General features: G+C 73.7%; 51 protein-coding genes and 3 pseudogenes (2 of these 54 cut by a window edge). 26 read left to right on the plus strand and 28 right to left on the minus strand.

From position 1 onward, the window contains the following. A protein-coding gene (locus tag ACIQ9G_RS06440) for an LLM class flavin-dependent oxidoreductase (RefSeq protein WP_403607147.1) crosses the window boundary here: on the minus strand, nt 1-725 show its 5' portion. It extends 289 nt beyond the left edge of the window; the window shows 725 of its 1,014 coding nt (coding positions 1-725); it begins with the start codon at nt 723-725; its stop codon lies beyond the left edge, outside the window. A 450-nt stretch (nt 726-1,175) separates the two neighbouring features. Here ACIQ9G_RS06440 and ACIQ9G_RS06445 point away from each other — a divergent pair, with 450 nt between their 5' ends. Beyond that, nucleotides 1,176-2,579, plus strand: coding sequence for an FAD-binding oxidoreductase (locus ACIQ9G_RS06445; RefSeq protein WP_403607149.1), 1,404 nt, complete (start codon nt 1,176-1,178; stop codon nt 2,577-2,579). Nucleotides 2,580-2,651: 72 nt separating this feature from the next. Here the strand turns inward: ACIQ9G_RS06445 and ACIQ9G_RS06450 are convergent, their stop codons facing one another. The 6 genes from ACIQ9G_RS06450 to egtA form a co-directional block, all read right to left on the minus strand. Then, complete coding sequence (locus ACIQ9G_RS06450; RefSeq protein ID WP_356181790.1) at nt 2,652-2,891, minus strand: hypothetical protein; 240 nt, start codon at nt 2,889-2,891, stop codon at nt 2,652-2,654. 126 nt (nt 2,892-3,017) lie between these two features. Next, a complete protein-coding gene (locus ACIQ9G_RS06455) occupies nt 3,018-3,233 on the minus strand; it encodes a dodecin (protein WP_403607151.1) in 216 nt (71 codons plus the stop codon). Nucleotides 3,234-3,519: 286 nt separating this feature from the next. Continuing rightward, nucleotides 3,520-4,482 carry an L-histidine N(alpha)-methyltransferase gene (gene egtD, locus ACIQ9G_RS06460; RefSeq protein WP_403607153.1) on the minus strand — a complete coding sequence of 321 codons (963 nt, stop codon included), beginning with the start codon at nt 4,480-4,482 and terminating at the stop codon, nt 3,520-3,522. Further along, on the minus strand, nt 4,479-5,306 hold the full coding sequence (gene egtC / locus ACIQ9G_RS06465) for an ergothioneine biosynthesis protein EgtC (RefSeq protein WP_403607155.1): 828 nt from the start codon (nt 5,304-5,306) through the stop codon (nt 4,479-4,481). The genes egtD and egtC overlap by 4 nt, the downstream gene beginning before the upstream one ends. Next, a complete protein-coding gene (gene egtB, locus ACIQ9G_RS06470) occupies nt 5,306-6,640 on the minus strand; it encodes an ergothioneine biosynthesis protein EgtB (RefSeq protein ID WP_403607157.1) in 1,335 nt (444 codons plus the stop codon). Before egtB ends, egtC begins: the two co-directional genes overlap by 1 nt. Continuing rightward, a complete protein-coding gene (egtA, locus tag ACIQ9G_RS06475) occupies nt 6,637-7,983 on the minus strand; it encodes an ergothioneine biosynthesis glutamate--cysteine ligase EgtA (RefSeq protein WP_403607159.1) in 1,347 nt (448 codons plus the stop codon). The genes egtB and egtA overlap by 4 nt, the downstream gene beginning before the upstream one ends. A 278-nt stretch (nt 7,984-8,261) precedes the next feature. Here egtA and ACIQ9G_RS06480 point away from each other — a divergent pair, with 278 nt between their 5' ends. Beyond that, entirely contained in the window at nt 8,262-9,086 is an 825-nt protein-coding gene (locus tag ACIQ9G_RS06480) for a TIGR02452 family protein (RefSeq protein ID WP_403607161.1), read from the plus strand. A gap of 107 nt (nt 9,087-9,193) precedes the next feature. Here ACIQ9G_RS06480 and ACIQ9G_RS06485 read toward each other — a convergent pair whose 3' ends face one another. Further along, entirely contained in the window at nt 9,194-9,640 is a 447-nt protein-coding gene (locus tag ACIQ9G_RS06485; RefSeq protein WP_403607163.1) for a type II toxin-antitoxin system PemK/MazF family toxin, read from the minus strand. An 82-nt stretch (nt 9,641-9,722) separates the two neighbouring features. After that, complete coding sequence (locus tag ACIQ9G_RS06490) at nt 9,723-10,169, minus strand: cupin domain-containing protein (protein ID WP_403607165.1); 447 nt, start codon at nt 10,167-10,169, stop codon at nt 9,723-9,725. Nucleotides 10,170-10,302: 133 nt separating this feature from the next. Here ACIQ9G_RS06490 and ACIQ9G_RS06495 point away from each other — a divergent pair, with 133 nt between their 5' ends. Next, nucleotides 10,303-10,971 (plus strand): helix-turn-helix transcriptional regulator, encoded by a 669-nt coding sequence (locus ACIQ9G_RS06495; RefSeq protein ID WP_403607167.1) that lies wholly within the window; start codon nt 10,303-10,305, stop codon nt 10,969-10,971. Nucleotides 10,972-11,017: 46 nt separating this feature from the next. Next, complete coding sequence (locus ACIQ9G_RS06500) at nt 11,018-11,446, plus strand: hypothetical protein (protein WP_403607169.1); 429 nt, start codon at nt 11,018-11,020, stop codon at nt 11,444-11,446. Between the two features lie 55 nt (nt 11,447-11,501). Here ACIQ9G_RS06500 and ACIQ9G_RS06505 read toward each other — a convergent pair whose 3' ends face one another. The 5 genes from ACIQ9G_RS06505 to ACIQ9G_RS06525 form a co-directional block, all read right to left on the minus strand. Next, nucleotides 11,502-12,989 (minus strand): SPFH domain-containing protein, encoded by a 1,488-nt coding sequence (locus ACIQ9G_RS06505; RefSeq protein ID WP_403607173.1) that lies wholly within the window; start codon nt 12,987-12,989, stop codon nt 11,502-11,504. A gap of 134 nt (nt 12,990-13,123) precedes the next feature. After that, nucleotides 13,124-13,339: a hypothetical protein gene (locus ACIQ9G_RS06510; protein ID WP_356181824.1), complete on the minus strand. Its 216-nt coding sequence runs from the start codon at nt 13,337-13,339 to the stop codon at nt 13,124-13,126. A 28-nt stretch (nt 13,340-13,367) separates the two neighbouring features. Then, complete coding sequence (locus ACIQ9G_RS06515) at nt 13,368-14,792, minus strand: amidase (RefSeq protein WP_403607175.1); 1,425 nt, start codon at nt 14,790-14,792, stop codon at nt 13,368-13,370. Between the two features lie 188 nt (nt 14,793-14,980). Continuing rightward, nucleotides 14,981-15,955 (minus strand): alpha/beta hydrolase, encoded by a 975-nt coding sequence (locus tag ACIQ9G_RS06520; RefSeq protein WP_403607177.1) that lies wholly within the window; start codon nt 15,953-15,955, stop codon nt 14,981-14,983. Between the two features lie 401 nt (nt 15,956-16,356). After that, nucleotides 16,357-16,914 carry an NAD(P)H-dependent oxidoreductase gene (locus ACIQ9G_RS06525; protein WP_402431274.1) on the minus strand — a complete coding sequence of 186 codons (558 nt, stop codon included), beginning with the start codon at nt 16,912-16,914 and terminating at the stop codon, nt 16,357-16,359. A 118-nt stretch (nt 16,915-17,032) separates the two neighbouring features. On the opposite strand from ACIQ9G_RS06525, the gene ACIQ9G_RS06530 reads away from it, so the two are divergent. From ACIQ9G_RS06530 to ACIQ9G_RS06540, 3 genes and pseudogenes are all read left to right on the plus strand, one after another. Further along, nucleotides 17,033-17,704, plus strand: coding sequence for a TetR/AcrR family transcriptional regulator (locus ACIQ9G_RS06530; RefSeq protein WP_403607179.1), 672 nt, complete (start codon nt 17,033-17,035; stop codon nt 17,702-17,704). 84 nt (nt 17,705-17,788) lie between these two features. After that, the gene (locus ACIQ9G_RS06535; protein WP_403607181.1) at nt 17,789-18,817 is read left to right on the plus strand and encodes a LacI family DNA-binding transcriptional regulator; all 1,029 of its coding nucleotides are present in this window, start codon (nt 17,789-17,791) and stop codon (nt 18,815-18,817) included. A 165-nt stretch (nt 18,818-18,982) separates the two neighbouring features. Further along, nucleotides 18,983-19,264: pseudogene (locus ACIQ9G_RS06540) on the plus strand (zinc ribbon domain-containing protein); the annotation flags it as partial. Nucleotides 19,265-19,320: 56 nt separating this feature from the next. Here the strand turns inward: ACIQ9G_RS06540 and trxA are convergent. Beyond that, nucleotides 19,321-19,713: pseudogene (trxA, locus tag ACIQ9G_RS06545) on the minus strand (thioredoxin); the annotation flags it as partial. A 111-nt stretch (nt 19,714-19,824) separates the two neighbouring features. On the opposite strand from trxA, the gene ACIQ9G_RS06550 reads away from it, so the two are divergent. Then, nucleotides 19,825-21,255, plus strand: coding sequence for a dihydrolipoyl dehydrogenase family protein (locus ACIQ9G_RS06550; protein WP_403607183.1), 1,431 nt, complete (start codon nt 19,825-19,827; stop codon nt 21,253-21,255). 45 nt (nt 21,256-21,300) lie between these two features. Here the strand turns inward: ACIQ9G_RS06550 and ACIQ9G_RS06555 are convergent, their stop codons facing one another. Continuing rightward, a complete protein-coding gene (locus ACIQ9G_RS06555) occupies nt 21,301-21,954 on the minus strand; it encodes a peptide deformylase (protein WP_403607185.1) in 654 nt (217 codons plus the stop codon). Nucleotides 21,955-22,246: 292 nt separating this feature from the next. Here ACIQ9G_RS06555 and ACIQ9G_RS06560 point away from each other — a divergent pair, with 292 nt between their 5' ends. Both ACIQ9G_RS06560 and ACIQ9G_RS06565 read left to right on the plus strand, forming a co-directional pair. Then, complete coding sequence (locus ACIQ9G_RS06560) at nt 22,247-22,501, plus strand: hypothetical protein (protein WP_403607187.1); 255 nt, start codon at nt 22,247-22,249, stop codon at nt 22,499-22,501. Between the two features lie 716 nt (nt 22,502-23,217). After that, nucleotides 23,218-24,183, plus strand: a complete 966-nt coding sequence (locus tag ACIQ9G_RS06565; protein WP_403607189.1) for a pirin family protein — start codon at nt 23,218-23,220, stop codon at nt 24,181-24,183. 571 nt (nt 24,184-24,754) lie between these two features. Here ACIQ9G_RS06565 and ACIQ9G_RS06570 read toward each other — a convergent pair. The 3 genes and pseudogenes from ACIQ9G_RS06570 to ACIQ9G_RS06580 all read right to left on the minus strand — a co-directional run bounded on the left by ACIQ9G_RS06570 (nt 24,755) and on the right by ACIQ9G_RS06580 (nt 28,327). Continuing rightward, on the minus strand, nt 24,755-25,282 hold the full coding sequence (locus ACIQ9G_RS06570) for a hypothetical protein (protein ID WP_403607191.1): 528 nt from the start codon (nt 25,280-25,282) through the stop codon (nt 24,755-24,757). Nucleotides 25,283-25,649: 367 nt separating this feature from the next. Continuing rightward, nucleotides 25,650-26,352 (minus strand): annotated as a pseudogene (locus tag ACIQ9G_RS06575) (TerD family protein); the annotation flags it as partial. Between the two features lie 226 nt (nt 26,353-26,578). Then, nucleotides 26,579-28,327 (minus strand): TIGR03767 family metallophosphoesterase, encoded by a 1,749-nt coding sequence (locus tag ACIQ9G_RS06580; protein WP_403607193.1) that lies wholly within the window; start codon nt 28,325-28,327, stop codon nt 26,579-26,581. A 294-nt stretch (nt 28,328-28,621) separates the two neighbouring features. Here ACIQ9G_RS06580 and ACIQ9G_RS06585 point away from each other — a divergent pair, with 294 nt between their 5' ends. Further along, on the plus strand, nt 28,622-29,170 hold the full coding sequence (locus ACIQ9G_RS06585) for a transposase (protein ID WP_403607195.1): 549 nt from the start codon (nt 28,622-28,624) through the stop codon (nt 29,168-29,170). 67 nt (nt 29,171-29,237) lie between these two features. Here ACIQ9G_RS06585 and ACIQ9G_RS06590 read toward each other — a convergent pair whose 3' ends face one another. Beyond that, complete coding sequence (locus ACIQ9G_RS06590; protein WP_403607197.1) at nt 29,238-29,579, minus strand: STAS domain-containing protein; 342 nt, start codon at nt 29,577-29,579, stop codon at nt 29,238-29,240. 217 nt (nt 29,580-29,796) lie between these two features. Between ACIQ9G_RS06590 and ACIQ9G_RS06595 the strand changes: the two genes are divergently transcribed. Beyond that, nucleotides 29,797-30,744, plus strand: coding sequence for an MIP/aquaporin family protein (locus tag ACIQ9G_RS06595; RefSeq protein ID WP_403607199.1), 948 nt, complete (start codon nt 29,797-29,799; stop codon nt 30,742-30,744). Between the two features lie 350 nt (nt 30,745-31,094). Here ACIQ9G_RS06595 and ACIQ9G_RS06600 read toward each other — a convergent pair whose 3' ends face one another. Both ACIQ9G_RS06600 and ACIQ9G_RS06605 read right to left on the minus strand, forming a co-directional pair. Then, entirely contained in the window at nt 31,095-33,371 is a 2,277-nt protein-coding gene (locus tag ACIQ9G_RS06600) for a heavy metal translocating P-type ATPase (RefSeq protein WP_403607201.1), read from the minus strand. Between the two features lie 109 nt (nt 33,372-33,480). After that, nucleotides 33,481-33,783 carry a heavy-metal-associated domain-containing protein gene (locus ACIQ9G_RS06605; protein WP_403607203.1) on the minus strand — a complete coding sequence of 101 codons (303 nt, stop codon included), beginning with the start codon at nt 33,781-33,783 and terminating at the stop codon, nt 33,481-33,483. A gap of 247 nt (nt 33,784-34,030) precedes the next feature. On the opposite strand from ACIQ9G_RS06605, the gene ACIQ9G_RS06610 reads away from it, so the two are divergent. From ACIQ9G_RS06610 to ACIQ9G_RS06625, 4 genes are all read left to right on the plus strand, one after another. Further along, the gene (locus ACIQ9G_RS06610) at nt 34,031-34,270 is read left to right on the plus strand and encodes a YHS domain-containing protein (RefSeq protein ID WP_403607205.1); all 240 of its coding nucleotides are present in this window, start codon (nt 34,031-34,033) and stop codon (nt 34,268-34,270) included. Nucleotides 34,271-34,286: 16 nt separating this feature from the next. Further along, a complete protein-coding gene (gene galT / locus ACIQ9G_RS06615) occupies nt 34,287-35,324 on the plus strand; it encodes a galactose-1-phosphate uridylyltransferase (protein WP_403607207.1) in 1,038 nt (345 codons plus the stop codon). A gap of 139 nt (nt 35,325-35,463) precedes the next feature. Next, a complete protein-coding gene (locus ACIQ9G_RS06620) occupies nt 35,464-35,979 on the plus strand; it encodes a hypothetical protein (protein WP_403607209.1) in 516 nt (171 codons plus the stop codon). Nucleotides 35,980-36,075: 96 nt separating this feature from the next. Next, a complete protein-coding gene (locus ACIQ9G_RS06625) occupies nt 36,076-37,758 on the plus strand; it encodes a multicopper oxidase family protein (protein WP_403607211.1) in 1,683 nt (560 codons plus the stop codon). An 86-nt stretch (nt 37,759-37,844) separates the two neighbouring features. Here ACIQ9G_RS06625 and ACIQ9G_RS06630 read toward each other — a convergent pair whose 3' ends face one another. Continuing rightward, a complete protein-coding gene (locus ACIQ9G_RS06630) occupies nt 37,845-38,276 on the minus strand; it encodes a BlaI/MecI/CopY family transcriptional regulator (RefSeq protein WP_403607213.1) in 432 nt (143 codons plus the stop codon). 225 nt (nt 38,277-38,501) lie between these two features. Between ACIQ9G_RS06630 and ACIQ9G_RS06635 the strand changes: the two genes are divergently transcribed. From ACIQ9G_RS06635 to ACIQ9G_RS06675, 9 genes are all read left to right on the plus strand, one after another. Continuing rightward, nucleotides 38,502-39,101, plus strand: coding sequence for a molybdopterin-dependent oxidoreductase (locus tag ACIQ9G_RS06635; RefSeq protein WP_403607215.1), 600 nt, complete (start codon nt 38,502-38,504; stop codon nt 39,099-39,101). Beyond that, nucleotides 39,071-39,814: an FAD-binding oxidoreductase gene (locus tag ACIQ9G_RS06640; protein ID WP_403607217.1), complete on the plus strand. Its 744-nt coding sequence runs from the start codon at nt 39,071-39,073 to the stop codon at nt 39,812-39,814. Before ACIQ9G_RS06635 ends, ACIQ9G_RS06640 begins: the two co-directional genes overlap by 31 nt. Nucleotides 39,815-39,843: 29 nt before the next feature. After that, nucleotides 39,844-40,134 carry a DUF6510 family protein gene (locus ACIQ9G_RS06645; RefSeq protein ID WP_403607219.1) on the plus strand — a complete coding sequence of 97 codons (291 nt, stop codon included), beginning with the start codon at nt 39,844-39,846 and terminating at the stop codon, nt 40,132-40,134. Nucleotides 40,135-40,333: 199 nt separating this feature from the next. After that, the gene (locus ACIQ9G_RS06650; RefSeq protein WP_403607221.1) at nt 40,334-43,420 is read left to right on the plus strand and encodes an FAD-binding and (Fe-S)-binding domain-containing protein; all 3,087 of its coding nucleotides are present in this window, start codon (nt 40,334-40,336) and stop codon (nt 43,418-43,420) included. 64 nt (nt 43,421-43,484) lie between these two features. Next, nucleotides 43,485-45,308 (plus strand): thiamine pyrophosphate-requiring protein, encoded by a 1,824-nt coding sequence (locus ACIQ9G_RS06655; protein ID WP_403607223.1) that lies wholly within the window; start codon nt 43,485-43,487, stop codon nt 45,306-45,308. Further along, a complete protein-coding gene (locus ACIQ9G_RS06660; protein WP_403607225.1) occupies nt 45,305-46,435 on the plus strand; it encodes an enolase C-terminal domain-like protein in 1,131 nt (376 codons plus the stop codon). Before ACIQ9G_RS06655 ends, ACIQ9G_RS06660 begins: the two co-directional genes overlap by 4 nt. After that, entirely contained in the window at nt 46,432-48,264 is a 1,833-nt protein-coding gene (locus ACIQ9G_RS06665; protein WP_403607227.1) for a glycoside hydrolase family 15 protein, read from the plus strand. Before ACIQ9G_RS06660 ends, ACIQ9G_RS06665 begins: the two co-directional genes overlap by 4 nt. Nucleotide 48,265: 1 nt before the next feature. Further along, nucleotides 48,266-49,327: an SDR family oxidoreductase gene (locus ACIQ9G_RS06670; protein WP_403607229.1), complete on the plus strand. Its 1,062-nt coding sequence runs from the start codon at nt 48,266-48,268 to the stop codon at nt 49,325-49,327. Nucleotides 49,328-49,430: 103 nt separating this feature from the next. Next, nucleotides 49,431-50,009 (plus strand): MarR family winged helix-turn-helix transcriptional regulator, encoded by a 579-nt coding sequence (locus ACIQ9G_RS06675; protein WP_403607231.1) that lies wholly within the window; start codon nt 49,431-49,433, stop codon nt 50,007-50,009. A 205-nt stretch (nt 50,010-50,214) separates the two neighbouring features. Here the strand turns inward: ACIQ9G_RS06675 and ACIQ9G_RS06680 are convergent, their stop codons facing one another. Then, nucleotides 50,215-51,219 (minus strand): aminoglycoside phosphotransferase family protein, encoded by a 1,005-nt coding sequence (locus tag ACIQ9G_RS06680; RefSeq protein ID WP_403607233.1) that lies wholly within the window; start codon nt 51,217-51,219, stop codon nt 50,215-50,217. A gap of 217 nt (nt 51,220-51,436) precedes the next feature. Here ACIQ9G_RS06680 and ACIQ9G_RS06685 point away from each other — a divergent pair, with 217 nt between their 5' ends. After that, entirely contained in the window at nt 51,437-51,805 is a 369-nt protein-coding gene (locus ACIQ9G_RS06685; protein WP_392195230.1) for a cupin domain-containing protein, read from the plus strand. A 27-nt stretch (nt 51,806-51,832) separates the two neighbouring features. On the opposite strand, the gene ACIQ9G_RS06690 is transcribed toward ACIQ9G_RS06685, so the two are convergent. The 4 genes from ACIQ9G_RS06690 to ACIQ9G_RS06705 all read right to left on the minus strand — a co-directional run. Next, on the minus strand, nt 51,833-53,197 hold the full coding sequence (locus ACIQ9G_RS06690) for a VWA domain-containing protein (RefSeq protein ID WP_403607235.1): 1,365 nt from the start codon (nt 53,195-53,197) through the stop codon (nt 51,833-51,835). Further along, a complete protein-coding gene (locus ACIQ9G_RS06695; protein ID WP_403607909.1) occupies nt 53,194-54,051 on the minus strand; it encodes an AAA family ATPase in 858 nt (285 codons plus the stop codon). Before ACIQ9G_RS06695 ends, ACIQ9G_RS06690 begins: the two co-directional genes overlap by 4 nt. A gap of 70 nt (nt 54,052-54,121) precedes the next feature. Beyond that, nucleotides 54,122-54,808: a lactate utilization protein C gene (locus ACIQ9G_RS06700; RefSeq protein ID WP_403607237.1), complete on the minus strand. Its 687-nt coding sequence runs from the start codon at nt 54,806-54,808 to the stop codon at nt 54,122-54,124. After that, nucleotides 54,805-55,591, minus strand: partial view of a LutB/LldF family L-lactate oxidation iron-sulfur protein gene (locus ACIQ9G_RS06705; protein WP_403607239.1) — the 3' portion only. 728 nt of this gene lie beyond the right edge of the window; the window shows 787 of its 1,515 coding nt (coding positions 729-1,515); its start codon lies off the right edge, out of view; the stop codon is at nt 54,805-54,807. The genes ACIQ9G_RS06700 and ACIQ9G_RS06705 overlap by 4 nt, the downstream gene beginning before the upstream one ends.

The following is a 55,591-nucleotide window of genomic DNA, read 5'->3' on the forward strand; positions in this document are numbered from 1 at the left end:
GCCTCCGGGATCAGGATGCGGCGCGCCTCGTCGGGCGTGGCGGCCACGGCGACCGTGCCGGAGATCACGACGTACGGCTCCCGGGCCCACGGGGAGGGGCGGAAGGCGGCGCGGTACCGGTCGATGCCGCGCAGCATCCTCTGGCGGTCGCGCAGGTCGCCGATGACCATGGGCAGGCCGGCGCGGGCGGCGATGGAGGCCCCCTCGCCCATCGCCAGCACGAACGGCGGCACGCTCAGGCCCTCCGCCGGACGCGCGTGCACGCCCGTCGGCGAGGTGCCCCGGAACCAGCCGAGCAGTTCGTCGAGCTGCGCCGCGAAGTCGTCGGCGTCGTTCTTGCCGCGGCCCAGCGCCCTGCGCACGCCGTCGGTGAAGCCGACCGAGCGCCCCAGCCCCATGTCGACGCGGCCCGGGAACAGCGCCTCCAGCACGCCGAACTGCTCCGCCACCACCAGGGGCCGGTGGTTGGGCAGCATCACCCCGCCCGTGCCCACCCGGATGCGGCTGGTCGCGGCGGCGACGGCGGCGGCCAGCACGGTCGGCGCCGAGCCGGCCACGCCGGGCACGCCGTGGTGCTCGGACACCCAGAACCGGTTGTAGCCGAGGGCCTCCACCTCCCGCGCCAGCCGTACCGTGTCCCGCAGCGCCTCGGCGCCTGGGCGGCCCTCGCGGGTGCGGGAGCGGTCGAGCACGGAGAAACGGGCGGAAGCGATCGCGGAACTCACATGGGGTTCAACGCCCGCCGGCGCCGGGGATTCCCGCGGCCGCCGCCACTCCCATGGCGACCGCGGCCGCCGTCACTCCTATGGCGACCGCGGCTGCCGTGGCTGCGGCCCGTTCGGCCGGGGCGCCAGGACCGCGGGCCGATCGATCGGGGCGCCAGGCCCGAGGCCTGTACGACCGGGGCTGCCAGGACCGCGGCCCGTACGACCGCACCGCGCCGATCCTCCGACCGGTTGCGATGTGCCCGGGAGCGCACCAGACTCGGAGGCGGTGAGGCAGGCCCGCCTCACAGGCCGGCCTGCCGCGCACGGTGCCGCTGCCCGCGGAAAGCGGGTCGGGTCGCGCACCGTATCGAAAGCGCGAACGGATCCCTGTGCCACGCCCCCGATCCGCCCGGACGTCGCACGCGCGCGTCCGTCCGCGGATCGTCCTCTCCAAGCGGGGTGCCGGCCATGGGCGACATGAACGCAACTGCTCTGGAAAGCCTGCGCGAGGCGCTGCGGGGACCCGTCGTCACCCCCCAGGACCCGGGGTACGACGAGGCCCGCAGCATCTACAACGCCATGATCGACCGGCGTCCCGCCGCCATCGCGGGCTGCACCGACGTCGCGGACGTGCGGGCCACGCTCGCCTTCGCCCGGGAGGCCGGGCTGGACCTCGCGGTGCGCGGCGGCGGGCACAGCGGGCCGGGACTGTGCCTGGTGGACGGCGGGCTCACGCTGGACCTGTCGCCCATGCGCTGGGTACGGGTGGACCCGGCCACGCGCACGGCCCAGGTCGGCGGCGGCAGCCTGCTGGGCGACCTCGACCACGCGACGCACACCTTCGGCCTCGCCGTGCCCGCGGGGATCCAGTCCACCACCGGGGTCGGCGGCCTCACGCTGGGCGGCGGACACGGCCACCTCACCCGCAGGTTCGGGCTCACCATCGACAGCCTGGCCGCCGCCGACGTGGTCCTCGCCGACGGCTCCTTCGTCACCGCGTCCGAGGAGGAGCACCCCGACCTGTTCTGGGCGCTGCGGGGCGGCGGCGGGAACTTCGGCGTGGTCACGTCGTTCACGTTCCGGCTGCACCCGGTCAGCACGGTCGGCGTCGGTGTGACGCTCTGGCCGGTCGACCGCACCCCCGAGGTGCTCCGCTGGTACCGGGAGTTCCTCCCCGCCGCGCCCGAGGACCTCTCCGGCTTCTTCGCGCTGCTGGCCGTACCGCCGGCACCGCCCTTCCCCGAGCCGCTCCACGGGCGGAAGGTGTGCGGGGTGGTGTGGTGCCACACCGGCGCACCGGACGCGGAGCGGCTGGAGGAGGCGCTGGCCGTGGTGAACGAACCCGGGCCGCCCGCCTTCCACTTCGCCACGCCCCTGCCGTATCCCGCTCTGCAGACCATGTTCGACGACCTGCTGCCGAGGGGCCTGCAGTGGTACTGGCGCGGCGACTTCTTCGACACGATCTCCGACGCCGCGATCGAGGTGCACCACAAGTACGGGGAGAACCTGCCCACCGCCCGGTCGACGATGCACCTGTACGCGGTGGACGGGGCGGCACACCGCCCGGGCGCCGACGACACCGCCTGGGCGTACCGGGACGCCGTATGGTCCGGTGTGATCGCCGGAATCGATCCCGACCCGGCCAACGCCGGTCTGGTCCGGCAGTGGTGCGTCGACTACTGGAGCGACCTGCACCCGCACTCCATGGGCGGTTCCTACGTCAACTTCCTGGGCGCGCAGGAGAGCGCGGACCGCGTCCGCGCCACCTACCGGGGCCACTACGACCGGCTGGCCACCGTCAAGCGCGTCTACGACCCGGAGAACTTCTTCCACGCCAACCAGAACATCGCGCCGGTGCCGTCGCACGGGTGACGCATCGGCACGGGCGACGCGTCGTCGGTGGCGCCTCGGGTGTCTCGGTGGCCGCGCCTCGTCGGCCGCGCCTCACGGGCCGGACGCGTCACCCTCCGGCTCCGGTCCCCAGTACTCCGGCCCGCCGCCGCGCCAGTCGATCAGTGGGGAGACGGTGACCTCCGCCGGGTCGACCTCCAGGCCGGCGCGCCGCAGGAACTCGGCGACGTCCCCGACGTTGTACGCCAGCCCGAGGATCTCGCCGTTCACACGGACGCGTCGGCCGCCGGTCGGGGAGGGCGGGTGCACGATCACGGGCAGTGCTCCGGACATGTCTCCATGATCGGGGGTACGGCCCGGACCCGCATCCGGGCGGCGCCCGGAACCCGCCGGCTCGGCCCGTCCCGGCCCGTCCCGGCTTGTGCGGCCGGGGGAGCCGGCTCGCGGGGCCGGGGACGGTCAGTCCGTCTCCTCGATGCGGAAGCCGACCTTCAGGCAGACCTGGAAGTGCTGGATCTCGCCGTTCTCGATCTGGCCCCTGACCTGGGTCACCTCGAACCAGTCCAGGTTGCGCAGGGTCTGCGAGGCCCGGCTGAGGCCGTTGCGGATGGCCTGGTCGAGACCCTCGGTCGAGGTGCCGACGATCTCGGTGAGCCGGTAGGTGTGGTCGGTCATGCGGATGCTCCTCTACGCCGCTGAGGGTGACGCGCGTCGGACCGTGTGAGGCCGGGCGCGCGTGCGTCACGCGTCACTCCACCGTGCCGTATGCGCAGGCACCGCGCGAGGTGGGCGGGCGGCGGTGCGTGCGCCCGGTGGCGCCCACGCGCGGCGGGCGCCGGGCCTCGGGGAAGCGATCCCCGTGATCCGGCGCCCGCCCGACAGCCGACCCAGGGCCGGGACGGGACCGGGGCCTGAGGCATCGAACCCCCTCAGGCCCCGAACGACTCAGGCCCCGAACACCTCACCCCGCCACACTCAGCGACAGCGCGAAGCGGCCCTCCTCGTCCGTCCACCAGTGCGCCAGCTCCAGCCCGGCCGCCGCGAGTTCCGTGCGCACGCGCTCCTGGCGGAACTTCGCCGACACCTCGGTGCGCATCTCCTCGCCCGCCGCGAAGTCGACGGCGAGACCCAGCGCGGGCACCTTCACGGTCTGGGCGGCGCGGCTGCGCAGCCGCATCTCGATCCACTCCCGCTCGGGGTTCCAGCGGGCGACGTGGTCGAAGGCGTCCGGTTCGAAGTCGGCACCGAGTTCGCGGTTGACGACGGACAGGACGTTCTTGTTGAACGCGGCGGTCACCCCGGCCGCGTCGTCGTACGCCCGGACCAGGACCTGCTCGTCCTTGACCAGGTCGGTGCCGAGCAACAGGGCGTCACCGGGGGAGAGCAGGGCGCGCACCCCGGTGAGGAACTCGGCCCGCTCGGCCGGCAGCAGATTGCCGATCGTGCCGCCGAGGAACGCCACCAGCCGCGGGCCCGGAGTGTCCGGCAGGATCAGCCCGGCGGTGAAGTCGGCGATCAGCGCGTGCACGTTCAGCTCCGGCCGCTCGGCGACCAGCGCCTTCCCGGCCTGGGTGAGCGCGCTGCCGCTGACGTCCACGGGAACGTAGGTGTGCAGGCCGGTGAGCGCGTCGATCAGGTACCGGGTCTTCTCCGAAGAGCCGGATCCCAGTTCGACCAGGGTGCGGGCGGGCAGGGCGGTGGCGATCTCGCCCGCGCGGGCGACGAGGATCTCGCGCTCGGCGCGGGTCGGGTAGTACTCGGGCAGTTCTGTGATCTGCTCGAACAGGTCGCTGCCGTGGGCGTCGTAGAACCACTTGGGCGGCAGCCACTTGGGGTCGGAGGTCAGGCCGTGCTGGACGTCGGCGCGCAGGGCGGCCGCCATGGCGTCCTCGGGCAGGGTGCGGGTGACATCGAACGGACTCACGTACGGGGCTCCTCTGGTGGTGCGGACGCCGGGTCCTCGGTGGGGTCCTTGAGCGGGGTGAGCAGGATGTCCGTGCGGCTCGCCGCGAGCAGCGTCCGGTCGGGGACCTCCCGCCAGTGCGGGTCGTCGTCGTAGGGCTCGGAGGCCACGACGGTGCGGCGGCCGGGCTCGGCGAGGTACCACAGGGCGTCGCCCCAGGCGGTTGCGACGATCGTCTCGCCGTCGGTGAGCAGCAGGTTGAGCCGGGATCCGGGGGCCGCGGCGGCGACCTCCAGGACGGTGTCGGCGAGCGCCTGGCCCGCCTCGGTCCGGCGTCCGGCACGTCCGCGCGGCTCCCCCGGGTCGCCGCCGCGCAGCCGGGCCAGCACCAGCGCCCACACGAGCGCGGAGTCGGTGCGGGCCTCCAGCGCCAGCATGTCCAGCGGCGGCAGGGTCCGGGACACCGCGGCGAGCGAGCCGGGCCAGCCGGTCACCGCGCCGTTGTGGCTGAACAGCCAGCGGTCCGCGGCGAACGGCGCCGCCGCGGCCTCCCCGTCCGCGCCCGGCAGGGTCGCGTCGCGCACCGCCGCGAGCAGCGCGGTGGTGCGTACGACCCTGGCCAGGTCGGTGAAGGACTGGTCCGCCCAGATGGGCCCGGACCGGCGGTAGCGGGCCGGCACCGGGTCCCCCACGGCGTACCAGCCGATGCCGAAGCCGTCGGCGTTGACGGTTCCGTACCGCTGGCCCCGCGGCGCCCACGACTGGCGGTACAGGCCGTGCGGGGGTTCCACGAGGAGCCGGCCGAGCGGCTCCTCGGGTCCCAGGTAGGCGATGTGACGGCACATCAGGCGGCTCCGGAGCGGGCGGTGCGGAACCCGGAGAAGATCTGCCGCCGGATCGGATAGTCCCAGTTGCGGAACGTGCCCCGGCAGGCCACCCGGTCCACGGCGAAGGAACCCCCGCGCAGCACCTTGCACTCGGGCCCGAAGAAGACCTCCGAGTACTCCTTGTACGGGAACGCGGCGAAGCCCGGGTACGGCAGGAAGTCGCTCGCCGTCCACTCCCACACGTCGCCGATCAACTGGCGTACGCCCAGAGGGGATTCACCGGCGGGGTAGCTGCCGGCCGGTGCCGGGCGCAGGTGGCGCTGGCCGAGGTTGGCGTGCTCCGGGGCCGGGTCGGCGTCGCCCCACGGGTAGCGCGTCGAGCGGCCGGTCGCCGGGTCGTACCGGGCCGCCTTCTCCCACTCGGCCTCGGTGGGCAGCCGGCGTCCGGCCCAGCGGGCGTAGGCGTCGGCCTCGTACCAGCACACGTGCAGGACCGGTTCGTCGGGCGGCACCACCTCGGTGACGCCGAAGCGGCGGCGCAGCCACTGCCCGCCGTCGCGGCGCCAGAAGAGGGGGGCGTGGATCTCGTGCCGCCGGATGTGGTCCCAGCCCTCGGACGCCCACCAGCGTGGGTCGTCGTAGCCGCCGTCCTCGACGAACGCCAGGTAGGCGGCGTTGGTCACCGGGGTGGTGTCGATCCAGAAAGCCGGCACCTCCCGCGGGTGCGCGGGCCGTTCGTTGTCCAGCGCCCAGGGTTCGGTCGAGGTGCCCATGGTGAACGGGCCGCCGGGGACGAGGACTTCGGCCGGTCCGGTGAACAGCGGCGCGGGGTCCGGGTCCGGGGCGGTCAGGGCCTGCGGGCCCCGGCGCAGCTGATGGGTGATCAGCATCGTCTCGTCGTGCTGCTGTTCGTGCTGCGCGATCATCCCGAAGGCGAAGCCCGCCTCGGTCAGCCGGGTCCCGTGGAAGGCGGTGCTCTCCAGCAGGTCCAGCACCCGGCCGCGCACCTCGGCCGCGTACGCCCGTGCCTCGTCGGGCGGCAGCAGCGGCAGCGACGGCCGTTCGGCGCGCGGATGCTCGAAGGCGTCGTACAGGCCGTCTATCTCGGGGCGTATCGCCTCCCGCCCGGCGACGGCGCGCAGCAGCCACAGCTCCTCCTGGTTGCCGATGTGCGCGAGGTCCCACACCAGCGGGGACATCAGCGGGGAGTGCTGGGCGGTGAGGTCGGGGTCCTCGACGCAGCCGGTCAGGAGCGTGGTGCGGTCGCGGGCCGTGACGAGCGAGGACAGCGCCCGCTCGCGCAGAAGACCGGCGTCGGCCTCGGTGCCGGTGCCGGGTACGGGGGCGGTCATGTGCGGATGTCCTTCCCGTGGGCGGTGAGGGTCTTCCCCGTCGAGCCGGCCGGGCGGAGCCGGGACGGGGCGGGCTCCGGTCCACGCAGCCGGTCGAGCAGATCGTCGGCCGGGCAGCGGCCCTTGCGGACATAGCGGTCGTGGTAAGCGGCGACGGCGTCCGTCACCTCGGGGGTCGCGCCGAGCCTCGGCAGGGCCTCGATCGCCGCGGCGAAGCAGATCACGGCCGCCTCGTACAGGTCGGGGTCGGCGAGCCCGGAGCGGGCCGCCTCGATCCACAGCGGATTGTGCGGCGCGGGCAGCGACAGGGCGCGCTCGGCGAGCGGCTTCACCGCCCGGTACGCGGTCTCCGCCGCCTGCGGGTCGTCGAAGAGCGCCGCCGTGACCGCGAGCGGCACGATCCACCCGTCGTCGCCGGGCTGCGCGTCGATCATGCGGAACTCGAGATGGCCGCGTGGTCTGACCGGCGGGAACAGGGTGGTCAGGTGGTAGTCGAGATCGTCCCGGGTCGGTGGCCGCGGGGCCCCGCCCCGGGTCCACTCCCGGAAGGTCAGACCGTCCGGCACGTCCCAGGGCCCGTCCTCGCGCCGTACGCACATCACCGGCGCGTCCAGCACGTGCCGGGCCCACGCGGTGCGCGGGTCGCCGTCCAGCGGTGGCGCGCCCGCCCGGCCGGCGCCTATCTCCAGCCACAGCAACTGCCGGGTGGACAGCCAGCCCGTGGGCTCCCGTCCGACCAGCGGGGAGTTGGCGAACGCGGCGACCAGGACCGCGCCGAGCTGGTGCGCCAGCCACCAGCGCCGCCCGTGGCCGAGCGGACCGGGCTCCTCGTGCCCGGCGTCCAGGCACACCTGGACGGAGGCCGAGGCGCACATCATGTGCCGGCCGGCCGGTCCGGTCCGGTCCAGCACGGTCTCCATGGCGTCGTAGCGCTTCTCGCGCAGGAACCGCCGGGGCGGGTGCCAGGGGTCGTGGCCGATGCCGACGAGGCGGAGTCCGTCGGCGGCGAGCACGGCGCGCACGGCGTCGAGGTCGGCGGAGACGGTGCCTATGCACTCCATCAGGGAGGCGGCGGGCGGGGAGCTCAGCTCCAGCTGGCCGCCGGGTTCGACGGTGAGTGCCGACCTGAGGGGCAGGGTTCGCAGTGCGGTGTAGACCGCGGAGAGTCGTTCGGGTGCGAGGGGGAGCCGCGGCGTCCGCAGCTCGTGAATGAACCATTCCACTTCGACCCCGAGGGTGCGGGGCGGTCCGGTCTTGAAGCAGATGCCGTGGACCAGCGCCTCGACCTCGGCCTCGGTGACGGCGGTACGGGGCTCCGTACAGCCGCTTTCCGCATCGGACATGTCGGGATCCTCCTGAGATTCCACGACGTCGCCGGCCTGGATCCGATGGTCCCGACCGGCATGCTCCGTCTACCCAAGACGCTCGCGTCGATCCGCACAAGGGGGCAGATCATGACGAACCTCTGACCTCCCCTTCCTCTCCGTCGTGCGCTCCGGACGCACCCTGCACCGGAAAAAACTTGGTTGCACCGCATGTCCAGGATCGCTCACGATGCGTTCATGAGCACGACGGGGGAGACCGCGCAGGCCGCGGGCATGGCGCCCACGGGGGTGGCGCCATGAGCGCGCGCCTGCGCGGCGTCGCGCGGCAGACGGAGAGCATCGTGGAGGCGGGCCACTACCGCACCGCCGACGGACGCGAGGTGTCCCTCGCGGCGGCGATCGAGGCCGCCCGGCACGGCACCCGGATGTTCGGCCCGGAGCCGGTCGCGGTGCCGTCCGCCCCGGCCGGTGAGACGTTCGTCGAGGTCACGGGGGAGAGCAGCCTGGAGGCCGCGCGCCGGCTCACCGGACCGGTGGCCGTGCTCAACTTCGCCTCGGCCCGCAACCCCGGCGGCGGCTACCTCAACGGCGCCCAGGCCCAGGAGGAGGCCCTGTGCCGCGCCTCCGCGCTGTACACCTGCCTGCTGCGGGCCCCCGAGTTCTACGACCACCACCGCGCCCACCGCGACCCGTTCTACTCGGACCGCGTCATCCACTCGCCCGGCGTGCCCGTCTTCCGCGACGACGCCGGCCGCCTGCTCGACGAGCCCCGCGTCGCCGGTTTCCTGACCGCCGCGGCGCCCAACGCCGGGGTCGTGCTGCGGACGGCGCCCGAGCGGGCCGCGGAGTTGCCGCGCGCGATCGCCGTCCGCGCCGAGCGGGTGCTGGAGACGGCGGCCGCGCAGGGCTACCGGCGACTCGTTCTCGGGGCCTGGGGCTGCGGAGTGTTCCGGAACGACCCGGCGCGGGTGGCGGGGGCCTTCCGCGGGCTGCTCGGGCCCGGCGGGCGGTTCGCGGGCACCTTCGAGCACGTGGTGTTCGGGGTGCTGGACCGCACGCCGGGGAGCGTGGTGCGCGCCGCGTTCGCGCGGACGTTCCCCGAGGCACGGCTCGGGGGCTGAGGGGTTTCGTCGGCGAGGTGCCGGGCGTCGCGGGCCCGGGCTGATCCGAACCAAGCCCCTGGCCGGCCGGAAGGGCCGGCTCGGCGGCGTACGGCGGGACGGGCGCGTCAGTTCCAGCCGTACCGCTCCCGCAGGCGGTGCACGACGGAGTTGAACCGCATCCGGTCCAGCGCGCACGCCTCGCGGCGCATGCCCTGCTCGTGCAGGCGCAGCACGCGGTCGACGTCCACCCAGGAGTCGCGCCCGGTCCGGTCCCACGGGCCGCTGCCCATGGGGACCCACTCCCGGTCGCCGTCGTGCCGCTTGCTGGACAACTGGACGGCGAGGAACGTTCCGGCAGGCTCGCGGGCCACGACCAGCACCGGCCGGTCCTTGCCCCGCCCGTCGTTCTCCTCGAAGGGCACCCAGGTCCACACGATCTCCCCGGGGTCCGGGTCGCCGTCGTGGTCGGGCGAGTACTCGGTCCGCACCCGGCCGACCCCGCGGGGGTCGGCCTCGGTGGTGGCGGAGGGGCCGTGGCGGCCGGGGACGCTCTCATCGGTAAACGCAGTCACGGGGGCACCCTAGAGCGTGCGCCCGCGAGCGCCGCGGGCGGGCCGTGACGTCAACTGCCTTACGCAGGCGGGCGTCGGCTGCTCAGCGCGCGGAGCCCTCGGTGTACGGGCGGATCCGCATTCCCGGTCGGCGCCGGTGCACCGTCAGATAGGCCAGTCCGTCCGCGCCCGCGGTGAGGGCGCGGGTGGAGCCGTGCGGCAGCCACACCACGGCGCCCTCGGCCAGGGGGCGCGGCTCCTCGGTGGCGCCCGCGCCGAGCACGCCCTCACCGGAGACGACGAGGAGCAGCACGTCCAGATCCGCCTCGGCGTGCGGGGCGATACGGGAGCCCGGGCTCAACCGGACCAGATTGGCGTCGAGTTGGCGTCCGGCCTCGGTGAGCTTCCACAGCACCCCCGAGGGGTCCGCCCCGGCGTCGGCCGGCACCCGGGCGTCGCACAGGACGCGCGCGTCCGCCGCGGCAGGCGCCACCGGCACGGCCGGGGTGATCGGTACGGCCGGGACGGTCGACTCGGTGGGCGGCGTCATGGCGTTCCCCGTGTTCCCTGTGTGCCCCGCATTCCCGTCGTCCCCTCTGCTCGTGCCCCGGTGCCTCATTATTACATGTAGTATTCGTAAAAAATCGCCGTGGGTGCGGCGAAGGCAGAAGGGGTGAGCGCGCGTGGCCACCACGCAGGAGAGTCCCCGTCGGCGCGAGGTGCTGGACGTGCTGCGGGCCGCCCCGGCGCCGCTCGGGGTCGCCGAGACGGCCGAGCGGATCGGCGTCCATCCCAACACCGTGCGCTTCCACCTCGACGCCCTGGTGGCCGACGGCCTGGTCCAGCGGCGGGTGGAGGAGCCCTCGGGGCGCGGTCGCCCCCGTACCGTGTACGCCCCGCGGCCCGGCATGGACCGCGGCGGGACGCGCGGCTACCGTCTGCTGGCGCAGATGCTGCTCAGCCGGCTGGCCGCCGAGGGCCCCGGGGCGCGGGAGAGCGCGACGGAGGCGGGCCGGGCCTGGGGCCGCTTCCTCGTCGATCCGCTGCCGCCCTTCGAGCGGCCGACGCCCGAGGGATCGGCCGCTCGGCTGGTCGCCCTGCTGGACGACCTGGGCTTCGCGCCCGTCGCGGAGCGGGACGGCGACGGCGGGCCGCCGCGCCGGATTCGGCTGCGCCACTGCCCCTTCCTCGAACTGGCCGAGGAATACGGCCAGTTGGTGTGCCCCCTGCATCTGGGGCTGATGCAGGGCGCCCTGACCGAGCTGCGGGCCCCGCTGACCGCGAGCGGCCTCGAACCGTTCGCTGCCCCCGACTCCTGCCTGGCCCACCTGGCCGAGGCCACCGCCGCATGACGCACACCGGCCGCGGGCCGCGCCCCGGCAGAAAGGCAGCACCCCGATGAACACCACCCCGGCCGCCATGGCGAGCGCGGTCACCTTCGTCTGGCTCGGCATGGTGCTGGCGATCTCCTTCCTGGAGGCGCCGCTGAAGTTCCGCGCCCCGGGCGTGACGATCCCCATCGGGCTGGGCATCGGCCGGCTGGTCTTCCGGGCGCTGAACCTCGTGGAGGTCGCCCTCGCCGTCGCCGTGATCGCCGCGGTCGCCGCGGGCGGCGCACCGGCCGGAATCGCCGGACTGACCGGCGCGGTGGCCCTGGTGCTGCTCGGCCAGCTGGCCGTCGTCCGCCCGCGCCTGAACCGCCGGTCCGACCGGGTCCTCGCGGGCGAGGACCTGCCCCGCTCGCGCGGCCACCTCGCCTATGTGGCCCTGGAGACGGCCAAGGTGGTGGTCCTGGTCGTCCTGGGCGTGAGTCTGCTCGCGGCGTGACGACGGCCCGGAGTCCGCGCCGGGGCGGGGGCTCCGGGCCGTGTCCGGACGAGCCTCAGTTCCCGTCGCGCTCCACCGGCACCTTCTGGGCCGGCGGCACCGCTCCGTTCAGCGACGCCGAAGTGCCGTTCGCGCCCTGCCCGTTCTGGTTCATCGACGACAGCAGCTGCCGGGCCAGGCCCAGCCCGGTGCCGCCCATGGTGAGCGCCTTGGCGAACAACTCGGCCATGCCGTCGGCGCCGTTGAGCAGCACCATGTTGTCGACATTGCCGAAGGCCGACGCGCCGGCCTGGACGATCTCCGGCCAGTTCTCGGCGAGTTGCTGGGCGACGACGGCCTCCTGGTTCTCGGCCAGGGCGGCCGCCCTGGCCTTGATGGCCTCCGCCTCCGCCAGGCCCTTGGCCTTGGTCGCCTCGGCCTCCGCCAGGCCCTTCGCCTGCGCCGAGGCCGCCTCGGCCTCACCGGTGGCCCGGGTGGCCGCCGCGGTGGCCGTGCCCCGGGTCTTGGTGGCCTCGGCCTCGGCGCCCGCGGCCGTCTTCACCCGGGTCGCCTCGGCCGCCGCCGCGAGCTCCGTCTCCTTGGCCTTGGCCTGCGCCGCCGAGATCCGCACGTCGCGCTCGGCCTCGGCCAGCGTGCGCTTCTCGTAGGCCTTGGCGTCCGCCGGCTTGCGCACGTCCGCCTGGAGTTGCTGCTCGCGCCGGTGCGCCTCCAGCTCGGCGACCCGCGTCTCCTGGACGACGACCTCCTGCCGGGCCGCGGCATCGGCGAGCGGACCCGCCTGCCGGGCCTTCGCGCCCGCCTTGTCCCGCTCGGCCTGGTAACCGGCCTGCAGGATCTCGCTGTCCCGGGTGGCCTCGGCCATCCGCGCGAAGGACTGCTGCTCCGCCTCCGTGGCGAGACGATTCGCCTCCGCCTGCGCGATGCGCGCGTCCCGCTGGACGGCCGCCGCGTGCGGCATGGCCAGGTTCTGGATGTAGCCGGTCGGGTCCTCGATCTCGTGGATCTGCAGCGAGTCGACGATCAGGCCGAGCTTCTCCATCTCCGTACCGCAGGCCGCCCGGGTCTGCCCGGTGAGCTTCTCCCGGTCGCGGATCATGTCCTCGACCGTCAACCCGCCCACGATGGAGCGCAGATGACCGGCGAAGACGTTGTGCACCCGCTCCGACATCAGCCTCTGCTGGTCCAGGAAACGCCGGGCCGCGTTGGCGATCGACACGAAGTCGTCGCCCACCTTGAAGATGACCACGCCCCGAACCTTGAGCGGAATGCCCTGGTGGGTCACGCAGTCCACCTGCAGTTCGGTCTCGTTCAGATCCAGCGAGAGCTTGCGCACCGCCTGCACCCCGGGCAGCACCAGCGTGCCGCGACCGGTGACGATGCGGAAGCCCATGCCCTCCTCGAGACCCTCGGTCCGGTGCTTCGAACCGGAGATGATGAGCGCCTCGTTCGGCTCGGCCACCCGCCACATCATCTTGAACAGACCGATCAGCACGAGAACGGCAACGACGACCGCCCCCGCAACGACGCCGACAACCATCGGCATACGCCCCCTTTGCATGGTGCCCTTTCGGCACCGAACGAAGGGGAGTGTGCTCCTGCGCGAGGCCGGGGTGAAGACGCTGACGGATCCTTGTTGCAATCTTGACGCGAACGGCCCTCACCTGCGAAGGACCGGGCTCAACTGTCGTACGCCGCCGTGACGTAGACGGTCCGCGGGGGCAGGTACTCCACCACCATCACGACCGTCCCCCGCTCGAGGCGGTCCGTCCCCGCCGGGTAGGCGAGGAAGTGCTCGGCCCCGCCGCGCACGCGGACGATCACCTCACCGACCAGCCCGGGCCCGACCGTTCCGGTGACCCGCCCCATCAGCCCCACCATCGACGCATCGTCCATGGTCACAGCGTACGGGCTGAGAACCCGCTCACGGGGTGGCGGAGTCCGCGACGGTCCGCTCGGCCGGCCACCGCTCGTGCCAGCGCAGCTCCGCCTCCAACTGCGCGGCCAGCGACACCAGCAGCGGTTCGCTGTTCGCCGGGCCGAGGAGCTGGGCGCCGACCGGGAGCCCGCCGGCGACGAAGCCCGCGGGCACGTTCACGCCGGGCCAGCCCAGGACGTTCCACGGCCAGGCGTAGGGGCAGACGGCGATCATCGCACGGTCGGTGGCCAGCCCCCCGAGGTCCCGCATCGCGCCGATCCGGGGCGGGGGACCGGCCGTCGTCGGCGCGAGCACCACGTCGTACGCCTCGAAGAACGCCCCGATACGGCGGTGCATGACCGCCTCGGCGCGCCGGGCCGCCCGCAGCGGGACCCCGCCGAGCAGCCGGCCCAGCCGGGCGGCGCCGTGGGTGCGGCGGTCCAGCAGCCGGGGGTCGGGCGCCTCCCGCACCCGTTCGGCGATCCCGGCGGTGGCGCGCGGCACGAAGGTCAGCCCGATCTGCCCGTACGGCGGGTCGGCCTCCTCGACCAGATGCCCCGAGGCCGCCAGCCGGTCCGCGAGGTCGACGACCCGGGCCCGCACCTGCGCGTCGAGCCGGGCCGACACCGCGGTGAACGGCGGCTTGAGGGAGAGCGCGATGCGCAGCCGGCCGGGGTCACGGCCCACCGCCGCCGAGACCTCCAGCGGCAGGGGACGGTGCGGGTCCCGCGGGTGGTTGCCGCTCGCCGCGTCCAGCAGCAGCGCGGCGTCGGCCACGGTGCGCGCCAGCGTGCCGTTGACCGTGATGCCGTGGAAGGACTCGCCGCGCGGCCAGGTCGACACGCGGCCGCGCTGCGGCTTGATGCCGACCAGGTGCGTCCAGGCGGCCGGGATCCGGACCGAGCCGGCGCCGTCCGAGCCGAGGGCGGCCGGCACCAGCCCGGCGGCGACCGCGGCCGCCGAACCGCCGGACGAGCCGCCCGGGGTGCGGTCGGTGGCCCACGGGTTGCGGGTGTCGCCGAAGGCGGGCCCCTCGGTGAAGGGCCACTGCCCGAACTCGCAGGTGTTGGTCTTGCCGACGATCACGGCGCCGGCCGCGCGCAGCCGCCGTACCGCCTCGCCGTCCTCCGGCACCGGCGGGAACTCCCCCTGGCAGCCGAACGCGGTGGGCTCGCCCGCCACGTCCATGTCGTCCTTCACGGCCACCGGGACACCGAGCAGCGGCCGCCGCACCCCGGCGGACAACTCCCGGTCCGCCGCCTCCGCCTCGGCGAGCGCGGCCTCGGCCCGCACGATGCGGAAGGCGTTGAGGGAACCCTGCGCCGCCTCGATCCGGGACAGCGTCCCGGCGACGAGCGCACGGGACGACACCTCCCCGGCGGCGAGGGCACGGGCGGTCGCGGCAAGGCCGGCGGCACGGTCGAGCGTCATGCGGGACACCTCCGGGAACGTCGGTCTACTGAACGGTAACGTCCGGGAGGGCGCAGCGGAACGGCTCCTGCGGGCCCTTCGCCGCCCACCTTGCCGAGGGAGGCCGGAAACACGCTTCACCCGGCGCCGGACCGACTCGGCTCGGCTCCGGTGACGGTGGTCCGGGCGGCGGCCCGGACGGCGGCCGGTCACCGCGCGAGCAGTCTGCGCAGCCAGTCCAGGTGCGCGGCCTGCGCGGACCGGGACACGGCCGCCTGCGGGGCGAAGCCGTCGAAGCCGTGGAAGCCGCCGGGCCAGACGTGGAGTTCGGCCACACCGCCGGCCTGCCAGATGCGGGAGGCGTAGGCGACGACCTCGTCCCGGAAGGTCTCGGCGGACCCGACGTCGAGGAAGGCGGGGGGAAGGCCCGACAGGTCCTCGGCGCGGGCGGGCGCGGCGTAGGGGGACACGTCCGGGCCACCGCGCCGCTCGCCGAGCAGTGCCGTCCAGCCGGTCTCGTTGGCCGTACGGTCCCAGGGGGATACGCCCTCCATCTGATGGGCGGAGGGGCTGTCGTTACGGTCGTCGAGCATCGGGTACAGCAGCATCTGCCCGGCGGGGCGCGGGCCCCCGCGGTCCCTGAGCAGCAGCGCCAGCGCGGCGGCCAGGCCACCGCCCGCGCTGGCCCCGACGAGGACGATCCGCTCGGGGTCGCCGCCCAGTTCCGCGGCGTGCTCCGCCGTCCACAGCAGGCCGGCGTGGACGTCCTCGACGGGGGCGGGATGCGGGTGCTCCGGCGCCAGCCGGTACTCCACCGACACGACGACGGCGCCGAGTTCACGGGCCCAGTCCAGGGCCGTGTTCACCCCGAGTCGGTTGGTGCCGAGGACCATGCCGCCGCCGTGGATGTGGTAGATCACCGGCCGCGGGGTGCCGTCCGCCGGCCCGGTCGGGCGGCAGACCAGCAGGGAGACGTCGGGTGCGTCCCGGGGGCCGGGCACCGTCCGGTCCTCCACCTCGAAGGCGCCGTCCATGGTCAGGTCCAGCGCGTCCGCCAGCTCGACGGCCGGGCCCCTGCGGGCGTCCGCGATGTCGTCCAGGGTGAAGTCCGACCGCAGCAGGTCCTCGCACGGCTCCAGGGCGGCGGCGAGCTCGGGGTCGAACGGGGGCGGGACCTGGGTCATGGGTGCTCCTGTTCCGGGTGGGGGACGCGGTGTCCCGTACGGCGATGGACGCGCTCCGTGTACCCCGCCCTTGCGCGGCCGAGCCCTTGCGCGGCCGAGCCCTTGCGCCGCCGACCCCCGGCGCCGCCGACCCCGGCGCGGGCGAGTTCCGGCATGGGCTGGGCCCCGGCACGGCAGGGCCCAGCCCAGCACCAAGGGGCCGGAGCGGTGAATGCTCCGGCCCCTTCGCGGTGTGTCGCCCTGTCCCGGCGTGTCGCCCCTTCCGGGCGCGCCGCCTCTTTCAGGTCGCCCCGAAAGCCGTAGGGTCCGGGCCCTGGCCTCGACCCAGGCCCAGGCCCAGGCTCAGGAGCAGCCTCGGTTCAGGCCCAGCCCAGCCCAGCCCAGCCCAGCCCAGCCCAGGCTCAGGCGGCCGCGCCGACCGTACCGTGCAGGCGGGCGACGACCTCGGTCAGCTGCGCGGCGACCTCGGCGTCGTCGACCGGGTGGGTCTCGGCGAAGCGGGTCACGGAACCCGGGATGGACAGCTTCAGGTCCTCGATCACCTTGCCGCCGGCGATGCCCACGGCCTTGCGGGTGTCGTCCTGCGCCCAGACACCGCCGTACTGGCCGAAGGCGGTGCCGACCACGGCGACGGGCTTGCCGCCGAAGGCGCCGGCGCCGTACGGACGGGACAGCCAGTCGATGGCGTTCTTCAGCACGGCCGGGATGGTCCCGTTGTACTCGGGCGAGAAGAAGAGGAAGGCGTCGGCGGACTGGGCGGCCGCGCGCAGCCGGGCGGCCGCGGCGGGCACGCCGCCCTCGACGTCGACGTCCTCGTTGTAGAAGGGAACGTCGGCCAGGCCCTCGAACAGCTCGACCTCGGCACCCGCGGGGGCGAGCTTGACGGCGGCCTCGGCGAGCTGACGGTTGTGCGAACCGGCGCGAAGGCTGCCGACGAGCGCGAGGATACGAACAGACATGGGGGACTCCAAGGGAGGGTTCAACACTGCGATAACGATCCGGACCGAGGTCCGTTTAATGTCTACCAGGCCAACCGGACCGGGGTCCAGTTTCATTCCCGTGCTTTACGCTGTCTTCATGTCCAGCGCTCTGCCGCCCTTCCCCAGACCCCAGGAGCCTCTAGACAACCCGGTCCTGCTCCAGCTCGGCACCGGTGTGGACGAGCCGTGTCTGCGCGCCGACGCCGCGCGCAACCGCGCCCGGCTGCTGGACGCCGCCGCCCGCCTGGTGGCGGAGCACGGCGCGGCCGGCGTCACGATGGAGGCGGTCGCCGCGGCCGCCCAGGTGGGCAAGGGGACGGTCTTCCGCCGCTTCGGCGACCGTACCGGTCTGCTGCGGGCGCTGCTGGACCACTCCGAGAAGAAGTTCCAGGCCGCCCTCCTCGGCGGCCCGCCCCCGCTCGGTCCGGGCGCCCCGCCCGTGGAGCGGCTGCGCGCGTTCGGCTGCGCCGCCCTGCGCCGCACCGCCGGCGAACTGGAGCTGCAACTGGCGGCGGAATCCGGTCCCGACCGCCGCTACCTGGTGCCGGCCCGCCGGGTCCAGTACGCCCATGTGGCCATGCTGCTGCGGCAGGCGGTGCCGGACGGGGACAGCGAACTGCTCGCGCACTCCCTGATGGGGTACCTCGACCCGGTCCTCGTCCACCACCTGACCCGGCAGTGCCAGGTCCCCATGGAGCGGCTGCAGGCCGGCTGGCAGGACCTGGTCGCGCGCGTGACCTGCACGGGGACGCCGCGGCAGGACTCCTGAAGGATCCGGGTCCGGGCGGGCGGCAGGCCCCGCGGCGTCTCCCGCTCGGCCCCGCCCCGAGCGCTCCTCCCGGCTTCTGCCAGGATGCGGTACGTCATGGTGCAGATACCGGAACCGCCCGTGCCCTCGCCGCCCACGAGCGCCGACGTGGCGCGCCTGGCCGGAGTCTCCCGCGCGACCGTCTCCTACGTCCTGAACAACAGCAGCGCCGTAAGGATCAGCGAACCCACGCGCCGCCGGGTCCACGAGGCCGCCAGGGAACTCGGGTACGTGCCCCACGCGGCCGCCCGCAGCCTGCGCGCCGGACACAGCCGCATGGTGCTGATGCCCGCACCGGCCACTCCGGCCGGCCCCCTCTACAGCAGGTTCATCGACGAGCTCCAGTGGGCGCTCGGCCGCCTCGACTACACCGTCGTGCAGCACGGCACCCTCGGCGCGCACGGCGACGAGGCCGCCAGGGCCTGGGCCGAGCTGAGACCGGCCGCCGTGCTGGTGCCCGGCTCCGGCCTCGGCCCGGAGGGCGTCGCGGTGCTCAGACGCGCCGGCGCCCGCGCCGTGGTCACCCTCGGCAGCGAGTTCGTCGAGGGCGCCCACGCCCTGCTCATGGACCACGAGGCCGTCGGCCACCGCGCGGGCGTCCACCTGCACGCCCGCGGCCGGCGCCGGATCGGCGTGGTCGTGCCCGAGGAACGCGGGCTGGACGTCTTCTCCCGGCCCCGCCTGGCCGGCGTGCGGCGCGCCCTCGACGGCACCGACGGCATCGTGACCGAGCTGCCGCTGGCCTACCAGGAGCGGTCCGCCGCCCGGCTGGCCGCACGCTGGCGCGGCCTCGGCCTCGACGCGGTCTTCGCCTTCAACGACGAGTACGCCATGCTTCTGATGCGTGCCCTGCAGGACGAGGGCGTCCGCATCCCCGAGGACACGGCCGTCGTGGGCGCCGACGACCTTCTGCTCGGCCGCCTGCTGCGGCCGCGGCTGAGCACCGTCCACATCGAGCTGCCCTCCGGCCGCGACCTCGCCGAACTGGTCGACCGCGCCGTACGCGACCCGGGCACCCCGCTCCAGAGGCACAGGGTGCTGGGCGCCACGGTCGTGCACCGCGAGTCCAGCTGACGCCGTACGGCCGCTACCGGGATCCATTCGCAGTGCACCGGCCTTCAGCGCCGGCCAGTCCTGATGTTCTGCATCTCAGCCATCTCCCGAATACGTAGGGTGATCGGTATGCAGCTTCGGTACGGCTTCCGCCTGTACCCGACGGCGGGCCAGCGCCTCGCGCTGTACGGGCGCACTTTCGTCAAGGTGGGCCGGTTCGAGCCCACCAGCCAGGTGTGCTCCGCCTGCGGCCACCGCGACGGCCCCAAGCCCCTGCACGTGCGGGAATGGACCTGCACGGCCTGCGCTACGGTCCACGACCGGGACTTGAACGCCGCGAAGAACGTGAAATCGGCCGCCGGACTGGCGGTGACAGCCTGCGGAGCGCCGGTAAGACCAGAACCCGTTCTGGCACAGCGCAACGAAGCAGGAAGCCACGGAAGCCCGCCCGATGCCCGTGCCGCCTAGCGGCACAGCACCGAGCGAGCAGGCCGGAATCTCCCTCCTTCAGGAGGGAGAGCAAGTCAATGGCCGTCCTGCTCCGCCTGCGCCTGCTGCTCGGCGACCGCCTTGCGGACCTCGTCCATGTCCAGGTTCCGCGCCTGGCCGATCACGTCCGTCAGGGCGGCCTCCGGCAGCGCGCCGGGCTGCGCGAACACGGCCACCTGGTCGCGGACGATCATCAGCGTGGGAATGGACTGGATCCCGAAGGCCGCCGCCAGCTCCGGCTGTGCCTCGGTGTCGACCTTGCCGAACACCAGGTCCGGGTTCTCCTCGGCCGCCTTCTCGTAGACCGGGGCGAACTGACGGCACGGCCCGCACCACGACGCCCAGAAGTCGATGAGAACGAACTCGTTCTCCGTGACCGTCTGGTCGAAGTTCTCCTTGGTGAGCTCCACGGTGCTGCTCATGACCTGTCTCTCTTCCTGGTGTGGGGTGAAGCCGTCGGCACAACACGGCCGACCCTACGGGTATTCCGCGCCCCTACCCGTGTGGCCCGCACGCACACCACCCACCAGACTGACCCCATGACGGAAACGGAATCCATCGCGTACGACGTCGTGGTGCTCGGTGCCGGGCCCGTGGGGGAGAACGTGGCCGACCGCACCCGCGCGGCCGGTCTGTCCACCGCGGTCGTGGAGAGCGAGCTGGTCGGCGGCGAGTGCTCGTACTGGGCCTGCATGCCCAGCAAGGCCCTGCTGCGCCCGGTCATCGCGCGGGCCGACGCCCGCCGCCTGCCGGGCCTGAGCCAGGCGGTGCGGGGTCCCCTCGACACGGCCGCGGTCCTCGCCCGCCGGGACGAGTACGCCTCCCACTGGCACGACGACGGCCAGGTCGCTTGGCTGGACGGCATCGGCGCCGACCTCCACCGGGGGCACGGACGCCTCGACGGCCCCCGCACGGTCACGGTCGCCGGCCCCGACGGCGCGCGCACGGTGCTGACCGCCCGGCACGCCGTCGCCGTGTGCACCGGCAGCCGCGCCCGGCTGCCCGGGCTTGCGGGCCTCGACGGCGTCGAGCCGTGGACGAGCCGCGAGGCCACCAGCGCCAAGGCGGCACCGGGCCGGCTGATCGTTGTCGGCGGCGGCGTGGTCGCCACCGAGATGGCCACCGTCTGGCAGGCCCTCGGCTCGCGGGTCACCCTCCTGGTGCGCGGCAAGGGGCTGCTGTCCCGCATGGAGCCTTTCGCCGGCGAACTGGTGGCCGAGGCGCTCACCGCGGCCGGCGCCGAGGTGCGCACCGGCACCTCGGTGGAGTCGGTGACCCGGGAGAACGGCACCGTGGTGGCCGTCACCGGCGCCGGAGACCGCATCGAGGCCGACGAGATCCTCTTCGCCACCGGGCGCGCCCCGCGCACCGACGACATCGGCCTGGACACCGTCGGCCTCGAACCGGGCTCCTGGCTGTCCGTCGACGACACCCTCCGGGTCGCCGGCAGCGACTGGCTGTACGCCGTCGGAGACGTCAACCACCGCGCCCTCCTCACCCACCAGGGCAAGTACCAGGCCCGGATCGCGGGCGCCGCCATCGCCGCCCGCGCCGCGGGCGTGCCCGTCCTGGAGACGGACCCGTGGGGCGCCCACGCCGCCACCGCCGACCACCGGGCCGTCCCGCAGGTCGTCTTCACCGACCCGGAGGCGGCGGCCGTGGGCCTTTCGCTGGCCGAGGCGGAACGGGCCGGGCACCGCGTCCGCGCCGTCGACGTGGACCTCTCGTCGGTCGCCGGGGCGGGCCTGTACGGCGAGGGCTACCGCGGCCGGGCCCGCATGGTCGTCGACCTCGACACGGAGATCCTGCGCGGCCTCACCCTCGTCGGCCCCGGCGTCGGCGAACTGATCCACTCGGCGTCCGTCGCCGTCGCCGGGGAGGTCCCCGTCGACCGCCTGTGGCACGCGGTCCCGTCGTACCCGACCATCAGCGAGGTGTGGCTGCGGCTGCTGGAGGCGTACCGGGGCTGAGGCGTACGGGGGTCCAGCTGTTCGGGGGTCGAGCTGCACCGGGGCCTACGGGTTCTGCGGCAGCTCGAAGCCGAGGGCCCGCGCGGCCTCCTCGGGCGTCGGCTGGGCCCAGTGCCGCGCCATCGCCTCGTTCGAGGAGAGCGAGCGCGGTTCGGCCCGGTCGAGGTAGAGGACGCCGTCGAGATGGTCCGTCTCGTGCTGCACGATGCGCGCGGGCCATCCGGTGAACACCTCGTCCACCCCCCGCCCGTGCTCGTCCCGCGCCCGCAGCCGCACCTCCGCGTGCCGGGCCACCACCGCCTGCCAGCCCGGCACACTCAGACATCCCTCGAAGAACGCGGCCCGGGCCGCGCCGACCGGCTCGTACGACGGATTGACCAGCACCCGGAACGGCTGCGGCACCCGCCCCCGCGCCCGCCGCACCTCCTCCGGCACCGGCGCGGGGTCCTCGACGACCGCGATCCGCAGCGGCACACCGACCTGCGGCGCGGCCAGTCCCACCCCCGGCGCCGCGTGCATGGTGACGCGCAGCGCCTCCACGAACCGGGCCAGCAGCGCGGGGTCCAACTGGCCGTCGAACGGCACGGTGCCGCGCCGCAGCACCGGATCACCGGCCGCCACGATGGGCAACGGGCCACCGGGGGCGAGGAGTTCCTCGACCCGCTCGGCAAGGGGCGTACGACCGTGGGGAGATGCCATCGCGCCAGCATGACACGGCGGCCCGCCGGGGGCGGGCGAACGGGCCGCCGCCGTGCGGCGACGCCGATCACCGACGCCCCGCACGTTCCCATCGTGAACATTTCGTTCCCAGCCGAAATGTCTGTCTCGCGATGCGCGCACCGTGCCAGTCTCACCGCACCGGTGCCTGTGCGGACAACAGGGTCAATGCCGCAACCAGGCTGCCTCGCACCGCAGATGACCGACATCACGAGGACGTCTGCGCGGCGCCGTCTCCGCCCGGACCGAAGAACCCGAAAAGGAAGGGTCAACCGTGAAGCTCTGGAAGAAGATGGCAACCGCGATCGCGACCGGGACGGCAGCATCGGAGACTGGACCAAGAACTGCAGCGGCTAACTCGCTGAACTCCCGGGGCTACCGGCTCTTCGCGGGTGGATGGTCCGGCTACGTCAGCCACACCGACGGCAGCAACACGTACTTCTGCGACTGGCAGAGCAAGGATCTCTCCACCAAGGCCAGGGTCGACGGAATCTACCTGAGCTCGACCAAGGCCTCATGGTGCGCCTGACCCCGTAACCGGCTCCGCACGACAGTGCGCGGGGCACCGCGCCGCTGCCCTCTTCGGCCTCACCTCCTTCCCGGACATCGCGGGAAGGAGGTGAGGCCGGTCGCCGTGGGTGCTTGTCCGAGACCCGTGGTCCGAACGGCGTGCCCGCACAGCCCGAGTCCCCGAGCGGCTGCGCCAGGGTGTCCGGGAAGTTACTGACGTAGCGAGAGAGGCCTTGCGAACAATGGCGGCACAGACGTTCGGCTCCGGCTGAACCGTTCACCAGGGCTTGGGGGGCCGATGATCCGGATCCACTGCACTCTCGGGGACGTCGCCCGGACCCGGATCGCGCTGCTCGGCCCGCTCGCCGAGACCCAACTCAGTCTGTGGGTCGTGCAGCACCGAGGCGAGGCCGCGGTGTTCGACGGGTGGCGAGCACGCTCCCGGCCGCGGCTGACCGCCGACGCACGGGCGCTCGCCCGGGGCATCGCTCTCCTCCCGTCGACAGGGCAGAACCGTCTGCCACATCCTCACTCCCCTGGGCTCCGCCCTCCTCGAGAGGACCGCCGGCAGTCATCCGGCGGACCGCGTGCCCGTTTGGGAGTGAACGTGGCTCCGGCAGGATCCCGTATCCGCGGGAGCTCGTATCCGCGGGAGCTCGTATCCGGGGGAGCGGCCCGCGTGCGGGCGGGGCGACACGCTGACGGAACGGCTCGGGCGGGGCTAGGTTGGGCGGCATGAGCAATCTTGATCGCGAGGCGGTGCCCGCCGTGTGCGGCGGCCGTGGTTTCGTGGTGGCGGAGCCGGTGCGCGAGCTCCTCAGTCCACGGCGCGTCAGGCTCGGCGAGTCCACCGAGGTCCGGCGGCTGCTGCCGAACCTGGGCCGCCGGATGGTGGGCGCCTGGTGCTTCGTCGATCACTACGGCCCCGACGACATCGCCGACGAGCCCGGTATGCAGGTGCCCCCGCACCCGCACATGGGCCTGCAGACGGTTAGCTGGCTGCACGAGGGCGAGGTGCTGCACCGGGACTCGACCGGCAGCAGGCAGCTGATCCGCCCCGGCGAGCTGGGCCTGATGACCTCCGGCCGGGCGATCAGCCACTCGGAGGAGAGCCCGAGGTCGCACGCGCGCTTCCTGCACGGCGCCCAGCTCTGGGTCGCCCTGCCCGACAGCCACCGCGGCACCGACCCGCGCTTCGAGCACCACGCCGACCTGCCGACCGTCACGGCGCCGGGCCTGAAGGCCACGCTGATCCTCGGCACCCTCGACGGCGCGGCCTCGCCCGGCACCACGTACACCCCGATCGTCGGCGCCGACCTGGCCCTCGCGCGCGGCACGGACGTACGCCTGCCGCTGGAGCCCGACTTCGAGTACGCCGTGCTGGCCATGTCGGGCGGGGCGCACGTCGACGGTGTGCCGGTCCGTCCCGGCTCCATGCTCTACCTCGGCTGCGGCCGCACGGAACTCCCCCTGCGCGCCGAGTCCGACGCGGGGCTGATGCTCCTGGGCGGCGAGCCGTTCGAGGAGGAGCTGATCATGTTCTGGAACTGGATCGGCCGGTCGCAGGAGGAGATCGTCCAGGCCCGGCGGGACTGGATGGAGGGGTCCAGGTTCGGGGTGGTGAAGGGGTACGACGGTGCCCCGCTGCCCGCTCCCGAGCTGCCGCCGGTGCCGTTGAAGCCGCGTGGAAGGTCGCGCTGACCTGGACGAACACAAGGGGGTCGGTGGTGAGCGAAGGAGGGTTCGTCGGGCGCTGCCCCCCGGCTTCCCGGCCGACGGCGGGAGGACGGCAGAGCGGGTTGCGGACCTGACTCGCAGCTCATCCGGGGGCAGCCTTACGGCGCCGGCCATCGGTGCGTGCCGCTGTTGCCCTCGCGAGGCATGCTGTGCCTGGACGTGGCGAATGGCCGGATCATGTACGTCGCAGTACTCGATCGGCCCCCATGCGCCGCCAGAGTGAGAGGCCTTGAGGTCTGCCTGGTTCGCAGACCAAGTGCGCCGATCAAGCCGGCCGACCAAGACGCTTCGTGACGTCATCCCGGGCCCGCCTCATGGGTCTCTCACATGGGTCCGTGCACCCACAAGGCAGGCGGGTCCGGCTCCGCCTCGCTGACTTGTGGCCGTCGGTGATTGTCAGCGTTGGTCGTCGTTGCGCGCCCTAGGACGGCCCGCGACGGCCCCCGAAGACGCTCGCTCCTGCGGCACATCCACAGCCGGGAACGCGGCCTGATTCCAGCGGGCCGGGAACTTTCCTGTGCTCTGGGCGGCGCTGTCACCACTCGTCGTGGTCGCCGATCACCAGGAAGCTGCCCACGACGCCATCGTCGCCGAACACGGCCCCGCGGACGGTACGGGTCACAACGCCACTGGTGGCGCCGTGGGGTCCCACGGTGGCGACCGGAGCGCCGTTGTCGCAGTTGAAGCCGCGGAAGACCTCGACAATCTTCCGGCTGTCATTGAAAACATTGAAGCTGCTGGAGCCCAGTCCGCCGGCCGCAGTGATGCAACCCTCAGCGGAGGCGGAGAACGCACGTTCGTTGAAGTAGACCCTCCCCTCTTCCTTGTGGCTGTAGCCGCGTCCGCCGCTCTCGCGGCCGCGGCCCTCGGCCTTCCCCCCGCTTGCGCTGCCGCCTTCCGAGGGAGACTTGGCGGGGGCAGCTCGTTGGACAGGCCGGGCCGCCCGGTGGACAGAGGGGGACGCAGGGGTGGATCCGGCGGTTGAGGCGTAGGTGATACCGGCGGCGGCAAGGACCGCCGCGCCTACTCCGGCAGCGGTCACGGTAAAAACACGCATGGGCATGTCACTTCCCTCTGACTCCCGGGCGTCGGCCGAGCGGCCGACCTGTGGTGAACGTAACGAAAGCTCTCATAACTGGCATTTCATACACGTTGAGGGTGTGACGCTACGAGTCCGGACAGGTGGAAGCGCAGCACTCACTGCATATCGATGCGCGGCTGTGTGCCGCTCGGTCACCGCCATACGGATCAAGGGGAGGCGCGCCCCGCCCCGCCCCGCCGTGCATCCGCTCCTCCACCCACCACCGCCCCCAGCTGCCATCCCGTACGCCGTTGACCCACACACCGTGGAGCGGGCGTGGTCACCCGCTCCGCGCCGCCGGGTCTGATCCAGGGGACGTGAAGACCTCCCCATCCGGCGCCGCCGTCCTTCAGTCAGCGATGCCGTATCCGCGTGCGAGGGCGTCGAGGCCGTGGTCGTAGCCTTGGCCGACGACACGCAGACGCCGGAGCGGACCCCTGCGGTAGATCTCCACGAGCAGCATGGTTCGTTCGGTGGTGGCGGCGTCCAGGGTGGCCCGGGCGAGAGGTGCCCCGCTGCTGCCGGGGGCCGCCTTCTCCTCCCGGCAGCAGCACGACGTCGGTGCCGCCGGCGGACAGGTTGATCGCCGCGGACCCGCCCAGCTGGACGACATGGGTACGAGCTGCCGCGGCATCGGCATGGACGCCACCGAGCACCAGTACCCGACGTCGCGCCAGGGGCTTGTCCAAGGTGTCGGTAGAGGGCTCCGATTGGCGCGGCGCGGGGACTGACACGCAGGGGGAGGCCGTGGGGAGGGCAGCTGCTTCCCGGGTGGGTACGGCAGAGGTCGTGGTGGACACCGGCTTCACGGGCCCGACCTGTTCTGCTTTCGGCTCAGTCACCGGGGCGGTCCTGACGGCCGTCGCCTCATGCGCTGTCCCCGGCCTTACGTCGGCCAGGAGCCGCAGGAAGGCCTGCTCGTCGACGACCGGCACGTCTTCAGCGAGTTCGCGTCGGACCTTTGCCGAATCGGCCGCCGGTTCGTTGGTGACCAGCACGCTGGTGTGCCGGCTGACGGAGGTCATCATGTTCAGCCCGGCGGCAGCCGCCCGCGCTCATCGCGGGCGTCACGGCGCAAATACGGGGAGCGGCCATCTTCTTCACCGGGTGCGGCGTGATCAGTCTGCTGGCAGCCGCGCCGGCCGTCACGGTCCCGGCACTGCGGCACGCCCGACTCCAAAGCACAGGCGCTCAGACCTGACCAGGCCAGGGTCGCTCCGCAACCACTGCCCACCCCAGCTCCCATCCCATCCGCCGTAGCTTGTTGAACGGCGGACCTCAGCCTTTCTTCAGCATCAGCTCCGTGTTGCGGTCCCGGGGGTCGCTGTGGGGGGTGAGGGAGCCTTCGTGGGCGTTGAATGCGAGTTCGCGGTAGAGGGCGGCGAGGCCGGTCTGGGACAGGTCGGTGAAGTCCGTGCGGTGCGGCGCGGCGGACTCGACCAGGGTGGTGTGCAGCGAGAGCGTGCCGTCCTTGTTGTCCACCAGCTCGATGACGCGGGCGAGTTGGGGGAAGTCCACGTGGGAGGCGGTGGAGATCTCCCAGAAGGAGCGGCCGCCGCTGCCGGTGTGCGGGGTGATGGTGTTGCGGTGCACATGGCCGTTGACCCAGGCGACGACGTTGCGGTGGCGGCCGAGCAGGGCGAGCAGTTCGTCGCCGTTGCAGCGCTTCTCGTTCGGGCGGGCGGGGTCGGGGCGCGGGGTGGACATCGAGGTGCTGGTGTAGTGGCTGAAGACGATGGCGTACTCGTTCTTGTGCGCGTTCAGGGTGTGCTCGAGCCAGGACATCTGGGCCGCGCCGATCGAGCCGCTGAAGTTGCCCTGCGGGTCGGTGGTGTCGAGGCTGATGCCGACGACGTGGTCGGAGACGCGGAAGGAGTAGTACTGAGTGCCCTCCGCGAGGTTGGCCTGCGTGTAGCCGTGGCCGACCGGGCCGGGGCCGGAGTGCGCCGGGTCGAGGTGGGCCTTGACGTACTCGGCGGGCGTGAACAGGGCGCGTCGGTGGTCCGGGGCGACCCGGCGCATCGCGCGGGTGTGGGACTTCAGCAGATCGCGCAGGCTCCGGCCCTTGGGGTCGGAGCCGTCCTTGATGTTCTGCTGCAGCTTGCGGGCCTCGGCGGCGGTCACGGTGAACAGCTTGCGGTCGCCGGTGGCGAACTCGGTGAGGTAGGAGTCCCCGTGCCCGAAGCAGCCGACCAGGATGGAGTCGTGGTTGCCGACGGTGGAGTACCAGGGCAGGTTCAGGCCGGGGCTGCGCACCTCGCGGGTCGCGGCGTGCAGGAAGCTCTCCATGTGAGGGAAGCCGCGTTGCTTGTACTGGTCGCGGACGGTGGAGCCGGGCTGCCAGTACTGGCTCAGGCCGCTGCTCATGGCGCCCTCGTAGTGGCGCGGGTCGCCCGAATCGGGGGTGATGCGGCCGCCGCTGAGTATCTTCAGATACCAGTCCAGCTCGATGCGGGAGTTGTTGTCGGTGTTGTCGCCGGTGGTGATGACGAACTCCAGGGGGCTGCCGGTGACCGGCGCGCCGCGCAGAGTGTTGACCCGCTCGACCAGGGAGATCGCGCCCTGCACGGTGAGCGCCTCCTGCGGGCGCCAGGAGCGCGGCGAGGCGGCTTGCAGGAACTCCGTGCGCAGCGGGTGCTGGCTGTCCATCACATGGAGATCGGTGAGCTGCACGAACGCGGCGAGCGTGGTTCGGCGCCCGGCGCGTCCCGCCTTGGGCGCGGCCAGTTCGCTGCGCACTACCCGGCTCCAGCCGGGGCCGTCGCCAAGGCGGCGGTAGCCTGAGCTGTTACGGGCCGCTGCGGCCGTGGCGAGCGTGGTGCCCTTCGTGTACGGGGCAAGGGGCGCGGCCGGCGCCTGCCGGGAGTGGGCGACGGGCACCTCCCCATGGTTCGGGTCGCCGGCGGCCCGGCTCTCCTCGGGCCGCAGGGCGAGTCCGACGCCCGCGGTGAGGGACGCCGCCCCGGCGGCGAGCAGGGCGCGACGATGCAGAGTAGCCGTCGTGGCGACAGAGCGTGTGCGCGACATGGAGCGGTCTCCCCGATGCGAACGCGTCAGCAGTCGTCGCGGGGCCGTCGCTGTCGCGAACGTCCCGCTCGCTCTGAATGGTTGGCACCGACGGTGACCTGCGTGCGAACGTGAAAGCAACGTACGACGCCAATCACTGCACGTGGATCTTGGACTACCTTGAGCGTTCACGACCGCTCGTCGCGCGGCAGGGGGGCGGTCACTCCCTGTTCACTTCGCGGGACAGCGGCCTCATCTCCCGGGGGGTGCGACTGGCTGGGCGGTGCCGCGGTGCATGTGCCCGGTCGAGCGCCTGTGAACTCATGGGAGCCCGCTTCGCTGCTGATCATCGCAGGTGGCAACCCCGACCGGCTGGAGTCCGAAGCTTCCTTCGCCCACCTCTGCGGGGCAGCCCCTAGCTCCGCCACTTCCGGCCGGACCAACCGCCACCGTCTCAACCGCGCCGGCGCCCCGGGCCAAGGAGCTTGCTGGACGCCATGGACCGCGTCTGCTCGGCTCTGCCCGGGGCCACGGCAGACGGGAGCCCCCTGTATCCGCCACGACGGACCGGCGGTCGGGGACGGCGCCGCCTCGTCCCGGTGCCGGCTGCTCCCCCCCCGGAGGCTGGCTGAAGCGCGTGATCAGGACCGACAGCGATTCGGTGAGGTGAAGGGCTACGTCGGCCCCGCTGCCGGCCCCCGCGCTGCTGCCCGTGCCGCTGAAGCCGCGCGGAAGGGTGCGCTGACCGGGGGCGCAGGCTCACGGGGACGCCAACGCGCGGGGACGTGCCGCCGACTCGTATGGGCGCGCCGACTCGCATGGGCGCGCCGACCGGGGGCGGACTCGGTGCTACCGACCCGGTAGTGCGCCGACCGGGGGCCGACTCGGTGGTGCCGACTCGGTGGTGCTCCGACCCGGCGCCGAGCGGGTGTCACTCCTCGATCAGCGCGACCGTCCCGAGACCGGCGTGGCGCAGGGTCCGCTGGGCGGTGCGCCGCGCGCCCCGGACGGTGAGCCGCGCGATCGCGGGCCGTTGCGTGGCCGCGCGCAGCAGGGCGTAGGCGCACGCCAGATCGAGTCTGGTGACGCCGCTCAGGTCCACCACCCATTCGTCCGCCCGGCGCAACAGCGGATCGTCGAGCTGTTCCTCGAGCTGGCGCACGGTACCGAGGTCGAGCTCCCCGGCCAGGGCCAGCTCGGCTCGCCGGCCGCCGGCCGTGGCGGCGGCCACGGCGGACAGGTGCGGGGCGGGACGGTGTGATGCGGATGTCATGGCGACCTCCTCCGCCACCCGTTCGGTTGAAGCGGTACCCCCATTGTCGCGCTGCCGCCGACCCGTGGCCGGAGGGGTGTACGCCGGGCGGGGGAGTGCCGGAGAGCCCGCTCGCGGGAGGCAAATGTTGCTGCCCCGGTGCCGTCGGCGCAGGCTGGGACGGCAGGACAGCGCTGGGTCACCATTCCGTTACGCTTCCCTACCTCTAGGGGGCCGCATGGCCGTCGAAATCAGGCCTCTCATCAAGCCCTCCCGGCTCAAGAGCCGTGGAGGTATTTGGGGCGAGTGTCTGGCAGAGTTCCTGGGAACCCTCGTCCTCATCGCGTTCGGCTGCGGCGTGGTCGCCACGGCGGTCGCGGCACTGCCCGGGTCGGGACGTACCGAGGGCCCCACCACCTTCTTCATCAGCGCCGGCGACTGGCTGCTGATCACCTGGGGATGGGCGATGGCCGTGGTCTTCGGCGTGTACGTGGCCGGAGGCGTCAGCGGGGCCCACATCAACCCGGCGGTGACACTCGCGTTCGCCGTCCGGCGCCGCTTTCCCTGGATCAAGGTGGTCCCGTACTGGTTCTCCCAGCTCGCCGGCGCCTTCACCGGCGCGGCCCTGGTCTACGGCGTCTACCACAACGCGATCGGCGCCTTCGACCAGGCGATGCCGGGGCCGAAGACGAACGGGCACACCCTCGCGTCCTTCTCGATCTTCGGGACGTTCCCCGCGCCGTACTTCCACGGGGGCAACTGGGGTCCGCTGATCGACCAGATCGTCGGTACCGCGTTCCTGGTCATGCTGGTCGTGGCGATCATCGACCTGCGCAACACCGGAGTGAAGGCCAACCTCGGGCCGCTGCTGATCGGGTTCGCCGTCGCCGCCATCGGCATGTCCTACGGGGCGAACGCCGGGTACGCCATCAACCCGGCCCGTGACTTCGGCCCGCGGCTGTTCACCTGGGTCGCCGGATGGCAGGACCTCGCGCTCCCCGGCACCCTGGCCGGGGCGTTCAGCAACTACTTCTGGATCCCGATCGTCGGCCCGCTCGTCGGCGGCGTGATCGGCGTGCTGGTCTACGACCTGTTCATCGGCGACATCCTCCAGCTCCGCGCCCAGCAGGGCGAGGCCCCCGAGGTCGGGCGCGGCCGGCCCGTGACCGCGGCCGACGAGGAGTAACCGCGGCCTGTGACCGGCGGCGGGTGAGGGGGACACCGGCCACCGGCCACGAGCCACCGACCCCCGCGGACAACCACACAGACGTACGGCCCCAGAGCCGCCCGGCAGCGCGACACCAGCGCCGCCGGGCGGCTTTCGCATATCCGCCGGACGCGCGGATTCCGGGACACCGGAGGTCGATCGCTGCCGGCGGCCGGCTCCCGTGGCTCACGCGGCCCCGGCGGCAGGCGCCCGTGGTCATGGCGTCCGCGGCCCACGGCGTCCGCCGACACGGAGGCGTCCGGCCGGAGGACCGGGCGCCTCTTCCGCGTGGCGGAACGCTCAGGGCCGCTGGGCAGAACCTCGCGAGGTCACTTGAAGGACCGCAGCCGCAGGCTGTTGGTGACGACGAAGACCGAGGAGAAGGCCATCGCCGCCCCCGCGATCATCGGGTTGAGCATGCCGAAGGCGGCCAGCGGCAGGGCGGCCACGTTGTAGCCGAAGGCCCAGAAGAGGTTGCCCTTGATGGTGGCCAGCGTCCTGCGGGACAGCCGGATCGCGTCCGCCGCCACCAGCAGGTCGCCCCGTACCAGCGTCAGGTCGCCGGCCTCGATCGCCGCGTCCGTGCCGGTGCCCATCGCCAGGCCCAGGTCGGCGGTGGCGAGCGCGGCCGCGTCGTTGACGCCGTCGCCGACCATCGCGACCGTACGGCCCTGAGCCTGAAGCCGCTTGACCACGTCCACCTTGTCCTGGGGCAGGACCTCGGCGATCACCTCGTCGATGCCGACCGAGCGGGCGACCGACTCGGCGACCACCTGGTTGTCCCCGGTGAGAAGCACGGGCCGCAGGCCCAGCCGCCGCAGTTCCGCCACGGCCCGCGCGCTGGTCCCCTTGACCGCGTCGGCCACCGCGAGCACACCGCGGGCCTCGCCGTCCCAGGCCACCGCGACCGCCGTCCGGCCCTCGGCCTCCGCGGCGGCCTTGGCCGCGGCGAGGTCCCGGGGCAGCCGGACGGCCCACTCCTCCAGAAGCTTCTCCCGCCCGACGAGTACGGCGTGGCCGTCGACGACGCCCTGCACGCCGAGCCCGGCGACGTTCTCGAAGCTCTCCGGGACCGGCAGGGCGCCGGCCCGCTCGCCGGCTCCCGCCGCGATCGCCTGGGCGATCGGATGCTCCGAGGCGTGTTCCAGCGCCCCCGCGAGCCGCAGCAGTTCCCGCTCGTCGACCCCCTCGGCGGCGACCACGTCCTGGAGGGCCATCCGGCCGGTGGTCACGGTGCCGGTCTTGTCCAGTACCACGGTGTCGACCTTGCGGGTGGACTCCAGCACCTCCGGGCCCTTGATGAGAATGCCGAGCTGGGCACCGCGGCCCGTGCCGACCATCAGGGCGGTCGGCGTGGCCAGCCCCAGCGCGCACGGGCAGGCGATGATGAGGACGGCCACGGCCGCGGTGAAGGCGGCGGTCGCGTCCCCGGTGACGAGCAGCCAGGTCAGCAGCGTGCCCAGGGCGACGAGGATGACCACCGGCACGAAGACCGCGGAGATCCGGTCGGCCAGGCGCTGCACCTCCGCCTTGCCGTTCTGCGCGTCCTCCACCAGCCTGGCCATCCGCGCGAGCTGGGTGTCCGCGCCGACCCGCGCCGCCTCCACGACCAGGCGCCCCCCGGCGTTCACGGTCGCGCCCGTCACCGCGTCGCCCACGGTCACGTCCACCGGCACGGACTCGCCCGTCAGCATGGAGGCGTCCACCGCCGAGGTGCCCTCGACGACGGTCCCGTCCGTCGCGACCTTCTCGCCGGGCCTGACGACGAAGCGGTCGCCGACCGCCAGCTCGGCCACGGGAATCCGTACTTCCGCACCACTCCGCAGTACCGAGACGTTCTTGGCGCCCAGTTCGAGCAGGGCGCGCAGGGCGGCGCCCGCCTTGCGCTTGGACCGCGCCTCCAGATAGCGCCCGGCCAGGATGAAGGCGGTCACCCCCGCGGCGGCCTCCAGATAGATGGAGGACGAGCCGTCGGTGCGGGAGACGGTGAACTCGAAGCCGTGCCTCATCCCCGGCATACCGGCGTGCCCGAAGAACAGCGCCCACAGCGACCAGCCGAACGCGGCGAGGGTGCCGATGGACACCAGCGTGTCCATGGTGGCGGCGCCGTGCCGGGCGTTGGTGAACGCGGCACGGTGGAACGGCAGGGCACCCCAGACGACGACCGGCGCGGCCAGCGTCAGCGACAGCCACTGCCAGTTGTCGAACTGCAGCGCCGGCACCATCGCCAGGAGCACCACGGGGACGGAGAGCGTCAGGGACACCAGCAGCCGCTGCCGCAGGGAGAGCAGCTCGCCGTCCGCCGCCGGGGCCGCCTCGCCCGTGCCCTCGGCCTTCGGGGCCGGGGGCGGCGGCTCCTCGGCGGTGTAGCCGGTCTTCACCACCGTGGCGATGAGGTCGGCGACCTCGACGCCCGCCGGGTACGAGACCTTCGCCTTCTCGGTGGCGAAGTTGACCGTCGCCGTGACGCCGTCCATGCGGTTGAGCTTCTTCTCGACGCGTGCCGCGCACGAGGCGCACGTCATGCCGCCGATGGAGAGCTCGACCTCGGACGAGGCCGCGGGTGTCGTGCCGGCGGACGCCTTCTCGGTTGCCGTGCTGGTCATACGTATCTCCTGAGGGAGGCCGGGACGCACAGCGTCCGTATCAGCGGAGCGATACGTCCCGGCGCGGGGGAGCGACTGCGCGGGCCGCCGGGGCGGGGCCCGGCGGGGGTCAGGCCCGGCCGACGAGCTCGTAGCCGGCCTCGTCGACGGCGGCGCGGACGGCGGCCTCGTCGAGCGGCGCGGCGGAGGTGACGGTGACCTCGCCGGTCGCGGCGACGGCCTTGACCGCGCTGACGCCGTCCAGGGCGGATATCTCCTCGGAGACGGCGCCCTCGCAGTGGCCGCAGGTCATGCCGGAGACCTGGTAGACGGTGGTGACGCCGCTGTCCCGGACCTCGGCCGCGGCACCCGAGCCGCAGGAACCGCCGGAGCCGCCGCAGCAGGAGCTGGAGTTCGTCTGTTCGGTCGTCATGGTTACTTCCTCGGGGTCGGACGTGCGGGGTCGATCGTAGGACGGGGGTGGTGCCGAACCCGTCCCGACGCCGTCGAGACTATACCCCCCTGGGGTATTCGTCACGCGTGATGCGGGCTACACCCGCTGGGCCGGGTGGCCCTGCGGGCAGGACGGAGGGCCCCTACTGCCCGCGAGCGGCGGCGGCGACAGTGGAGGGCACAGCGCTCGCGTTTCCGCCGACCGGTGGGAGGAGAGGTGAGCGGCCGTGCTCCAGAGCGTGGACGTGGGACGACGGGGCCTGGACGCCCACCGCGCGTGCGCGGGCGAGGACCGGGATCCGGTCTGCGGGATGCGCATCGACGGCGCCGGCGTCCATCCCACCCGATACCGGGGCAGGGAGTTCCGGTTCTGCTCCGACTCCTGCGCGCGCCAGTTCGCCGCCGACCCGGAGCTGTTCTGGCGCGCGGTGGCCCGGGCCCGTCACGGCACCTCCCCGGTCACCTGAGCGGGGGAGCACGCCCGTGTCCGAGCTGCGGCGCGATCCCCTCACCCACGACTGGGTGGCCATCGCGCCCGCCCGGGGCCGACGCCCCCACAGGATGCCCGGACCCGGGGGCCCGTCCCCGCGCCGGCGCCCGCCCGCCGACCCGGCCTGCCCCTTCTGCCCGGGCCGGGAGGACGCCACTCCGCCCGAGGTCTGGCGCCTTCCCACCCCCTCGGGCACCGCGCCCTCGAACTGGCGCCTGCGGGTCGTGCCCAACCGCTACCCCGTGCTGACGCCCGCCGACCGCCCGGCCCGCCACCACACGGCCGGCCTGCGCCTCTCGGTGGAGGGCGTCGGCAGCCACGAGGTCGTCATCGAGTCACGCGCCCACGACTGGGACCTGCCCGACGGCGACGACGCCGCCGTCGCCGACGTCCTGCGTGCCTACCGCGCCCGCTGCCGGGCACTGCGCGACCGACGCCCTGGGATCGTGCTGCCCTTCCGGAACCACGGAGCCGGGGCCGGCACCTCGCTGCCCCACCCCCACTCGCAGATCGTCGCCACACCCATCGTCCCGGCCCGCTTCCGCCGGCTGTTCGACATCGCCCGTGGCTACTACGACGATCACGGCCGGTGCCTCTACGTCGACCACACCGCCGCCGAACTCGCCGACGGGGAGCGCGTCGTCGCCACCACCGACCACGTCGTGGCGCTCGCCCCCTACGCGGCCCGCACCCCGTACGAGACGCTGATCCTTCCCCGCCACCACGAGGCGTCCTTCGGCGACGCCTCCGACGCCTGCCTGGACCGGACCGCCTCCCTGTTGCGCCGCGTCCTCACCGCACTGCGCGACCTGCTCGGCGACATCCCGTACAACTACGCACTGATCAATGCCCCCAACGGCGAAGAAGGCACCGCCTGCTTCGCCTGGCACCTCCGGATCGCCCCCCGCCTGGCCGAACCCGCCGGCTTCGAACTCGGCACAGACATCGCCGTCAACCCGCTGCCGCCCGAAGAGGGCGCCGCGGAGCTGCGCGGCGCCCTTCGTCCCGTGGCGGGCCCGGGGAGGCCGTGACCGTGGCGGGCGCGCTCTGTTCCGGCGACCGTCGCTCTTCTGGCCCGCCGGGGCCGTCTGGTATTCCGAACCAGGGCTGCGATACCCCGTACGGGTATATTGGCCACAGTTCTGTCCGACGAGCCGGGCGCGGGAAGAGATGACGGGAACCACAGGTCGGTGGGGTGAGGCGTCGAACGGCGCCGTCCGCTGTGTCTGGGGTGCCGTCGTCGCGGTGCTCGCCGCGTTCGCCGTGCTCGTCCATCATGACGCCGCCGGGCCCATGGCCGTTCCGGGGTCACCGGCGTCCGTGAGCGCGATGTCGGGCACGAGGGCCGTGCGCGACATGAGCGCCATGCACGGCACGGATGCGATGCCCGGCATGGGGCACGCGTCCCCGGCCACCGGAACCAGGACCACGACGGTCACCGGAGCCACCAAGACCCTCGGCGCCGCAGACCTGCCGGCGGGCAGCGGCGACAACACCTGTTCGAGCGCGGCCGCGGGGCACTGCTCCGCCGCGGGTCTCAGCACCGTGCAGCTCGTGTCGCCGCCCGCCGACCCCCGCGCCGGCCCGGCGGACGCCGTCCACGGCGTCCGAGCGGCGCACTCTCCCCACGGGGTGGCGCACCGCGCCCCGCCCGATCTCTCCCTCCTCTCCCGGCTGCTCATCTAGGCCGCGCCCCGGGCGTCACCCTCGCGCAACCGTCCGGGAGCGAGGTGTGCCCGCCCACGGCCCGACCGACGGAGCACATCGAGAAGAGGACTCATCATGAACAGCATCAATCGCCGATCCCTGCTGCTGGCAGGACTCGGCGCCGCGGGCGCGGGCGCCCTCGCGGCCTGCAGCGGCAATTCCGGCACCTCCGGCAGGTCCGGTACCTCCGAGGGCCACGCCGGGCTGGTCGGCCCCGCCGACGAGGTGGTCGCCACGACGGAGAGGAAGCGCGGGAGCACCGGCCGGGTGCGGAAGGTCACGCTGACCGCCGCGCCCGCCACGCTCGACCTCGGCGGCGGCGTCAGGGCCAGGAGCTGGGCCTTCAGCGGCCGGACCCCGGGCCGGGAACTGCGGCTGTCCGCGGGCGACACGCTCGCCGCCGAACTCTCCAACCAGCTCCCGGGCAGGACCACGACCTCCGTCCACTGGCACGGCATCGCCCTGCGCGCGGACATGGACGGCGTGCCCCCGGCGACGCAGGCCGCCGTCCGGGCGGGCGGCAACTTCACCTACCGCTTCATCGCGGACACGCCCGGCACCTACTTCTTCCACCCCCACGTCGGCGTCCAGCTCGACCGCGGCCTCTACGCGCCGCTGATCGTCGAGGACCCGCACGAGCCGCTCAAGTACGACGACGAGTGGGTGGTCGTCCTCGACGACTGGGTCGACGGCGTGACCGGCACCCCCGACGAGGTCTTCGCGGAACTCAGGCAGGGCATGGGTGGTATGGACGGTATGGACGGCATGGACATGGGATCGGGCTCCGGTTCCGGCTCCGGCGGTTCCTCCTCCGGCGACGGCATGGGTGGCATGGGGGACATGGGCGGGATGGACATGAGCGGCGGGAGCATGAACGGGATGAGCGCGTCCCCGTCCGCCTCCGGCGGCGGCATGCCCATGAGGTTCATGCTCATGGGCGCCCGGAGTCCGCTGCTCGGGGGCGACGCCGGGGACGTCAAGTACCCGTACCACCTGGTCAACGGCCGCGTCCCGGCCGACCCCGAGGTCCACCGGGCCAAGCCCGGCTCCCGGGTCAGGATCCGGATCATCAACGCCGCGAGCGACACGGCGTACCGGGTGGCGCTCGGCGGCCACAGGATGACCGTCACCCACACCGACGGCTTCCCGGTCCGGCCCGGCGAGACCGACGCGCTGCTGATCGGCATGGGGGAGCGCTACGACGTCACGGTGCCCCTCGGCGACGGCGTCTTCCCGCTGGTCGCGCTCGCCGAGGGCAAGAACGCCAGTGGCATGGCCCTGGTCCGCACCGGATCAGGCCGTGCGCCCGGGCCCACCGTCCGTCCGTCCCAGCTGGGCGGCATGGTCATGACGGCGGACCGGCTGAAGCCGGCGGACGACGTCCGGCTCCCGGCGAAGAGGACCGACCGGGTGCACCGCGTCGAACTGACCGGGGGGATGGCCGGCTACGACTGGGGCATCAACGGCAAGCGGTTCGACGTGAACGACCCGACCACGCACCCGATCCTCGTCGAAAAGGGCCAGCGGGTCCGGCTGGACTTCGTCAACCGGACCACCATGTGGCACCCGATGCACCTGCACGGCCACACCTACCAGCTCGGCACCGGCGGCCCCCGCAAGGACACCACGATCGTGCTGCCGAAGCGGACGGTGTCCGTCTACCTGGACGCGGACAATCCCGGTCAGTGGATGCTGCACTGCCACAACGCGTACCACGGGGAGTCCGGGATGATGGCGCTGATGGCGTACCGGGCCTGACGGGGAGGGGACGGGGACGGAACCGGGGGAGGGGGAGCGCGGCACACCGCCCGCTCCCCCCGAACCGGCGCACCGGGCAGGCGCGTTCACGCCTCGGAGCCGGAGCCGGAGCCGGAGCCGGAGCCGGAGCCGGAGCCGGAGCCGGAGCCGGAGCCGGGATCTCTCCCCACGGCGCGCAGGGCCTTGCGCAGCGCGCTGCGCTCGGCGGCGGTCATGTGGCCGACGAAGTGGGCGAGCGCCACGGGCCGGTCCTCGCTGGCGTCGAGGGCGTCCTCCATGAGGGCGGCGGAGTACTCCTCCCGGGTGCGGACCGGCTCGTACAGCCAGGCGCGACCGTCCTTCTCCTCGCGTACCAGCCAGCCTTTGGAATGGAGGATGTTGGCGACGGTCATCACCGTGGTGTACGCGACGGGCCGGGTCCGGTTGATGTCGTCGACGATCTCCCGCACCGTCGCCGGGCGCTTCCACCTCCACAGGCGGTCCATGATCTCCGCCTCCAGATCCCCCAGCCGTCGCATGGCCCCGCTGCTCTCTCTCCGCCGTGGTGGTCGACCTCATCGTAGAGCGCGACCCCGGAGCGCAACCGTGCCTTGGGACAGGCGCCCACCGCGCCCCCCTCGCCGGCCCCGTGCTTTCGCCGCTCCAAGGTCGCCGAGTGGTCAGGCCGCCGCGGTCCGCCGAGACTGAGAGATGGGTCCGCGTACCGGCAGGGCAGCCCGCACACGCGCTCAGGAGGTGGCGTCGTGACGTCCTTCTCACCCGGATTCCGCGGGCGCGCCCGTTCCCTGGTGGACCGCCTGCCGCCCGGCCAGTACCCGACCGAGTCCTTCCCCGTGCTGTCGGCCGGGCCGACACCGCGCGTGGAGACCGGCACCTGGACCTTCACGGTGACCACCGAGCGCGGCGAGACGCACGCCTGGACCTGGGACCGGATGATGGCCCTGCCGCAGCAGGACACCGTCCAGGACATCCACTGCGTGACCCGCTGGTCGAAGTTCGACACGCGGTGGCGCGGGGTCCCGCTGGACCTCTTCCTGGAGGACGTCGAGACGACGGCGCACCACGCCGTCGTCGACAGTCACGGCGGCTACACCACCAACCTCGCGCTGGAGGACCTCCTCGACGGCAAGGCGTGGATCGTGCACGGCTACGACGGCTACCCCCTGTCGCCCGAGCACGGCGGCCCCGCCCGGCTGCTCGTACCGCACCTGTACCTGTGGAAGTCGGCGAAATGGGTGCGCGGCCTGCGGCTCACCACGGAGGACGAACCCGGCTTCTGGGAGTCCGTCGGCTACCACAATCACGGCGACCCGTGGCGCGAGCAGCGCACCTGGGGCGACTGACCGTGCGCATCGCCTGGCGCGCCGCGCGGCTGGCCGAGCGCCACGTCCAGTCCCGCTCCGCCCGCTCCCTGGTCTTCACCGTGCCCGGCTGGCCCGGCCACCTGCCCGGCCAGCACGTCGACGTACGGCTCACCGCCGACGACGGCTACCAGGCCGTACGCAGTTACTCCCTGGCCGCGCCCGCCGACGGCGACCGCGTCGAGCTGGGCGTCCAGGCCGTCCCCGGCGGGGAGGTCTCGCCGTATCTGGCGCACCGGCTCCCGCTGGACGCGGATGTCGAGATGCGGGGACCGCTCGGCAACTGGTTCGTGTGGCGCGGCGAGGACAGCGAGCCGGTGCTGCTGGTGGCCGGTGGCTCCGGAGTGGTCCCGCTCGCGGCGATGGTCCGCGCCCACCGGCGGGCCGGCTCGCGCAGCCCCTTCCACCTGCTGTACTCGGTGCGCGGTCCCGAGGAGGTCTGGTACCGGGACGACCTCTTCCACGAGGATCCGCTGGTCGACGTACGCATCGTGTACACCCGCCGGTCACCGCTGGACAGCTCCCGCGAACCGGGCCGGGTGAGCGCGGACGACCTGCACGAGCCGTCGGCCCGGCTGGAGCCGGGCAGCCCCGTCTACATCTGCGGGCCGACGGGGTTCGTCGAGTCCGTCGCCGACCTGCTCGTCGCTCTCGGCCGCGACCCCGCCACCATCCGCACCGAACGCTTCGGCTGACCTGTCCGCCCGTCCCAGGGGAGGTCCCCATGTCGGACACCACCACCCATCTCGACGGCAACTGCCTGGCCGGCCCGCTCTCGGAGATCCTCTCCGTGGAGACCACCACCGCCTGGTGGCGCTGCCCGGAGTGCGCGCGGTCGGGCCCCATGGCCCAGCTGCACGTCTACGGGCCCGAACCGGGCCTGACCGCCCGGTGCCCGGGATGCGCGCACATCGCCCTTCGGCTGGTCCGGGAGGGCGAGCACATCTGGCTGACCCTGGGCGGCGGCACGGGCGCCTTCCGGTTCCGCGCCGGGCAGGCGGCCCGCCCTCGATGACCGAACCGGATCGATGCGATCGCCACCGGCGGTACCTGGGGGAAGTTCCGTCCCCGGGGTGGTCCGCCGTCCCGGGGAACACGACCGCCGGCCGGGCGAAAAAATCAACGTTGCACACTGCAAGAGTGGGTACCCGGACACCGTAAGCGGCGGCAGTGCCGTCGCGCGCCCCCGCTCGTGCAGGAAGGCGGTCGACCCGATGTCCCGCAACTCTCCCCTCGAAGCACCCGATGTCTCCGCGGTGGACGTGACACGGCTGGAGCGGGCGCTGCGAGCGGCCGTGGACGCCGAGGTCCGGTTCGACGCGGGCAGCAAGGGCGCCTACTCCACGGACGGCTCCAACTACCGACAGGTGCCCCTCGGCGTGGTGGTCCCGCGCACCGTCGAGGCCGGGGCCCACGCCGTGGAGGTGTGCGCACGCTTCGGCGCCCCGGTCCTGTCGCGCGGCGGCGGCACCAGTCTGGCGGGCCAGTCGGCCAACGCCGCCGTGGTGATCGACTGGAGCAAGTACTGCCACGGCCTGGTCTCCGTCGACCCCGAGGCCCGCACCTGCGTGGTCGAGCCGGGCATCGTCCTCGACGAGCTGAACCGGCGGCTGTCCGGCCACCGTCTGCAGTTCGGCCCCAAGCCGTCCACGCACAGCCACTGCGCCCTCGGCGGCATGATCGGCAACAACTCCTGCGGCGCCTCGGCCCAGGCCTACGGCAAGACCGTGGACAACGTGCGTCGACTGGAGGTCCTCACCTACGACGGCCTGCGCATGTGGGTCGGGCCGACCTCGCGCGCGGAGCGGGCGCGGATCACAGCGGAGGGCGGGCGCCGCGCCGAGATCTACGACGGCCTGGACCGCCTGGTCGCGGAGTACCTGGGCGACATCCGGCGCGGCTACCCGAAGATCCCCCGGCGGGTCTCCGGCTACAACCTCGACTCGCTGCTGCCGGAGAACGGCTTCGACGTCGCCCGGGCCCTCGTCGGCAGCGAGGGCACCCTGGTGACCGTCCTGCGCGCCGAACTGGACCTGGTCCCCGTGCCGCCGTACCAGTCGCTGCTGGTCCTCGGCTACCCGGACATCTGCCGGGCGGGGGACGACGTGTCCCGGCTGCTCCGGCACTGCTCGCCCAGCCAACTGGAGGCGCTGGACGGGCGCATGGCGCAGCTGATGCGCGAGGAGGGCGCCCACCTGGAGTCGCTGGCCGCGCTGCCCGAGGGCGGCAGCTGGCTGCTGGTGCAGTACAGCGGTGACAGCCAGGAGGACGTCGACGAGCAGGCGCACGCGCTGCTGCGCGCTCTCGGCCGCGGTGAGAAGGACCCGGACGTGGCCTTCTCCGACGACCCCGAGCGCGAGCAGAGGATGCTCAAGGCCCGTGAGGCCGGCCTCGGGGTGACCGCGCGGCCGCCGGACGACCGGGAGACCTGGGAGGGCTGGGAGGACTCGGCCGTACCGCCGGAGCGGCTCGGCGCCTACCTGCGCGACCTGAAGGGCCTGTTCGACGAGTTCGGCTACGACCATCCGTCCCTGTACGGACACTTCGGGCAGGGCTGTGTGCACACCCGCATCCCGTTCGGGCTGAAGACCGCCGAGGGCGTAGCCGACTTCCGCCGCTTCCTGGAGCGAGCCGCCGACCTCGTGGCCTCCTACGGCGGCTCGCTGTCCGGCGAGCACGGCGACGGCCAGTCCCGGGGCGAACTGCTGACCCGGATGTTCGGCGAACGGCTGGTGACCGCCTTCGGCGAGATGAAGAGGCTGTTCGACCCGGGCAACCGGATGAACCCGGGCAAGGTCGTCGACCCCAACCCGGTCGACGGGCAGCTCCGCCTCGGCCCCGCCTGGCGGCCCGCCACGCCCGCGACCCACTTCGGCTACCCGGAGGACGAGCACTCCTTCACCCGCGCGGTGATGCGCTGCGTCGGCGTCGGCAACTGCCGCAGCCACTCCGGCGGCGTGATGTGCCCCTCGTACCGGGCGACCCGGGAGGAGGAGCACTCCACCCGGGGCCGGGCCCGTCTGCTGTTCGAGATGCTCGACGGGCACGCCGACTCCACGATCACCGACGGCTGGCGCTCCACCGAGGTGCGCGACGCGCTCGACCTGTGCCTGGCCTGCAAGGGCTGCAAGTCGGACTGCCCGGTCGGCGTCGACATGGCCACCTACAAGGCCGAGTTCCTCTCCCACCACTACGAGGGCCGGCTGCGTCCCGCCGCCCACTACTCCATGGGCTGGCTGCCGCTGTGGGCCCGGCTCTCCCGGATCGCCCCGTCCCTGGTCAACGCGGTGCTTCAGGCGCCCGGTCTGGCCCGCGCCGGCAAGCGGCTGGCCGGGGTGGCCGAAGAGCGGCAGGCGCCGGTGTTCGCGCGGCAGTCGTTCGTCCGGTGGTGGCGCGAGCGGGGCACCGAGGAGCCGGACCCGGCCGACCCGCGGACCGTGCTGCTCTGGCCCGACACCTTCAGCACCTACTTCCACCCGTCCGTCGCGATCTCGGCCGTACGGGTCCTGGAGGACGCGGGCTTCAAGGTCGCCGTCCCCACCGAGCCCGTGTGCTGCGGCCTGACGTGGATCTCCACCGGCCAGCTGACCGTCGCTCAGAAGGTGCTGCGACGCACGCTGGACGTGCTGCGGCCCTACCTGGAGGCGGGCACCGCGATCATCGGCCTCGAACCCTCCTGCACCGCGGTGTTCCTGTCCGACGCGCCCGAACTGATGCCGGACGACCAGGACGTGCGGCGGCTGGCCGGGCAGCTCCGCACCTTCGCCGAGCAACTCGTGCACCACGCGCCCGACGGCTGGGAGCCGCCGCGGCTCGCCCGGCAGGCGACCGTGCAGACCCACTGCCACCAGCACGCGATCATGAAGTTCGACGCCGACCGGGAACTCATGCGCCGCGCCGGCCTCGACGCCGACGTCCTGGACGAGGGCTGCTGCGGCCTGGCCGGCAACTTCGGCTTCGAACGCGGCCACCACGACGTCTCCATGGCCGTCGCGGAACAGGGCGTCCTGCCCGCCGTCCGCGCGGCGGCCCCCGGCAGCCTGGTGCTCGCCGACGGCTTCAGCTGCCGCACCCAGATCGAACAGGGCGACACCGGCCGCCGGGCCCTGCACCTGGCCGAGGTGCTCGCCCTCGGCCTCCGGGGGAACCTGCCCAGCCGGGAGCCCGAGCGCCTGGCCGAGCGGCCCGCGCCGCCGGCCGGCCCGGCCCGGTGGGGGGCCACCGCGGGTGCCGCGGTCCTCGCGGCCACGGCGGCGGCCGCGGCCGGCCGGACGGCGCTCAGACACCTGCGCCGCCCGTGACCCCCCCGGGCACGGCCCGCCGCCGCGCGCCCTGCGAAACCACCTTCCGGAAAGGTCTTCGAACATGTCGATGAAGGTTTCCGACCACGTCCTCGAGCGCCTGCGCGACTGGGGTGTGGAGCACGTCTTCGCCTACCCCGGCGACGGCATCAACGGGCTGCTCGCGGCCTGGGGCAGGGCCGACGACAACCCCCGGTTCATCCAGGCGCGCCACGAGGAGATGGCCGCCTTCGAGGCCGTCGGCTACGCCAAGTTCTCCGGCCGGGTCGGCGTGTGCGCCGCCACCTCCGGCCCCGGCGCCATCCACCTGCTCAACGGCCTGTACGACGCCAAGCTCGACCACGTGCCGGTCGTCGCGATCGTCGGCCAGACCAACCGCAGCGCCATGGGCGGCTCCTACCAGCAGGAGGTCGACCTGCTGACCCTCTACAAGGACGTCGCCTCCGACTTCTGCGAGATGGTCACCGTCCCCGAGCAACTGCCCAACGTGCTCGACCGGGCGATGCGCACCGCCATGGCCCGCCGCTCGGTCACGGCCGTCATCCTCCCCGCCGACGTGCAGGAACTCGACTACTCGCCGCCCCCGCACGCCTTCAAGATGGTCCCCTCCAGCCTGGGTATGCCGCACTACGCGCCCGTGCCCGCCGACGAGGACCTCGCCCGCGCCGCCGAGGTGCTGAACGCCGGCGAGAAGGTCGCCCTTCTGGTCGGCCAGGGCGCCCGCGGGGCCCGTCAGGAGGTCATGGCGGTCGCCGAACGCCTCGGCGCGGGCGTCGCCAAGGCGCTGCTCGGCAAGGACGCCCTGGACGACGACCTGCCCTACGTCACCGGCTCCATCGGCCTGCTCGGCACCCGGCCGTCGTACGAGCTGATGAGGGACTGCGACACCCTTCTCGTCGTCGGCTCCTCCTTCCCGTACACGCAGTTCCTGCCGGAGTTCGGGCAGGCGCGGGCCGTGCAGATCGACATCGACCCGCACATGGTCGGTCTGCGCTACCCCTTCGAGGTCAACCTCGTCGGCGACGCCCGCGAGGCGCTGGCCCGGCTGCTGCCGCTGCTGGAGGCGCGCAAGGACACGGCCTGGCGCAAGAAGCTCGAGAAGGACACCGCCCGCTGGTGGGAGGTCATGCAGCGGCGGGCCGCGGTCGACGCCGACCCGATCAACCCCGAGTACGTCGCCCACACCCTCAACGACCTGCTGCCCGACAACGTCGTCCTGGCCTCCGACTCCGGCTCCGCCGCCAACTGGTACGCCCGCCATCTGAAGCTGCGCGGCGCCATGCGCGGCTCGCTCTCCGGCACCCTCGCCACCATGGGGCCCGGAGTGCCGTACGTCATCGGCGCCAAGTTCGCGCACGGCGACCGCCCGGCGATCGCGCTGGTGGGCGACGGGGCGATGCAGATGAACGGCATGGCCGAGCTGATCACCGTCGCCAAGTACTGGCGCGAGTGGGAGGACCCCCGCCTCATCGTGGCCGTCCTGAACAACCAGGACCTCAACCAGGTCACCTGGGAGATGCGCGCCATGGAGGGCGCCCCGCAGTTCCTGCCCTCCCAGTCGATCCCCGACGTCGCCTACGCCGACTTCGCCCGGCTGATCGGCCTGGACGGGATGCGGATCGAGAAGCCCGGTGACGTGCAGGGCGCCTGGGAGGCCGCGCTGGCCGCCGACAAGCCGTGCGTGCTCGACTTCGTCACCGACCCGGCCGTGCCGCCCGTCCCGCCGCACGCCACCCTCGACCAGATCGAGGCCGCGGCGACCTCGATCCTCAAGGGCGACAGCGACCGGGCCGGCATGGTCCGCCAGGGGTTCAAGGCCAAGGTGCAGGAGTTCCTGCCCGGCGGCCGGCACCGCGGGGACCGGCCCGGCGCGGAGGACGGGAAGTGAGCGACACCCCGGTCGTGGAGCGCGTGGACACCGCGGTGTTCACCGTTCCCGCCGACGCGCCCGAGGCGGACGGGACCCTGAGCTGGGACAGCACCACGCTCGTCCTGGCCACCGTCCGCTGCGGCGACGTCAGCGGCCTCGGCTGGACCTACGCGCCGGCCGCCACCGCCCGCGTGATCGACGACCTGCTCACCGGCGTCGTCACCGGATCGCCGGCATGGGACGTACCGCGTACGAACGAGGCCATGCGGCGCGCGGTGCGCAACGCCGGCCTTCCCGGCGTGGCCGCCCAGGCGATCGCCGCCGTGGACATCGCCCTGTGGGACCTCAAGGCGCGGCTGCTCGGCCTGCCGCTGGTCCGGCTGCTCGGCGCCGCCCGCGAGGACGTGCCCGTCTACGGCAGCGGCGGTTTCACCACCTACGACGACGAGCGGCTGGAGCGGCAACTGAGCGGCTGGGTCCAGGAGGAGGGCATCCCCCGCGTCAAGATCAAGATCGGCGAGTCGTGGGGGCGCCGCGAGGAGCGCGACCGGCGGCGGGTGGGCAGGGCGCGTGCCGTCATCGGCGACCGGGCCGACCTGTACGTCGACGCCAACGGCGGCTACGACGCCAAGCAGGCCGTACGCGTCGGCCGGGCCCTCGCGGACCAGGGCGTGACCTGGTTCGAGGAGCCCGTCTCCTCCGACCACCTCACCGCCCTCGCCCTGATCCGCGAGCGACTGCCCCTGGACGTCGCGGCCGGCGAGTACGGCTACACGCTGCCGTACTTCGAGCACATGCTGGCCGCGGGCGCCGTGGACTGCCTGCAGGCCGACGCCACACGGTGCGGCGGCATCACCGTCTGGCTGCGCGTCGCCGCCCTCGCCGAGGCCCGCGGCATCGCCGTCTCCGGGCACTGCGCCCCGCACGCCCACGCGCACGCCGCCGCCGCGGTCCCCAACCTGCGGCATCTGGAGTGGTTCCACGACCACGTGCGCATCGAGCGCCTCCTCTTCGACGGCTGCCTCGGCCCGGACGGCGGCACCGTCGCGCCGGGCGCCGACGGCGCGCCCGGGCTCGGACTGACCTCGCCACCGGACGCGCACAGAGCTACCGCGTGGGCTGACACCAGGAGGCAGCACCGATGAGCAGTACATCCTTCCCGGCGCACGCGCTGCACGACTACGCGCTGCTGGCCGACGGGGAGCGCGGCGCCCTGATCGGACCCGACGGCGCCGTCAACTGGCTGTGCGCGCCCACCTGGCACGACGACGCCGTCTTCGCCTCGCTCATCGGCGGCGCGGGCGTCTACGCCGTGACCCCGCGCGGGCGCTGGGTCCCGGGCGGCTACTACGAGGACGGCACGCTGATCTGGCGCAGCCGCTGGGTCACCACCGACGGCGTGATCGAGTGCCGCGAGGCCCTCGCCCTCCCCGGCGAGCCGGACCGCCTGGTCCTGCTGCGGCAGGTGCGCGCCGCAGAGGGGACCGCCCACGTCAGGGTCGTACTCGACCCGCGCGCCGACTACGGTCGCGCCCCGCTGACCTCCACGCACCGCGACGACGCCGGCGTCTGGTACCTGCACACCGGCCGTCACCGGCTGCGCTGGCAGGGCGCCCCGTCGGCGACCGTCCGGGCCGAGGGGCTGACCGCCGATCTCGTCCTCCAGCCCGGCCAGAGCCACGACCTGGTCCTGGAGTGCTCCGACTCGCCGCTGCCGCACGCCCCGCCTCTGGCCGACCGGGCCTGGCAGGCCACCGAACGGGCCTGGCGGCGGGCCGTGCCCGCGCTGGAGCGGACCGTCGCCCCCGGTGACGCCCGCCGCTCCTACGCCCTGCTGCGCGGGCTGACCGCGCACGGCGGCGGCATGGTCGCCGCGGCCACCACCAGCCTGCCCGAGCGCGCCGAGGAGGGCCGCAACTACGACTACCGGTACGTGTGGATCCGCGACCAGAGCTACGCCGGACAGGCCGCGGCGGCCGCCGGCGCGCCGGAACTCCTCGACTACGCGGTCCGTTTCGTGGGCGAGCGGCTGCTGGCCGACGGGCCCCGCCTGGCCCCCGCCTACACCGTGTACGGCACGCCCGTCCCCGGTCAGCGGGAGCTCGACCTGCCCGGCTACCCGGGCGGCTTCAGCCGGATCGGCAACCACGTGGAGAAGCAGTTCCAGCTCGACTGCTTCGGCGAGGCGCTGCTGCTGTTCGCCGCCGCCGAACGGCACGGCCGGCTCGACGGCGACGGCTGGAAGGCCGCCGAGACCGCGGTGCGGGCCGTCGCCGAGCGGTGGCGCGAGCCCGACGCGGGCATCTGGGAGCTGGACGACCGGCCCTGGACGCACAGCCGGCTCACCTGCGTCGCCGGACTGCGCGCCCTGGCCGGCGCGGCCCCCGGCCGGCCGCTCGCAGACACCTGTGCCGGCCTCGCCGCCACCGTGTTCGCCGAGACCGCGGCGACCGGCGTGCACCCCGACGGCCACTGGCAGCGCGCCCCCGGCGATCCCGCGGTCGACGCGGCCCTGCTGCTGCCCGCCCTGCGCGGCGCGCTGCCCGCCGGCGACCCGCGCACCCGCGCCACCCTCGCCGCCTGCCGCGCCCAGCTCAGCCAGAACCACTTCGTCTACCGGTTCCGCCACGACGACCGGCCGCTGGAGGAGGCCGAGGGCGCGTTCCTGCTGTGCGGCTTCGTCATGGCGCTGGCCGAGCACCAGCAGGGCGACGCGGTCGAGGCGTGCCGCTGGTTCGAACGCAACCGCGGCGCCTGCGGGGCGTCGGGACTGTACGCGGAGGAGTTCGACATCGCCCAGCGCCAACTGCGCGGCAACCTCCCGCAGGCCTTCGTCCACGCCCTGTTCCTGGAGACCGCCGCCCGCCTGGCCGAGGACCCCGCCCCGGGCCCGCCCCGGATCCCGCCGGGGACCTCGCCGCATCCCGCCCAGCACCCCGACCCGCCCGGGGCACGCCGTCCAGCAAGGAGCTGACATGACCCAGACCGTCGTCATCACCGGTGCCAGTGCCGGCATCGGCCGCGCCACCGCCCGCCTGTACGCCGGGCGCGGCGCCAACATCGTGCTGATCGCCCGCGGCCGGGCCGGGCTCGACGCGGCCGCGAAGGAGGTCGAGTCCCTGGGCGGCCGGCCGCTGGTCCAGGTCGCCGACGTGGCCGAACCGGACCAGGTGGACGCCGCCGCCTCGGCCGCGGAGGAGCACTTCGGCCCGATCGACGTGTGGATCAACTGCGCGTTCAGCACCGTCTTCGCGCCGTTCGAGGAGATCACACAGGAGGAGTACCGGCGGGCCACCGATGTGACCTACCTCGGCTTCGTCAACGGCACCCGCACCGCCCTGAAGCGGATGCTGCCCCGCGACCGCGGCACCATCGTCCAGGTCGGCTCCGCACTGGGGGAGCGGTCGGTGCCGCTGCAGTCCGTGTACTGCGGGGCCAAGCACGCCATCAACGGCTTCACCTCCTCGCTGCGCACCGAACTGCTGCACCGCGGCAGCGCCGTGCACGTCACGATCGCGCAGATGCCGGCCGTCAACACCCCGCAGTTCTCCTGGGTGACCACCCGGCTGCCCCGGCATCCGCAGCCCGTCCCGCCCATCTACCAGCCGGAGGTCGCCGCACGCGGCGTCGTGCACGCAGCCGACCACCCGCGCCGCAAGCAGTACTACGTCGGCGCCACCACGCTCGCGACGATCTGGGCCAACCGCCTCTTCCCCGCCCTGCTGGACCGCTACCTGGCCCGCACCGGGTTCGACTCCCAGCAGACCGGCCGGCGGCCGCCCACCGGCGAGAGCAATCTCTTCGCACCCGTCGACGGCACCGAGGGCACCGACCACGAGGCGCACGGCATCTTCGACGAGGTCGCGCACCGCCGGTCCTTCCAGGCCGCCCTGGCGCGCCACCCCGCCGCCATCGCCTCCGCGCTCGCCGTGGGCGCCGCGGCCACCGCCAGGGCCGCGCTCGGCAGGCGCGGCGGGCCGGGCGCGAGCGGGCACGGAGGAGCGCTCCGCCCCGGCCGCGTGAGGAGGAGGGGATGACGACCGCCGGGACGGCTCCCGTCCGGCACCGTTGCCCTCTGCAATGATGCTCCGCACGTGATCGTGTTCCGCCCGCCCGGGCGGAACGACGCAAGGGGACCCCATGCCGCAGCACCCCACCGACCCGGCCCCGGCCGACCCGGCCCCGGACGCCGGGCCCCACGCGCTGGACCGCGAGGCCGAGGAGCTCGGCACGGCCGTGATGGCGGCCTCCCGGCTCTTCGTGGCGATCTCCGCCCGCGCGCTCGCCTCCACCGCCGAGTCGCTCACCCTGCCCCAACTGCGGGCGCTGGTCGTCCTCGACACCTGCGGCCCGGTCAAGCTCGCCGCCCTCGCCGCCACGCTCGGCGTCAACCCCTCCACCGCGCTGCGCATGGTGGAACGGCTGGAGGCGCTCGACCTGGTCGACCGCAGGACCAACCCCGCCAACCGGCGCGAAGTCGTACTGAGCCTGACGTCCCAGGGACACGACCTGGTCACCCGGGTCCTCGCGCACCGCCGCGCGGAGGTCCGCCGGCTCGTGCAGCGGCTGCCCGCCGAGGAGCGGGCCGCGCTCGTCCCCGCCCTGCGCGCGCTGACGGCCGCGGCGGGCGAGTTGGCGGTGGAGTCCGCCGACAACGCCCGCACGGTACGCACCGTCGTCGACGACCCCCTGGCCCCCGTGCCCCGGCCGGACCCGTAGCCGCGGCCGCCCGACCCGCGACGGCGGGGCCCGGGGCGCGGGGGCGGCTCCGTGACCTGCCCCCGGTGCGGCGCGATCCGCTACGTCGCGGTGGTCGTGCCCTTCCAGCACGACCTCCAGCGGACACACGCCCGACTGTCACGGCCGGGCGCGGACGACGTCGGCCGGGCCGCCGAGGAGGCCGCCGCCGGCGACGTCACCGTGGTCACCGGCCGGGACCCGGACCAGCCAAGTCCGGCTCCCTCCTCCCGCGGCCGGCCGGGACTGCCGCCCGGTGGGCGTCGTCCAGTACCTCGTCGATGACGCGGCGGGCCACGGTGGCCATCCACGGGTTCCTGTCGCGGTAGTACGAGAGCTCGAGCAGCGCGATCGACAGCGCCCAGCCGCGCCCCCGCGTCCAGGCCGCCTCGCCCGTCCGGTCCGCCGGGCGCGCGGGCGGCGCCGGGTCCGTCTCCAGCGCGGCGTGGAACCGCGCCCGGCCGTCGGCCGGCAGCACGTACCAGGCCACGATCAGATCGACGGCCGGGTCGCCGAGACCCAGGCACCCGAAGTCGATGACGGCGTTCAGCCGCCCGTGCTCCAGCAGCAGGTTCGCGGGTTGCAGATCGGAGTGGATCCACACCGGCGGGCCGGGCGGCGGCGGGGCGCACAGCGCCGCGTCCCAGGCGGCGGTGGCCGCCCGGGCATCGATCACCTCGCGCAGCGCGGCGATGGCCGCACGGGTCTCGCCGTCCCGTGCCGCCAGGGGCTCGCTGCGGTAGGCGGGCGGCCCGTCCGCCGGGTCGACGCGGTGCAGCGCGGTGACGAAATGTGCCAAGTCCCGTGCCAGCAGAGCCGGTTCGGTCAAGGTGCCGGGCTCGGCGATGTTCCCGTCGAGCCAGCGGTACACCGACCAGGGCCACGGGCAGCCCTCGTCCGGTGTGCCCAGGCCCAGCGGCTCGGGCACGGCCACCGGGAGTGCCGGGGCGAGCCGCGGCAGCCATTGGTGCTCCTTGTGCACGTCGTCCGCCGCCCCGGGGGTGCGCGGGAGCCGGACGACCATGTCCCCGCCGAGCCGGTACATGACGTTGGAGGTGCCCGCGGAGCGGACCCGGGCGAGCGGCAGCTCCGCCCACCGCGGGAACTGAGTGGCTATCAGCCGGCGCACGAGGGAAAGCGGAAACTCCGGCTCACCGGGATGCAAGGTGTCGGTCTGGGTGTCGGCACACATGGAGCGCAAGCAAACGGTGTGACCTCGTGACACGTCAACCGATTAGAGGTCCTGCGTGGGAGGGGCCCGGCACGGCCGGATGGCGTCGACCGGCCGGCGGGGAGACGATGAGAGCGAGGGCCGGGCCCCCGCCGCTCCCGCGCGCCTTCCCCCGAACTCCGCCCGGAGACGGAGACCGGCCCCAGGAGACTTCACGGCCGGAAGGGAGAACACCGTCATGCTGGAAGTGAAGACGGTCGACAAGCCGGACGAGCGACGCGACTTTCCCCGGGGTCACCTCGAGGCCGTCCACCTCACCGGGCTCGACTTCGCCGTGGCCACCTTCGAACCGGGCTGGCGCTGGACGGAGTCGGTCGGCCCCATCGCCGGCACGAAGAGCTGCCAGATCCACCACAACGGCTTCGTCGTCCAGGGACGGATGCGCCTCGTCATGGACGACGGCGGCGAGAGCGAGGTCGGCCCCGGCGACGTCTTCGTGTGCCCGCCCGGGCACGACGCCTGGGTGGTCGGCGACGAACAGGTCGTGGTGTACGACTTCGCGGGAGCCATGGCGCAGGAGTACGCCAAGAAGCCGTCCGACGGCTAGGACGACGACAAATCCGGATCGGCAACGTCAGATCGGCAGCAGCCGGGAGATCAGGGTGCCCAACTGGCGGACGGTGCGGCACTCGTGCATCTCCACCAGTTCGGCGTAGGCCGGTGCGGCGGAGTCGCCCGTGCCCCACTGGGCGCGGGGCTCGGGGTTCAGCCAGTACAGGCGGCGGGCCCGCCGGGCGATCTCCCGTACGGCCGCCAGGTTGGGGTCGCTCAGGTTGGTGCGGGCGTCGCCGAGGACGAACACCGTGGTGCGCGGGCCGACCGCGTCGCCGTACCGCTGCGCGAACTCGCCCAGCGATACGCCGTAGTCGCTGCTGCCGTGCCAGCCGGTCAGCCGCGCCTCGGCCTGGATGCGGACACCGAGGCCCTCCGGGTCGGCCGCGCCGTGCCGCAGCAGCCCCGTCACCTCGTCGATCCGGTTGACGAAGGCGAACACCCGGACCTTGCTGAACTGGTCGTGCAGCGCCTGCACGAGCAGCATCGTGAAGTCGGAGAAGCCCGCCACCGAGCCGGAGACGTCGCACAGCAGCACCAGCTCCGGCCGCGCGGGGCGGCGCCGGCGCAGCACCGGCCGCATCGGCACGCCGCCCGTCGAGAGCGAGCCGCGCAGCGTGCGGCGCAGGTCGATCGAGCCGCGGGCGGCGCGGCGCCGGCGCGCGGCGAGCCGGGTGGCCAGCTTGCGGGCCAGCGGCTGCACGGTCCGGCGCAGTTCGGCGAGCCGGTCGCGCCCCGCGTACAGGAAGTCGACCCGGTCCGCGCTCGGCGCCACCGCCCGCCGCGCGATCTCCTCCCGCCCGCGCCGCTCGGCGACCCGGCGCCGCGCCTCCGAGCCGACCTGCCGGCGGAACTCCTCGATACGACGCCGGATCTCGTCGTCGAGCAGCCGGTCGGCGAACCCGGCGTCACCGCCGCGCGCCCGGACGCTCGCCCGCACCCGGGCCAGCAGCGTCTGCGGACGGATCCGGTCCAGCGTCTGGTACGCCGACCAGCCGTCCGACCCCGGTGCGGCCCCGTAGCCGCCGAAGCCGTCGACCGCCTCGATCGCCAGCCGCTCCATCAGGGCCGTGTCGCCCGTGGCGAGGGCCTCGGCGAGCCGGTCGCGCAGCCCCTCACGGTCGGCGGGCCTCCCCTCCGGAGCGCCGACCCCGCGCGGGAAGTACAGGTCGAAGACCGGGTCGAACACCGCCCGCTGCGCGCTGCCGTGCAGCAGGGTGGCGGCCAGGCCCTCACGCAGCAGCTCGCGGTCCGCGAGGCCGAGCGCCTCGACCGCCCGCGCCGCGTCCAGGCTCTCCCCGGTGCCGACCCGGACGCCGTGCGCCCGCAGCGCGCCGACGAACCCGGTGAGCCGGTCCGCCACCCCGCTCGGCGCGGAGGCGCTCACACCGCGTCCAGGTCGAGCTTGGCCGCCGCCTTCAGCACGTCCTCCTGGTGCTTGAGCAGGACGCCCAGGCTGTCCCGGACGATGCTCTCCTCCAGGGTGTCGGCGCCGAGGGCCAGGAGCGTGCGGGCCCAGTCGATCGTCTCGGCGACCGAGGGCACCTTCCGCAGGTCCATCGCCCGCAGGGCGCCCACGACCCGCACCACCGACGCGGCCAGCGCCTCGTCGAGGCCCGGCACCTTCAGCCTCACGATCCGCCGCTCCAGCTCCTCGTCGGGGAAGCCGATGTGCAGGAACAGGCAGCGGCGGCGCAGCGCCTCGGACAACTCGCGGGTGGCGTTCGAGGTGAGCACCACGAAGGGGCGGCGGGTCGCGGTGACCGTGCCCAGCTCGGGGACGGTCACCTGGAAGTCGCTGAGCACCTCCAGCAGCAGTCCCTCCATCTCGACGTCGGCCTTGTCGGTCTCGTCGATCAGGAGCACCTTCGGCTCGTCGCCCCGGATCGCCGTCAGTAGCGGGCGGGTCAGCAGGAACTCCTCGCTGAAGATGTCCGTGCGGGTGTCGTCCCAGCTCTCGTCCCGGCCCGCGCTGATGCGCAGCAGCTGCTTGGCGTGGTTCCACTCGTACAGGGCGCGCGACTCGTCGACGCCCTCGTAGCACTGGAGCCGGACCAGCCGCGCGCCCGCGACCTGGGCCACGGCCTTGGCCAGCTCGGTCTTGCCGACCCCGGCGGGCCCCTCGACCAGCAGCGGCTTGCCGAGCCGGTCGGCCAGGAAGACGGTGGTGGCGACCGCGGGCGAGGCGAGGTAACCGGTCTCGGCCAGGCGGGCGGAGACTTCGTCGACGGAACTGAACAACACGGCCTCCGGCACGGCGCGGGCGAATCTCTGTCCGAGCCACTATCTAAGCGCTTGTTCAGCCCCTCTGTCACGCGGTCCGCGCCGCGGGCGGCCCGGGAGTCCCGTCCGCCTCCTCCGCCACGAGGACCACCTCCAGCGTGCGGGGCCCGTGCACCCCTTCCACCCGGTCCAGTTCGATGTCGCTGGTCGCCGACGGCCCGGAGATCCAGGTCAGCGGGCGGGCCGGGTCCAGGCGGGCGAGCGCCTGGGGCACCGAGGAGACCACCTGGCCGGGCACGCGGACGACGCAGATGTGGTGGTCCGGGACGAGCGTGATGCGGCGGCGGCCCTGATCCGGGGAGCCGTCGAGGACGATCGTGCCGGTCTCGGCGACGGCGACGGCGCAGCCGGTGATCACGCTGTCCACCCGGTCGAGTTCGTGGGCCGTGCTCTCCGCCCGGTCCGCGACCCGGGTGACCTCCGCCGCCGTCAGCCAGCCCTCGTCCAGCCCCGGCGGGACGACGACGGACTCCGACCCCCGGTCGTCCAGCAGGCGGGCGATCAGCGCGGGCAGCCCGGCAGCGTCGGTCCGGTGCACCACCGCCCGGTAGTCCGCCAGGTTCTCCGCCAGCAGCTCCACCGTCCGCGCGGCGGTGCGCTCGCCGTGCTGCTCCCGGTAGTCCCTGGGAACGGCCTGCTCGTACGGCGTGTCGTCCGGGGGGACGTCCGCCAGCGCGCGCCGTACCCGGCCCAGGATCCGGTCCCTGCTGCTCACTTCGCGCCGTCCTTCCCGCCGTGCGTACGCTGCCACCAGTCGCGGAACGGTTCCGCGGGCACCGGCGGCAGGTCCCGGGTGCCGCTCCACGCCCGGCCGGGGCCCGGCAGGGTCCGCGGATGGAAGCGGCGGGAGCGGGACGCCAGGCGCTGGCCGGTGCGCAGGGCGGCCGGGTGGGTGAACGCCCAGCGGGCCGCGCGCATCGCCGCCCGCTCGGCGGCATGGCCCTTGGCCGGCTTCAGCACCACCTTGTTGCCCTGCCGGGTCGCCTCCCCGCCCTCGGCGACCCGCTCCCGCAGGTGCACCAGCACCTCGGGAATGTCGATGGCGACCGGGCACACCTCGTAGCAGGCGCCGCAGAGCGAGGACGCGTACGGCAGCGAGGCGTCGATCTCGCTTGCCGTGCCGCGTAGTTGGGGGCTGAGGATGGCGCCGATCGGCCCCGGGTAGACCGAGCCGTAGGCGTGGCCCCCGGCCCGCTCGTACACCGGGCAGACGTTGAGACACGCCGAGCAGCGGATGCAGCGCAGGGCCTGCCGTCCGACCTGGTCGGCGAGCGTGTCGCTGCGGCCGTTGTCCAGCAGCACCAGGTGGAACTCCCGTGGCCCGTCGGCCGTTTCGGCGTCCGTCGTGCCCGTCGTGCCCGTCGTGCCCGTCCACATCGAGGTGTACGGGTTCATCCGCTCGGCCGTGGAGGAGCGGGGGAGCGTCTGCAGGAACACCTCCAGGTCGCGCCAGGCCGGCACGATCTTCTCGATGCCGACCACCGAGATCAGCGTCTCG

It is taken from the genome of Streptomyces sp. NPDC096152 (genome assembly GCF_044763235.1).
GTDB lineage: Bacteria > Actinomycetota > Actinomycetes > Streptomycetales > Streptomycetaceae > Streptomyces.

What these genes read in the sequence shown, in the direction of transcription:
- ACIQ9G_RS06515 (WP_403607175.1), bottom strand. Translation starts at nt 14,792, where the DNA reads ATGACGCTCGACCGTGCCGCCGGCCTTGCCGCGACCGCCCGTGCCCTC.
- ACIQ9G_RS06630 (WP_403607213.1), bottom strand. Translation starts at nt 38,276, where the DNA reads ATGCGACGGCTGGGGGATCTGGAGGCGGAGATCATGGACCGCCTGTGG.
- ACIQ9G_RS06600 (WP_403607201.1), bottom strand. Translation starts at nt 33,371, where the DNA reads ATGACCAGCACGGCAACCGAGAAGGCGTCCGCCGGCACGACACCCGCG.
- ACIQ9G_RS06450 (WP_356181790.1), bottom strand. Translation starts at nt 2,891, where the DNA reads ATGTCCGGAGCACTGCCCGTGATCGTGCACCCGCCCTCCCCGACCGGC.
- ACIQ9G_RS06510 (WP_356181824.1), bottom strand. Translation starts at nt 13,339, where the DNA reads ATGGACGATGCGTCGATGGTGGGGCTGATGGGGCGGGTCACCGGAACG.
- ACIQ9G_RS06650 (WP_403607221.1), top strand. Translation starts at nt 40,334, where the DNA reads ATGTCCCGCAACTCTCCCCTCGAAGCACCCGATGTCTCCGCGGTGGAC.
- ACIQ9G_RS06530 (WP_403607179.1), top strand. Translation starts at nt 17,033, where the DNA reads ATGTCCAGCGCTCTGCCGCCCTTCCCCAGACCCCAGGAGCCTCTAGAC.
- ACIQ9G_RS06570 (WP_403607191.1), bottom strand. Translation starts at nt 25,282, where the DNA reads ATGCCCATGCGTGTTTTTACCGTGACCGCTGCCGGAGTAGGCGCGGCG.
- ACIQ9G_RS06670 (WP_403607229.1), top strand. Translation starts at nt 48,266, where the DNA reads ATGACCCAGACCGTCGTCATCACCGGTGCCAGTGCCGGCATCGGCCGC.
- ACIQ9G_RS06680 (WP_403607233.1), bottom strand. Translation starts at nt 51,219, where the DNA reads ATGTGTGCCGACACCCAGACCGACACCTTGCATCCCGGTGAGCCGGAG.
- ACIQ9G_RS06655 (WP_403607223.1), top strand. Translation starts at nt 43,485, where the DNA reads ATGTCGATGAAGGTTTCCGACCACGTCCTCGAGCGCCTGCGCGACTGG.
- ACIQ9G_RS06675 (WP_403607231.1), top strand. Translation starts at nt 49,431, where the DNA reads ATGCCGCAGCACCCCACCGACCCGGCCCCGGCCGACCCGGCCCCGGAC.
- egtA (WP_403607159.1), bottom strand. Translation starts at nt 7,983, where the DNA reads ATGTCCGATGCGGAAAGCGGCTGTACGGAGCCCCGTACCGCCGTCACC.
- ACIQ9G_RS06665 (WP_403607227.1), top strand. Translation starts at nt 46,432, where the DNA reads ATGAGCAGTACATCCTTCCCGGCGCACGCGCTGCACGACTACGCGCTG.
- ACIQ9G_RS06500 (WP_403607169.1), top strand. Translation starts at nt 11,018, where the DNA reads ATGAACACCACCCCGGCCGCCATGGCGAGCGCGGTCACCTTCGTCTGG.
- ACIQ9G_RS06595 (WP_403607199.1), top strand. Translation starts at nt 29,797, where the DNA reads ATGGCCGTCGAAATCAGGCCTCTCATCAAGCCCTCCCGGCTCAAGAGC.
- ACIQ9G_RS06620 (WP_403607209.1), top strand. Translation starts at nt 35,464, where the DNA reads ATGACGGGAACCACAGGTCGGTGGGGTGAGGCGTCGAACGGCGCCGTC.
- ACIQ9G_RS06490 (WP_403607165.1), bottom strand. Translation starts at nt 10,169, where the DNA reads ATGACGCCGCCCACCGAGTCGACCGTCCCGGCCGTACCGATCACCCCG.
- ACIQ9G_RS06480 (WP_403607161.1), top strand. Translation starts at nt 8,262, where the DNA reads ATGAGCGCGCGCCTGCGCGGCGTCGCGCGGCAGACGGAGAGCATCGTG.
- ACIQ9G_RS06455 (WP_403607151.1), bottom strand. Translation starts at nt 3,233, where the DNA reads ATGACCGACCACACCTACCGGCTCACCGAGATCGTCGGCACCTCGACC.
- ACIQ9G_RS06535 (WP_403607181.1), top strand. Translation starts at nt 17,789, where the DNA reads ATGCGGTACGTCATGGTGCAGATACCGGAACCGCCCGTGCCCTCGCCG.
- ACIQ9G_RS06550 (WP_403607183.1), top strand. Translation starts at nt 19,825, where the DNA reads ATGACGGAAACGGAATCCATCGCGTACGACGTCGTGGTGCTCGGTGCC.
- ACIQ9G_RS06565 (WP_403607189.1), top strand. Translation starts at nt 23,218, where the DNA reads ATGAGCAATCTTGATCGCGAGGCGGTGCCCGCCGTGTGCGGCGGCCGT.
- ACIQ9G_RS06505 (WP_403607173.1), bottom strand. Translation starts at nt 12,989, where the DNA reads ATGCCGATGGTTGTCGGCGTCGTTGCGGGGGCGGTCGTCGTTGCCGTT.
- egtC (WP_403607155.1), bottom strand. Translation starts at nt 5,306, where the DNA reads ATGTGCCGTCACATCGCCTACCTGGGACCCGAGGAGCCGCTCGGCCGG.
- ACIQ9G_RS06520 (WP_403607177.1), bottom strand. Translation starts at nt 15,955, where the DNA reads ATGACCCAGGTCCCGCCCCCGTTCGACCCCGAGCTCGCCGCCGCCCTG.
- ACIQ9G_RS06590 (WP_403607197.1), bottom strand. Translation starts at nt 29,579, where the DNA reads ATGACATCCGCATCACACCGTCCCGCCCCGCACCTGTCCGCCGTGGCC.
- ACIQ9G_RS06445 (WP_403607149.1), top strand. Translation starts at nt 1,176, where the DNA reads ATGGGCGACATGAACGCAACTGCTCTGGAAAGCCTGCGCGAGGCGCTG.
- ACIQ9G_RS06525 (WP_402431274.1), bottom strand. Translation starts at nt 16,914, where the DNA reads ATGTCTGTTCGTATCCTCGCGCTCGTCGGCAGCCTTCGCGCCGGTTCG.
- ACIQ9G_RS06645 (WP_403607219.1), top strand. Translation starts at nt 39,844, where the DNA reads ATGTCGGACACCACCACCCATCTCGACGGCAACTGCCTGGCCGGCCCG.
- ACIQ9G_RS06685 (WP_392195230.1), top strand. Translation starts at nt 51,437, where the DNA reads ATGCTGGAAGTGAAGACGGTCGACAAGCCGGACGAGCGACGCGACTTT.
- ACIQ9G_RS06605 (WP_403607203.1), bottom strand. Translation starts at nt 33,783, where the DNA reads ATGACGACCGAACAGACGAACTCCAGCTCCTGCTGCGGCGGCTCCGGC.
- ACIQ9G_RS06580 (WP_403607193.1), bottom strand. Translation starts at nt 28,327, where the DNA reads ATGTCGCGCACACGCTCTGTCGCCACGACGGCTACTCTGCATCGTCGC.
- ACIQ9G_RS06625 (WP_403607211.1), top strand. Translation starts at nt 36,076, where the DNA reads ATGAACAGCATCAATCGCCGATCCCTGCTGCTGGCAGGACTCGGCGCC.
- ACIQ9G_RS06555 (WP_403607185.1), bottom strand. Translation starts at nt 21,954, where the DNA reads ATGGCATCTCCCCACGGTCGTACGCCCCTTGCCGAGCGGGTCGAGGAA.
- egtB (WP_403607157.1), bottom strand. Translation starts at nt 6,640, where the DNA reads ATGACCGCCCCCGTACCCGGCACCGGCACCGAGGCCGACGCCGGTCTT.